The 44,308-nt window shown below is 44.7% G+C and carries 44 protein-coding genes and 2 rRNA genes (1 of these 46 only partly in view); 19 read left to right on the forward strand and 27 right to left on the reverse strand.

Going from position 1 to position 44,308, the window contains the following annotated elements; genetic code table 11:
* The 3 genes from QNM18_RS24155 to fabR all read right to left on the reverse strand — a co-directional run.
* Window positions 1–1,703: the 5' portion of a Hint domain-containing protein gene (locus tag QNM18_RS24155; RefSeq protein WP_284138657.1), read on the reverse strand. 322 nt of this gene lie to the left of the window's left edge; only the first 1,703 of its 2,025 coding nucleotides appear in the window; its start codon is at window positions 1,701–1,703; the stop codon falls past the left edge of the window.
* 85 nt (window positions 1,704–1,788) lie between these two features.
* Window positions 1,789–5,115, reverse strand: coding sequence for a M4 family metallopeptidase (locus tag QNM18_RS24160; protein WP_284138658.1), 3,327 nt, complete (start codon window positions 5,113–5,115; stop codon window positions 1,789–1,791).
* Between the two features lie 455 nt (window positions 5,116–5,570).
* A complete protein-coding gene (gene fabR, locus QNM18_RS24165; RefSeq protein WP_211012859.1) occupies window positions 5,571–6,182 on the reverse strand; it encodes an HTH-type transcriptional repressor FabR in 612 nt (203 codons plus the stop codon).
* A 110-nt stretch (window positions 6,183–6,292) separates the two neighbouring features.
* Between fabR and QNM18_RS24170 the strand changes: the two genes are divergently transcribed.
* Window positions 6,293–7,426 carry an acyl-CoA desaturase gene (locus QNM18_RS24170; RefSeq protein WP_284138659.1) on the forward strand — a complete coding sequence of 378 codons (1,134 nt, stop codon included), beginning with the start codon at window positions 6,293–6,295 and terminating at the stop codon, window positions 7,424–7,426.
* Between the two features lie 45 nt (window positions 7,427–7,471).
* Window positions 7,472–8,908, forward strand: coding sequence for a Si-specific NAD(P)(+) transhydrogenase (sthA, locus tag QNM18_RS24175; RefSeq protein WP_211012860.1), 1,437 nt, complete (start codon window positions 7,472–7,474; stop codon window positions 8,906–8,908).
* A gap of 37 nt (window positions 8,909–8,945) precedes the next feature.
* On the opposite strand, the gene QNM18_RS24180 is transcribed toward sthA, so the two are convergent.
* Together QNM18_RS24180 and QNM18_RS24185 are read right to left on the reverse strand one after the other, a co-directional pair.
* On the reverse strand, window positions 8,946–10,205 hold the full coding sequence (locus tag QNM18_RS24180; RefSeq protein WP_247687528.1) for a hypothetical protein: 1,260 nt from the start codon (window positions 10,203–10,205) through the stop codon (window positions 8,946–8,948).
* A complete protein-coding gene (locus tag QNM18_RS24185; protein ID WP_247687529.1) occupies window positions 10,198–10,890 on the reverse strand; it encodes a cupredoxin domain-containing protein in 693 nt (230 codons plus the stop codon). The genes QNM18_RS24180 and QNM18_RS24185 overlap by 8 nt, the downstream gene beginning before the upstream one ends.
* Window positions 10,891–11,052: 162 nt before the next feature.
* Here QNM18_RS24185 and QNM18_RS24190 point away from each other — a divergent pair, with 162 nt between their 5' ends.
* The 12 genes from QNM18_RS24190 (at window position 11,053) to QNM18_RS24245 (ending at window position 18,273) form a co-directional block, all read left to right on the forward strand.
* Entirely contained in the window at window positions 11,053–13,113 is a 2,061-nt protein-coding gene (locus tag QNM18_RS24190) for a glycoside hydrolase family 97 protein (protein WP_284138660.1), read from the forward strand.
* Window positions 13,114–13,430: 317 nt separating this feature from the next.
* Window positions 13,431–14,918 carry an AraC family transcriptional regulator gene (locus tag QNM18_RS24195; RefSeq protein ID WP_284138661.1) on the forward strand — a complete coding sequence of 496 codons (1,488 nt, stop codon included), beginning with the start codon at window positions 13,431–13,433 and terminating at the stop codon, window positions 14,916–14,918.
* 55 nt (window positions 14,919–14,973) lie between these two features.
* On the forward strand, window positions 14,974–15,231 hold the full coding sequence (locus tag QNM18_RS24200) for a RebB family R body protein (protein ID WP_023401229.1): 258 nt from the start codon (window positions 14,974–14,976) through the stop codon (window positions 15,229–15,231).
* Window positions 15,232–15,305: 74 nt separating this feature from the next.
* Complete coding sequence (locus tag QNM18_RS24205) at window positions 15,306–15,590, forward strand: RebB family R body protein (RefSeq protein WP_023401228.1); 285 nt, start codon at window positions 15,306–15,308, stop codon at window positions 15,588–15,590.
* 38 nt (window positions 15,591–15,628) lie between these two features.
* Window positions 15,629–15,895: a RebB family R body protein gene (locus tag QNM18_RS24210; protein ID WP_023401227.1), complete on the forward strand. Its 267-nt coding sequence runs from the start codon at window positions 15,629–15,631 to the stop codon at window positions 15,893–15,895.
* A 53-nt stretch (window positions 15,896–15,948) separates the two neighbouring features.
* Entirely contained in the window at window positions 15,949–16,218 is a 270-nt protein-coding gene (locus QNM18_RS24215; RefSeq protein WP_023401226.1) for a RebB family R body protein, read from the forward strand.
* Between the two features lie 103 nt (window positions 16,219–16,321).
* Window positions 16,322–16,615 carry a hypothetical protein gene (locus QNM18_RS24220; protein ID WP_023401225.1) on the forward strand — a complete coding sequence of 98 codons (294 nt, stop codon included), beginning with the start codon at window positions 16,322–16,324 and terminating at the stop codon, window positions 16,613–16,615.
* Between the two features lie 154 nt (window positions 16,616–16,769).
* Window positions 16,770–17,150, forward strand: a complete 381-nt coding sequence (locus tag QNM18_RS24225) for a RebB family R body protein (RefSeq protein WP_211012864.1) — start codon at window positions 16,770–16,772, stop codon at window positions 17,148–17,150.
* 5 nt (window positions 17,151–17,155) lie between these two features.
* Window positions 17,156–17,398, forward strand: a complete 243-nt coding sequence (locus QNM18_RS24230) for a hypothetical protein (RefSeq protein WP_023401223.1) — start codon at window positions 17,156–17,158, stop codon at window positions 17,396–17,398.
* Window positions 17,399–17,435: 37 nt separating this feature from the next.
* Window positions 17,436–17,720, forward strand: a complete 285-nt coding sequence (locus QNM18_RS24235; RefSeq protein ID WP_211012865.1) for a RebB family R body protein — start codon at window positions 17,436–17,438, stop codon at window positions 17,718–17,720.
* Between the two features lie 94 nt (window positions 17,721–17,814).
* Entirely contained in the window at window positions 17,815–17,994 is a 180-nt protein-coding gene (locus QNM18_RS24240; RefSeq protein WP_023401221.1) for a RebB family R body protein, read from the forward strand.
* Window positions 17,995–18,000: 6 nt separating this feature from the next.
* Window positions 18,001–18,273 (forward strand): RebB family R body protein, encoded by a 273-nt coding sequence (locus tag QNM18_RS24245; RefSeq protein WP_023401220.1) that lies wholly within the window; start codon window positions 18,001–18,003, stop codon window positions 18,271–18,273.
* On the opposite strand, the gene QNM18_RS24250 is transcribed toward QNM18_RS24245, so the two are convergent.
* On the reverse strand, window positions 18,253–18,690 hold the full coding sequence (locus tag QNM18_RS24250; protein ID WP_284138662.1) for a hypothetical protein: 438 nt from the start codon (window positions 18,688–18,690) through the stop codon (window positions 18,253–18,255). The two genes, QNM18_RS24245 and QNM18_RS24250, sit on opposite strands and share 21 nt — an antisense overlap.
* A gap of 87 nt (window positions 18,691–18,777) precedes the next feature.
* Window positions 18,778–19,956 carry an MFS transporter gene (locus tag QNM18_RS24255; protein WP_284138663.1) on the reverse strand — a complete coding sequence of 393 codons (1,179 nt, stop codon included), beginning with the start codon at window positions 19,954–19,956 and terminating at the stop codon, window positions 18,778–18,780.
* Between the two features lie 74 nt (window positions 19,957–20,030).
* On the opposite strand from QNM18_RS24255, the gene QNM18_RS24260 reads away from it, so the two are divergent.
* Window positions 20,031–20,837 carry an AraC family transcriptional regulator gene (locus tag QNM18_RS24260; RefSeq protein ID WP_284138664.1) on the forward strand — a complete coding sequence of 269 codons (807 nt, stop codon included), beginning with the start codon at window positions 20,031–20,033 and terminating at the stop codon, window positions 20,835–20,837.
* A gap of 9 nt (window positions 20,838–20,846) precedes the next feature.
* On the opposite strand, the gene QNM18_RS24265 is transcribed toward QNM18_RS24260, so the two are convergent.
* Window positions 20,847–21,983, reverse strand: a complete 1,137-nt coding sequence (locus QNM18_RS24265) for a hypothetical protein (RefSeq protein ID WP_211012867.1) — start codon at window positions 21,981–21,983, stop codon at window positions 20,847–20,849.
* A gap of 211 nt (window positions 21,984–22,194) precedes the next feature.
* On the opposite strand from QNM18_RS24265, the gene QNM18_RS24270 reads away from it, so the two are divergent.
* The gene (locus QNM18_RS24270; protein ID WP_284138665.1) at window positions 22,195–24,537 is read left to right on the forward strand and encodes a beta-N-acetylhexosaminidase; all 2,343 of its coding nucleotides are present in this window, start codon (window positions 22,195–22,197) and stop codon (window positions 24,535–24,537) included.
* A gap of 32 nt (window positions 24,538–24,569) precedes the next feature.
* Here QNM18_RS24270 and QNM18_RS24275 read toward each other — a convergent pair whose 3' ends face one another.
* Together QNM18_RS24275 and QNM18_RS24280 are read right to left on the reverse strand one after the other, a co-directional pair.
* Window positions 24,570–25,541: a DJ-1/PfpI family protein gene (locus QNM18_RS24275; protein WP_284138666.1), complete on the reverse strand. Its 972-nt coding sequence runs from the start codon at window positions 25,539–25,541 to the stop codon at window positions 24,570–24,572.
* Window positions 25,541–26,506, reverse strand: a complete 966-nt coding sequence (locus QNM18_RS24280) for a GlxA family transcriptional regulator (RefSeq protein ID WP_211012870.1) — start codon at window positions 26,504–26,506, stop codon at window positions 25,541–25,543. The genes QNM18_RS24275 and QNM18_RS24280 overlap by 1 nt, the downstream gene beginning before the upstream one ends.
* Before the next feature lie 424 nt (window positions 26,507–26,930).
* On the opposite strand from QNM18_RS24280, the gene QNM18_RS24285 reads away from it, so the two are divergent.
* A complete protein-coding gene (locus QNM18_RS24285; protein ID WP_211012871.1) occupies window positions 26,931–28,247 on the forward strand; it encodes a trypsin-like serine protease in 1,317 nt (438 codons plus the stop codon).
* 66 nt (window positions 28,248–28,313) lie between these two features.
* Here QNM18_RS24285 and QNM18_RS24290 read toward each other — a convergent pair whose 3' ends face one another.
* The 5 genes from QNM18_RS24290 to QNM18_RS24310 all read right to left on the reverse strand — a co-directional run bounded on the left by QNM18_RS24290 (window position 28,314) and on the right by QNM18_RS24310 (window position 33,178).
* On the reverse strand, window positions 28,314–29,933 hold the full coding sequence (locus QNM18_RS24290) for a glycosyl hydrolase family 18 protein (protein ID WP_284138667.1): 1,620 nt from the start codon (window positions 29,931–29,933) through the stop codon (window positions 28,314–28,316).
* A gap of 146 nt (window positions 29,934–30,079) precedes the next feature.
* Window positions 30,080–30,715 carry a hypothetical protein gene (locus QNM18_RS24295; RefSeq protein ID WP_284138668.1) on the reverse strand — a complete coding sequence of 212 codons (636 nt, stop codon included), beginning with the start codon at window positions 30,713–30,715 and terminating at the stop codon, window positions 30,080–30,082.
* A gap of 28 nt (window positions 30,716–30,743) precedes the next feature.
* Window positions 30,744–31,055, reverse strand: coding sequence for a hypothetical protein (locus QNM18_RS24300; protein ID WP_211012874.1), 312 nt, complete (start codon window positions 31,053–31,055; stop codon window positions 30,744–30,746).
* A 312-nt stretch (window positions 31,056–31,367) separates the two neighbouring features.
* A complete protein-coding gene (locus QNM18_RS24305; RefSeq protein ID WP_284138669.1) occupies window positions 31,368–32,171 on the reverse strand; it encodes a substrate-binding periplasmic protein in 804 nt (267 codons plus the stop codon).
* 74 nt (window positions 32,172–32,245) lie between these two features.
* A complete protein-coding gene (locus QNM18_RS24310) occupies window positions 32,246–33,178 on the reverse strand; it encodes a class I SAM-dependent methyltransferase (protein ID WP_284138670.1) in 933 nt (310 codons plus the stop codon).
* Between the two features lie 248 nt (window positions 33,179–33,426).
* Between QNM18_RS24310 and QNM18_RS24315 the strand changes: the two genes are divergently transcribed.
* Together QNM18_RS24315 and QNM18_RS24320 are read left to right on the forward strand one after the other, a co-directional pair.
* Window positions 33,427–33,573: a hypothetical protein gene (locus QNM18_RS24315; protein WP_023401206.1), complete on the forward strand. Its 147-nt coding sequence runs from the start codon at window positions 33,427–33,429 to the stop codon at window positions 33,571–33,573.
* A 186-nt stretch (window positions 33,574–33,759) separates the two neighbouring features.
* On the forward strand, window positions 33,760–34,413 hold the full coding sequence (locus QNM18_RS24320) for an XRE family transcriptional regulator (RefSeq protein WP_211012876.1): 654 nt from the start codon (window positions 33,760–33,762) through the stop codon (window positions 34,411–34,413).
* A gap of 10 nt (window positions 34,414–34,423) precedes the next feature.
* Here the strand turns inward: QNM18_RS24320 and QNM18_RS24325 are convergent, their stop codons facing one another.
* The 12 genes from QNM18_RS24325 to QNM18_RS24380 form a co-directional block, all read right to left on the reverse strand.
* A complete protein-coding gene (locus tag QNM18_RS24325) occupies window positions 34,424–34,999 on the reverse strand; it encodes a GNAT family N-acetyltransferase (RefSeq protein ID WP_284138671.1) in 576 nt (191 codons plus the stop codon).
* 119 nt (window positions 35,000–35,118) lie between these two features.
* Window positions 35,119–36,309 carry a hypothetical protein gene (locus tag QNM18_RS24330; RefSeq protein ID WP_284138672.1) on the reverse strand — a complete coding sequence of 397 codons (1,191 nt, stop codon included), beginning with the start codon at window positions 36,307–36,309 and terminating at the stop codon, window positions 35,119–35,121.
* A gap of 80 nt (window positions 36,310–36,389) precedes the next feature.
* Entirely contained in the window at window positions 36,390–37,100 is a 711-nt protein-coding gene (locus QNM18_RS24335) for a hypothetical protein (protein ID WP_211012879.1), read from the reverse strand.
* Between the two features lie 71 nt (window positions 37,101–37,171).
* The gene (locus QNM18_RS24340; RefSeq protein WP_284138673.1) at window positions 37,172–38,446 is read right to left on the reverse strand and encodes a hypothetical protein; all 1,275 of its coding nucleotides are present in this window, start codon (window positions 38,444–38,446) and stop codon (window positions 37,172–37,174) included.
* Window positions 38,447–38,580: 134 nt separating this feature from the next.
* Complete coding sequence (locus QNM18_RS24345) at window positions 38,581–38,895, reverse strand: hypothetical protein (RefSeq protein WP_211012881.1); 315 nt, start codon at window positions 38,893–38,895, stop codon at window positions 38,581–38,583.
* 10 nt (window positions 38,896–38,905) lie between these two features.
* Window positions 38,906–39,346, reverse strand: a complete 441-nt coding sequence (locus tag QNM18_RS24350; RefSeq protein WP_211012882.1) for a hypothetical protein — start codon at window positions 39,344–39,346, stop codon at window positions 38,906–38,908.
* A 1-nt stretch (window position 39,347) separates the two neighbouring features.
* On the reverse strand, window positions 39,348–40,331 hold the full coding sequence (locus QNM18_RS24355) for a hypothetical protein (protein WP_211012883.1): 984 nt from the start codon (window positions 40,329–40,331) through the stop codon (window positions 39,348–39,350).
* Between the two features lie 123 nt (window positions 40,332–40,454).
* On the reverse strand, window positions 40,455–41,576 hold the full coding sequence (locus tag QNM18_RS24360) for a hypothetical protein (protein WP_211012884.1): 1,122 nt from the start codon (window positions 41,574–41,576) through the stop codon (window positions 40,455–40,457).
* Window positions 41,577–41,588: 12 nt separating this feature from the next.
* On the reverse strand, window positions 41,589–42,413 hold the full coding sequence (locus QNM18_RS24365) for a lamin tail domain-containing protein (protein WP_211012885.1): 825 nt from the start codon (window positions 42,411–42,413) through the stop codon (window positions 41,589–41,591).
* A gap of 10 nt (window positions 42,414–42,423) precedes the next feature.
* Window positions 42,424–43,056 carry a glycoside hydrolase family 19 protein gene (locus QNM18_RS24370; RefSeq protein WP_211012886.1) on the reverse strand — a complete coding sequence of 211 codons (633 nt, stop codon included), beginning with the start codon at window positions 43,054–43,056 and terminating at the stop codon, window positions 42,424–42,426.
* Between the two features lie 919 nt (window positions 43,057–43,975).
* A 5S ribosomal RNA gene (gene rrf / locus QNM18_RS24375) occupies window positions 43,976–44,090 on the reverse strand.
* Between the two features lie 115 nt (window positions 44,091–44,205).
* Window positions 44,206–44,308: ribosomal RNA gene (locus tag QNM18_RS24380) — 23S ribosomal RNA — on the reverse strand; the annotation flags it as partial.

A 44,308-nucleotide genomic window follows, 5' to 3' on the forward strand; every position in this document is an offset into this window, starting at 1 on the left:
GTAACTACTGGGTGAGATTCAGTGAGTAATAACTCTTTGCCAGACTCAGTCGTTAGCTTGATCATTGGCTGACTTTCAGAGCCGATGGAAATATCCTTAATTTCAAGCGGTATATGAACATTTGGCGCAAACTGGCTAGCACCTAAAACTGTTTCACCAACACTCAACTGCTCAATGGCTAGCTCTTTGCCGTTGGCAAGCTTAATCATTGTTCCTTTTGCCAAACAGCTAAATACCATTTGCAGCGGAGGATGCTCAATATCTTTCCAAGACTGATCATCAGGCATATCCGCACTACCAACAACGTACGAATATCTTCTGGTCATTTTGCGCGGCCCTCTTGTCTCCTCACTTTCAATTGACAGGTTCATGATCCAGTGTGCATCTTCATAACGGCCATATAGTCGCGCATCACCAAAGATCCCTTTCGATCTAGGAATATTCCACGAAATACGCGTCATATCAAAAGTCATCGAACCAACTTTTTTGGTAAAATATTTCAGGTTAATATGATCAGAAAACAAATGGTTTGAGCCCTGATATCCACCGCCGAGTGCAGTTGCACCGCCAAGCTCTTTAGTTTGGATAAAGATCTCAGTACCATGGTACAGTTCTACCGGCCTTTCACCTTTTGGATCAATGGTATAAGTTGGGTTGCCATTGTCGTCAAAGGTGACATTTTTTGTCGACCAATCAGGGCGATAGATCTTAGTAACACGGCCCATGACATCTCTATATCCAGTAAATGGTACAACTGCTTTAATTTGGTCGTTAGGTGTACCGGGATCGTAATATGCGTCAATATCACAGTCATCGTAACGGCGGTTTAAACAAACTTTGATGCGATTATTAGTTGGGTCAGCATTGTCAATTTCTTTTCTGTCAACTGGCGCTGTCACCCCTTTCTCAAGTAAGCTTGCACCAATCTGTGTGTAGCTGCTTGCAGGCTGGATTGTCATCTCTGCCGTTGGGTCGAATACTTCCAAGCCTTGTCCTTCAGCAGTGTTTCTTACGTAGCCAAGATCTGCTAGCAATGTATCTTTTGAATACTCCATCGACATCTGCTTCGTTTCCGCCACTTCAACGCCGCTAGCATTGATATACGTAACGGTAACCCAAGCATTGGCAAAGATTTGTTCCGCGGCCATCAACTTCGGTAAAATATCTCTAAGTCTACCAACAGAAGTAATATCCATACGCTTCTTAGTGACACCTTCACCCCAATACTCAATAAAACGCGGGATCGTAATAGGCTCGCCATGTTCATTAACCAGCGACAAGTCTAAAAACGTATATGTCGTCGGGGCTGTTTCACTGTTTATCGCAGAGATAATAACGTAGTCATTGCCGTTGGAATCAGTGGCTGTTCTAAAACCCATGTCAGTAAAAAAAGAGCAGACTTTCTCGTTATCGCATTCCGTGTTTGCCGGATTTGCCAAGCCGGATACGCTGGCAATGCCCATCTCTGATTGACTCGCTTGGTTTATGTCCGTGGTCTTTAACACATGAAATAAATGCGGACGGTTTTTTTCATTGATGCCATGTTGCGCCAAACGCTGAGATACCTGCTCATACGTACTGAGCGACGCATCCGGTTGCACAATTGTCTGCAGATTTAGGTTTTCGACGGAGATGGGGTTCGCTACAGCGACAAACGAAGCTCCTCCCAAAGCAGCAATCACTGCTAGGCTAACAAGTTTCATAAAGTTTCCTTTTAGATTAGTGATACAAGGTAGCTCGTAGGCAAAGGAACCTTTGCCTACATGACTGCGAGCGGTTATTTATTGATTAGTATTTAACTTTGATACGAAAATCATGTATTTCGCCGTAATCGAACAAACTACATGAGTCCTTTTTATAAGTATTTTCCGCGGGGTACTCTTCTAGTTTTGCACGTATATAAAAGTCTTTTGACCATTCGAGCCAAGATACGCGTGGTAATGAAATGGACTTGGTGGCTTTGATCCGACAATACTCACTACCTGAAATAGAGCGACACTCACTGTTGTCTAGCCAATAGCTATAGTTTGGATCATTGTCAAAGCTCGACTCCGACTCCACAAACTTGCCATCACTATCTTTATCCAACCAAATTGTGAACCTCACACCTCGGTTAGCGTTCTCAAGTAGCCGCTCTGCTGTTGAACGGGGGATCAGGTTAGTGGCAATTTCTACACTTAAATTGGACCGTTGCTCCGCTTCAAAGTTTGACGCAATAAATTTGCTATAGCCTTGAGGGTTATGCCCTTGTGCGTTGGTCAATGTCGCCAGTTCAGTAGAGTATCTGAACAACTTAATTTCATCGATAAAAAATACCCCAGCATTGGCACTGTTACTGATTTTTGCTGGACACTCATCCACTTTGGACAAGGTAATTTGGTCAAACTTGGTATCCGACTCACTGTTGTCCGCATACCGTACTTCTAGCGACACATTAAATGTGCCACCTGCTGAAGGATAGCTCACAATACTCGGGTCTTTTTCCGTGCTGGTTTTATTATCAAAACCGAAACGCCACAGATACTGAGCTGACTTATCGACATTGAGCTGCGAGGTATTGATAAATTTTACGCGATTATTATCAAGAGGTTGAATTTCAAAGTCTGAAATAATTGGCAAGTTTTTAGAATCAATATCTAACATCACATCCAACACTTGACCATTATCAACTACACCACAACCATCCCAAATATAGTAGTCAAATTCATTGGTCGTTATGGCGATACGTAACACCCCCATGCCTGATGTGGCTTTTTGGCTAACTTTGAATGAAACAGAGTCACCGGTAATTTTCTGGTTGCGCAGGACCTCTTCTTCACTCTCAATCAAACCATTCTTGTTATAGTCGAAGAATACGGATACCAGCTTACCTGTTAAATCCTGTGAAAAGTTAAGTACGTAGTCACGATTTTTTGCCAGCGCACGCGGTGCTGCTAATTGTGCTGTATATCCCGCAGGTAAATCATTTATTTGATGACCACCAAAAGAGAGTGACGTGCTGTGCAGAAGGTCGCTGTTCGTGTACGGTGCGCAAGATTGTGCTTTACGGCTAAAAAAGTGATTAAAAGCGCTGCGCGATGTGCCATCTATAGTCGTAACATCAATAGAAAAGCGCATTAATTTATCTTCAGTGACCACTTTTTTCCGCTTTAAAAATGGGTAGATTGCCGTATTGTCACTGCGGCGCCACTTTTCAACTTGGCCATCACCCCAAAAGATATCGATTTGCGAGATCGTATTACTATCTAGTCGGCTTAAGTCATAGTTCACGGTATTGTAGTTTAACCAAGTATCGGCATCTAACGTTGATAAGCCAATTCCGGTTGAAATCCCAACCCCAGCTAAACTGTCTGAAACGTTTGCAGCGATGGCTGAAGCAGGTTTATCTGCAACGGTCATGTGCTCAGTCTGGTCTAACAGGCAGTAGCCAAACTCATTGATTGATATACCTGAAAACAAGCATTGCGCCGCGTTCGCCCGCAAGAACAGGCTATAAGCATCTTGGATACTCCACCCATGGGTTTTAACAAGCTCGTAGAATGCTTTTCTTAAGACCCCCCCATTGTCATGCCCCGTTTTAGTACTGGTAAAGTCTTTCCAGTGATCAATACTCCTGCCATCCCAAGACGGTAATTCAAAATATCGTGCAGGTAGATCAGCGGCCATAACATCCCAGCCATACCACCACTTGCGATTGTTAGTATATTGTCCGGGTTGTTCAAAAAATAAATCCAAAAATGGTTGAGATTGCGTATATGAACCGCTCGATGCATGCTGATAATAATCGAGCGCAGCAATGGCCGCGATGTCCGACATACCTTCATTAATTGCGCGGTCGATATCGCCATTGCCCAATGATGAGTTCCATTGTGTAATAGCGTGCGCCGCCTCGTGGGCAACTATTCCTAGTCCAGTCAATGAATAAAACTCATAGCCCCCGTTACCTGGACCATAATTGGCATAAGTGCCATCCCACGATGCGTAGTTGGATCCTAAGATGGTATGTTTGTTTACTTTCTGTAATAACGGTTTAATGCAGTAGCCCGTATCCGAGCAGTCTTGCACTTGTGCGGGAAAAATCTTTCTCAGGTTTTTATGGAAAAACTGCATCACCAACCCCGCATTAAAATGTGCTTCGTTGGCTGCACTGTAGCTATAGTAAGTGCCGTAGGTAGAGTCTATTTCAGCTTTATCGTAGTTTTCATTATTGTTCTGGCATAGATATGAAACAGGCTCAGTTTCTGAGATTTTTGCATCAAAGGTCGTAACATAAGGGTTTTCAAGAATACAGCGTTGTTGAGATTTTTTAATTACATAGGGGTAGCCATTAAACTCTGCAAAAATGGCATCGGCATCTAAATCCTCAAACAATAACTCTTTACCTACCGGCGACGTATCGTCAAATTGGTAACGCGTACAATTTTGCATACTATTGGGGCTAGGCGAATAACACACCGCTCCTAATTTGAAGCTTCCCCCTATGCCACCGCCAACTTGATAGCCGCTGTTAGATAAAGGGCTCGAAGTGAAAGCATATTGCGTATTGTCATATTGAGAAATCACTTTGAGATCAATTGCACTCAGTATTAGCGTCTCATGACGGTCTTTAAACCAAGCTTCTATTTGAATCACAGGTAACAGCTGTTTATCTTGCAATACGTACGCTTTTTGCGTCTCAACTCTTTGCGCATTTCGGACAATCTCCATTTGCTGCACCACTTGCTGCAAAGCCGAGGTTGTCATGCTGTGATACTCAGTTGGGAGCTTCGCAACCACGCCTTTTATCCATTTCCCCATTGTTTGACGGATTGACCCATCTGCATTGCGCGCAATAACCAAGTTACTGTCTAAGATAGGAAATGCCCCATAAAAAGCTTGATAGTGTTGGTAAACTGAAGTCGTCCCAACTGATTTCGTCAACCGATATTGGATGTTGTCACCTAGGTTAGATCTATTAGCCGTAACTTCGGATTGTGGCTTTATTGCGACGGCGCGCTCGATCTCATGCCATAGATACTGCTTATTGTAGAGAGGTGTTGATTCTACTGAGGCAAAAGCATTAGAAACAATGAGTATACTCAAAGATAGACCAAGCAAAACATCTACACGTTTCATACAATTTATCCTTTTAATTGTAGTGAGCAGAATGTTAACAATGTAACATTATTCAAGTTGTTTTGATCATAATTTATACTACAGCACTCTTTGGATGTATAGAGTAATTACATCAAAATGAGCAAAAAACATCATTAAATTAATTTTTGATAAACCCAAAATTAACAAAAAGCAAACAAAACCACCGGAGGAAACGCAAAAAAGGCAACAAAATCAAGTTTTAGATACAGGGACAAATTTAAATAAGACAGAAAATAACAATATTGCTATTAATTAAATTGACAAGTGAGGGAAAGTACTGCAGTTATCTGGGATTGTACTCAAAATTACACTGTCATCCAGAGAAGCCGTATTCTTACTGAATATGCCGTGATCGCAAATGAGCATTTGCATGCATATGAGCCTGCTAGGTTTTTTCACAACCCTAGAGGCTGCCGAGTCACCACTTAACGAAATTAAGAGTGGTTCTTTTGATAACCCGCCGCACCTTTAGCAATATAACGCAGCTGCCATATCAGTCTGGCAGTTAGCTCTGCCCGTTGCTGCTGATCCTGATCAAGCGCCTCTGCGCCTGAGCTAAATACCAAAGTCACCATTGCTTCTGCCTGCATATAAGCGTGATGCGCATCGACTTTAGTTTCAGACTCTAAATAATGAGCCAACTCCAATATAAAATGCTTTATCTCTCTGGCTACGGCAGCGCGAAACGCGGGGGAGGTGCCCGATCGCTCTCTCAGCAATAGCCGGAATTGGTTACTAGACGTTTCGATAAACTCCATAAATGTCTGCACAGATGTATCAATGACACTGCCACCACTGGCAATGCGCCTTCGTGCTTGGCGCATTAGCTGTCTTAGTGTAAGTCCCGCTTCATCGACTAGGGTCAGCCCCAATTCATTCATGTCCTTGAAATGACGATAAAAAGACGTGGGCGCAATCCCCGCTTCTCGTGCCACTTCACGTAAGCTCAAGTTAGAAAAGCTATGCTCAGCACTGAGCTGATTGAATGCCGCCTCAATCAATGCTTGTCGAGTTTTTTGTTTTTGTTGTGCACGCACACCTGACATCAATGCCCCCTACTTTATTTCACTCAATACGCTAATTGGGCAGTCTAATACTTGACGGCACAAGAATGAAATACTATTTTAGCGTACAAGTGTACGCTGAGATTTTAAAAATGAAAAAACCGCCTTTTATTTGGACTAATGTGATATTTTTTAGTCTGTCTTTTTTAGCCGCCGTCACGCTGGTACCTTGGTACGGCTATGAGTACGGTTATACGCTCACCCATTGGGTCGCATTTATCGCATGTATGTTTTACGCTGGCATGTCGATCACCGCTGGTTATCACCGCCTTTGGGCACATAAAGCCTATGAAACACATCCCGTGATCCAGGTTATTTTTGCACTTGGTGGTGCATTTGCGCTGCAAAATAGCATCTTACATTGGAGTAGTGATCATCGCGTTCATCACGGTCAAGTCGATGATCCTGTGAAAGACCCGTATGCCGCAACTCGTGGCTTTTGGTATAGCCATATAGGTTGGATGCTGCGTGACTACCAAGGTGACAATTATGGCGACTACAGCAATGCACGAGACCTACAGCGCAATAAGATCGTTATGTGGCAACACAAGCACTACCTCAAATTGGTTCTGCTCACCAACATTGGTATTCCACTATTACTTGGCTTAGCACTCGGTGATATCATTGGCATGCTGTTGCTTGCCGGTGTATTACGTTTAGTTTTGTCGCAGCACTTCACTTTTTTCATTAACTCGCTGGCGCACATTTGGGGCAGCCGCCCTTATACCGAAAAAAATACCGCCCGAGATAATGGTTTCTTAGCCTTGCTCACATATGGTGAGGGCTATCATAACTTCCATCATATTTTCGCCAGTGACTACCGTAATGGGATCCGCTGGTACCACTACGATCCAACCAAGTGGATGATTGGTGTTTTATCTTACCTAGGCCTTGCCAGTAAGTTAAAACGTACACCAGTAGAGCGCATTGAAAAAGCCAAAGCAGAAACCTTGTTGAATAAAACGAAAGTTACGCTTGCAAAATTGCCTTTAGCACAAGATAAGCTTACATTGTTACAGCAAGAATATGATTTGCTTTTGAAAAAGTTACAGAATTTCTGTGCAATCCAAAAGCAATTACTCGAAGCTAAAAAACATGCCGTTTTAGAACAGTGTGAACAATCAGCACTGCACAAACAATATTCAGAGTTAGAGCAGGCTTGGCATACACAAAAGCAGGCATGGTTGGCATTAAACTCGAGGCTGTTAAAAGGCGCAACAAGCTAGCTGCGCACCTAAACGGCCTCCCAATTGAGCAAGTAAGGCGAGGCCGTGACTAAATCCAAACAACAACCCAGTGAGCAACCACCGCAATCATTTCAGTATGACGCCATCATCATAGGAACTGGGCCCGGTGGCGAAGGGGCTGCGATGAACTTATCAAAGAGCCAACGCAAAGTTGCCGTGATAGAGAAGCAAACCGCGGTTGGTGGTGGATGTGTTCACTGGGGCACTATTCCTTCAAAAGCGCTTAGGCATTCGGTTAGCCGATTAATTGAATATAAAGCAAATCCCCTATATCGATTTACTGAACGTCCTAAGCGGTTAACCTTTCAAGATATTTTAAATCATGCCAGTGACGTGATTGGCAAACAGTCTTCACTGCGCTCCAGCTTTTACGACAGAAATCGCATTCACCTTTTCCAAGGTGAAGCCAGCTTTATCGATGCTAATACGGTCAAAGTGACTCACCTTGATGGCTCGCAAGATGTGCTTACAGCAAAAACCATTGTCATTGCCACAGGCTCAAGACCATACCGCCCACCTGAAATTAACTTTGATCACCCAAGGGTGTATGACAGCGATACAATTTTACGCCTAGAGCACAACCCACAACGGGTGATCGTATACGGCGCTGGTGTGATTGGCTGTGAATATGCCTCAATCTTTAAAGGCTTAGGTGCTAAAGTAGACTTGATCAATACACGTGATCGACTTCTTTCATTCATGGATGATGAAATATCAGATGCACTGAGCTATCACTTTTGGAACAGCGGTATTGTGATCCGTCATAATGAAGAGTTTGCCAAAGTAGAAACCAGTGACAAAGGCGTTATTCTACATCTTCAATCGGGTAAAAAAGTGAAAGCTGATTGTATCCTGTGGGCCAATGGTAGAACAGGTAATACCGATAGTTTAAACCTCGAGGCTGTAGGTCTTAAAGCCGATGGGCGCGGTCAATTACGCGTCAATGAATACTACCAAACACAGGTTGAGAATATCTACGCTGTGGGTGACGTGATCGGCTATCCAAGTCTTGCCAGTGCGGCATTTGATCAAGGTCGAATTGCTGCCAATGCGATTGCCAATGGGCAGTGTGACGAACGCTTAATCACCGACATCCCAACTGGGATTTATACCATTCCAGAAATGAGCTCAGTCGGCAAGACAGAGCAAGAGCTCACAGCTGCCAAAATACCCTATGAAGTTGGTAGAGCTCAGTTTAAACACCTTGCTCGTGCACAAATTGCCAGCACAGAAGTGGGCAGTTTAAAAATATTGTTTCACACAAAAACCAAAGAAATATTGGGTATTCATTGCTTTGGTGAGCGTGCTTCCGAAATTGTACACATTGGTCAAGCCATTATGGAACAAAAAGGAGAAGGCAATAATGTCGAGTATTTCGTCAATACCACCTTCAACTACCCTACCATGGCAGAAGCCTACCGAGTTGCTGCACTTAACGGTCTCAACAGGCTATGTGACTAGCTGACTGTCGTTGCGGCTGAAATCAATCAGCCGCAAACTAAAAGCGATACTCTCCACTCACTCGCCACAATTGTTCAATTTGGCGAGTTGGCAAGTTATCGTCAGCACGATTGGCCACTTTGGTTTCTAGATACTGAAATTCAGCGCCAAATCGCCAGCTCTCTGAAAATCGCCATTTAACCGTTGCAGTAATAGCACCGCCATCACTGTCATTGGGGTCAAAGGCCCAATGATCCATATCTTTGACTTTAAACTGCTCGATGCGGCCACTCACCCGATATTCTTGCCAACGGTGTGTCAATAGGACGAATTGGCTGTCAAAATCATTGTCTACACCCCGAGAAAAACCCATTGCCGTATTGCCTGACATAGCTTGCGCAATGAGATGGGTGCGTTTTGTAATCTTATATTTATAGGCTAGGCTCCAAAATTTTGTATCCCAAGCATATTGCCCTGTGTGGTAATTGACCACCCCGGGATCACCATTATTATCGTACCAATAGGCTCGTAAATCATGACGGTTCTGATAGCTCCAATGCGCACCAACATAATAGCCAAAGCGCCCATCAATTTCGGTAAAAGGCTCTATTTGCCATGCCTGTTTACGTAGCTGGGGCGCTCTAAATCCTGCCGTTGGTCTTAAGGCCAAAGCTTCATTGAATACGGACTGTCTATCGTGGGGCGCAAAGCCACGCCATGCCAACACTGCGCCTAAAGGATCATTGCCCTTATAAACACCCGCCAGCCACTGCCAATTATGCGCACTCTGTTTGGCTAATCGTTTACCGCTACGCTTCACACTGGCCTCTAAGCCAAACGCTCTAAGTTCTTCACCAAGCCAAGCATTTAGCGCGGAATAGCTATAGTTATAGGGTGACGACCATCCAATATCAGGATTTTCCAACGACATCTTTGGATAAAAGCCACCAACGCGTAATTGTGGCTGATAAGCTCCCCTTGTCACGGGTTTATACTCGACAAAAAGCTCTGTAAACCCCACTTTATCATCAGGATCTGGCACGTACTGCAAGCTACTGTGCGCCGACCAACTAGATCCTATTTCAAAGCGAGACTGCACCAACGCTCTGCTAATATTGACCCCATCTTCACCTTGACCAAAACGGTTGACTGATGCGCCTCGAGAGTACCAAGATGGGTAGGCACTCGTCGATTGCCAATTTGCTTGCACGACCCCTTTATGCTGCCCAGCGTAACTTTGACTGGACACACTGCTAAAGCCAACAAACAGTGCGCACATAGACGGAATGACAAAGATATTTTTTGTGCTGTTATTCATAATCATCAAACTCATCTGAAAAGTCTTCTTTCAGCTCAAACAAAGACTGATTGAGCTGATAGGTTAAGGTAAATGTATTTGGCAGCGATTTTAGTTGCTTGCGCTCCGGCTGATCCAAATTGGCAAATCCTTCATGCCACACATTAATGACCAATTCTGATTGCAACTGTTCTGGCATATCGATGACAGCTTTACCGTGTTCATCTGTCACCGCGAAATAGGTCGAGTCGACCACCAGAATGTAGCCGAGCATCCAGTCATGGATATTGCACCCCAGTTCGACTACACCGGTATTGCCAAAGGTTAAGGATTGTGGATTGTCGCGGTACAACTTAAATTCAAACGGTTGTGCGGCTGAAAATGAATAGACATGATGCAAAATCGAGTCATAGTTTGGAAAAGAGACCTCCGCACCTTTTGGTACAACTAAGATATGCGGTGTGAATGCCCGATCTTTTTGCCCCATTTTATAACTTTGCTTGAGCGTGTTTTGCTTCAAAGTAAGTTGTTTACTTTCAAACCACACCACAGCTTCTTTCACTGGCTTCCCATCCTTGCCCGTAACGTTAAGTGTCAATGGTTTTGCCACCCCCATTGAAGACATCAAACAAGCACTTAGGGCCACTCCGTATTGCCACCGAGCACGCTTTGTTATTGCTTTATTTACTTGCTGCTGAAATTGCATTGAGCACAATCCTTATCTGGCCTTATTTTTCATTTGAGTATAGACCGGACGACGCAAATAATGCATTCATCGCATTTTAAATTTGAATACGTATGCAAACCATTCAGAGAGGCAAAATTTGTCCGTAAGCTAATCATAACCAGTTGCCTATATGGAAAAAACATGCGCTATTCAAATTCACTTTGCTCTACCATAGGTTTCGTTGCCAGCTTATTGTCATTGACATCCACTGTACACGCAGCCAGTTTTAAAGTCTCTTCACCGGATCAGCAGCTCACTGTGACCATCAGTGATGATGGTTCACAGCCAAAGTATCAAGTCGCTTTCAAAGGACACACGGTGATCAACCCGTCAACGCTTGGGTTTGACTTTGCCAGAGCACCATCAATGAGAGACAACTTGTATATCAGTGCTGTTAAGCGCCAATCACATAACAACACTTGGCAACAGCCTTGGGGTGAAGCCCGTACGATTGTTGATCACCACAATGAGCTATTGGTCACTTTTGCTGATAAACGTAAAAAAAATACACAATACCGAGTTCGGATCCGCACGTTTAATGATGGACTGGGTTTTCGCTACGAAGTTGATAAAGCGGATGCGAGATATATCACCCGGGAACTCACTGAATTTAGTGTCGCCGACAGCAGTGATAGTCAAGCTTGGTGGATCCCTGCGAGAGGTTGGAATCGTTATGAATATACCTATAACACCACACCACTGCACGATGCTACACATGTCCACACGCCATTTACATTTAGGAATAAACGCGGCGTGCATTTAAGTATCCATGAAGCCGCTCTGGTTGACTATGCAGGCATGACCCTCAATCAACGCAGGCCGGGTACATTTATCAGTGATCTCACCCCATGGTCCGATGGAGTAGCGGTCAAAACCAATGGCCGATTCAAGTCTCCATGGCGAACAATACAAGTGGGAGAGCATGCTACCGACTTGCTCAACTCTCGCCTAATCTTGAACCTCAATGAACCAAATAAACTGGGTGATGTTTCTTGGGTAGAGCCCGGAAAATACACCGGTATTTGGTGGGGAATGCACATAGGAAAAAACACGTGGGGGAGCGGCGATAAACACGGCGCAACCACTGAGCGAACCAAAGAGTATTTGAGCTTTGCCGCTGAGCATGGTTTTGATGGTGTCTTAGTTGAAGGCTGGAATACTGGTTGGGATGGCGATTGGTTCTTTAATGGCGATGTATTTAGCTTTACCGAGCCCTACCCTGACTTTGATTTTAATGCCATTAAAACCCATGCCGAAAAGGTGGGTGCACGCCTTATCGGCCATCATGAAACATCCGGCAATGTCAGCAACTACCGCAACCAAATGGATGCCGCATTCAAACTGTATGCGCAAAATGGTGTCAGTCAAATTAAAACTGGATATGTCGCAGATGGCGGCAATATCAAACGTATTGATGAGCGTGGACACGCCCGATTTGAGTGGCACGATGGTCAGTTTATGGTCAATGAATATCTCGATAACGTGAAGCTCGCAGCAAAATATAAACTCAGTATCAATACTCATGAACCGATTAAGGATACAGGACTCCGCCGTACATATCCCAACTGGCTAACCCGCGAGGGGGCTCGAGGCCAAGAGTTTAATGCTTGGGGTACCCCTCCAAATCCCCCAGAGCACACCACTATGTTAGCATTCACCCGTATGCTATCTGGACCTATGGATTTTACTCCAGGCATATTTGACATGAGTTTTAACGGTCTAGGTGACAAAACAAACCGCCCACAGACGACACTAGCAAAGCAACTTGCGCTTTATGTAGTCTTGTATAGCCCGGTACAAATGGCAGCCGATCTACCTGAAAACTACCTTGCAAGACCTGACGCTTTTCAGTTTATCAAAGACGTCCCAACCGATTGGGAAAACAGTATCGCCTTGGCAGGTGAGGTTGGCGACTATGTGGTGTTTGCACGACAAGAACGCGCGCGTGGAAAATACACTGGTAAAGACTGGTATTTAGGTGCTATCACCGATGAACATGCGCGAGATATCAAAGTCAAACTAGACTTTTTAGCAGCCGATCAGCGCTACGAAGCACACATATACCGAGATGGTAAAAATGCCAACTGGCAGCAGAACCCGTATGCATTAGACATCCAAAAACAAATCGTCACAGCCGAAGATACCCTGTCATTGCAACTGGCCACTAGCGGAGGCACAGCAATACGATTTAAAGCCCTGTAACATATCAAGAGAGTAGGTGATGCCTGCTCTCTTGCCTTTCTTTACAAGTATCCAGATCCGACCTATAACTAAGTTAACTTGCTGCGTTAAAGTCAAAAATAACACCATAATTACACCTAGAATTAACCTTCACGTAATAATATGTAATTAATAGTTCGTAATATACCCCGATTGAAAACTAATAAAATTCCTTAAGTTGTATCCACGGCCTTAATTCACCTTGTTTGTAAATTTCCAATATGCAAAACACCAAATATGGTTGTTTCGCTTAGAAAGGATATTCGCTAGACAAAAGTTATATTGCTTTGGAGTCAACGATGAATGAATCAACAACACCCATAATGTCGCCCACAGATGCGATTAAAAAACAGTTACCACTAACCCAATCACTGACACGCTACTTAAATACACGATGCTCTGAAAGTGTGCTAAAACAGCTTTCATTAGAAGTGGAAGACTCATCCCAACAAGTTAAAACACATATATTTTTCGACCAAGAGCACCATAGACCAACAAGTGCACGAAGCTACCCGATTGTTTATCAAAGAAAGCGCATCGGCGCATTAAATTTGTTAAAGCACGCAGACCTCCCCGGTACATCACCCTCCGAATTAACGAATTTATCTGACCAGATAGGTATACTCGTAAAACGCAATGCTATTCAAACCTTGTCACATCAATATTTGGGTAAAAGTGCCTCGTTGCAGGGTTACAGTGATCAAATTTTGAATTTGGAAAAAACTATTGAGCGTATAGCTGCTAAATTATGCCCGGTATTCATACAAGCAGAGTCTGGCTCTGAGGTCATTGACGTTGCCTGCTCAATTCACTTTAGCAGCTACGCCAAGCACCATCCTTTTTACGAAATTGACTGTGCAAGCTGTGATGAAGAAGACTTTGCAAAAAAACTGCACCACATCAACACTTCGATGAATCAAGGCTGTATATTCTTCAGCCACATTGATGCCCTCTCTATTTCCCAGCAAAAGTACTTGTTAGAGCAACTGACCACACAGAGTAATAACGCCACCAGCTATACCAGCAAAATCGATTTGCAGCGCGTGCGCGTGATAAGCTCTAGCGAACAAAACATCCAAGCAATGGTAGATAGCGATCAGTTTTTACCCAGTTTGTGGCATAAGCTCAATTTTTTTAACCTCAATATCCCGCCGCTGCGCGAGCGACCTGAAGATATTCAGGTTATGGTTGAACAACTTTCAGAGCTCTATCAACTAAGCCCTGAGCAGCACCTTACAGAACAAGCAAAGCTGATGTTAAAAAATTATCGCTGGCCCAACAATGTTGCAGAGCTCGAAAAAGTTTTATTGCGCGCGTTTACTTTGGCTCAAGAAAACAACATAGGTGAGCAGACACTGGCCTCGATTTACCCTCAATTGGCTGCGACCACTGACTATAGCCTTTCAAACAAACAGTGCGTTGACCATCTGTTAGCGGGTAATTTAACTCCTTTTCAGAAATATCATCCCAGCTTGCAAAAAGCACTCTCTTTTATCATGCAAAACTGGCAACGTGATATTTCTCTAAAGGAGTTATCTGCCAACGCGTTTGTTAGCCCTTCTCACTTGTCTTATTTATTCAAACGTGCTCTTCAGCGCAGCTTTAAACAAATCCTTGCAGAGCTGCGGATCCGAAAAGCATGTGAACTCATTGAACACAATCCCAATCTCAGGATCACCGATCTTTGCATGGAAGTGGGCTTTGGTGATTTAAGCCACTTTGAAAAAATCTTTCGTCGCTATACCAATATGTCACCGCGCGAATACAAAAAAAAATATCAACCATAAGAGCCCAATTTACCCCTAATTTTCAATCTTTTGAGCCGATTAATCAGGCGTGTTAATGCCTAAACTGGCTGTATTGAAAACGACGGGTAACACCATGGCAGACATTGCAGCACTAGAACAATTGAATGAGTTGGTAGCACAGCAAGCCCCTGGGATATCTAGGGATATGTTATTGCAAGCAACCGCTCAATCATTGGGTAATGCCGCGCACAATGCCACGCTCGCACAACACCAGCACAATGCCATTATCAAGACAAATACGGCATTGGCCAGTGAAATGCTGCTGAGCATGGGTCCCAAAGCGTCGAAATAGTTTTTACCAGTAAATCTGGATAAAACACACCGCCTTATATAAGGCGAATATCTAACCAATAGAAGGAAAACACTATGGCAGCAGCACCAAGTGCAGCAGGTGGTGTAAATGCCCAAGTGACAGATTCTGTCACTCAGGTAAACACCAGTGTCACAGGCTCTACGCCTGCATCAGGTACAGGCAACCTACTTCTGTCAACAAGTCACGCATTGGGCACTGCAGCGCTTAACGCAACGACGGGTAATCAGCAAGCAGGGATCACGATGCAAGCAGCTACAGTACAGGGCATCAACTCTTTGATGTCAACGGGTACTGCAGTTGTGGGACGTGGCACAGCAGAAATTCTTAGCAAAGGCTAATCCGGCCGATTAATTAACTATCCAATGAGGAAAAAATCATGGCAGATACAGTAAACGCAGCAATCACAGACTCAGTAACTCAAGTAAATACTAAAGTAGTTGGTGAAACGCCAGCAATGGCAATGGGCAACCTGTTAATGTCCACCAGCCAAGCTTTAAGTAATGCTGCTCACAACGCAACTTCAGCACAACAACAAGCACAAATCACAATGCAAGCAGCAACTGTGCAGGGCGTTAACTCATTAATGTCTATCGGCAGCTCAGTCGTTGGTCGTAGCGCTGAAGGTATCATCGAGAAAGGCTAATCACCCTAATCTTAACCTTTATTTCTAATTTAAAATATTAACAGGAGTCAATCATGGCAGATGCAGTAAATGCACAAGTAACCGACTCGGTTACTCAGGTAAATACCAAAGTGGTTGGTGAAACACCAGCTATGGCAATGGGCAACCTACTCATGTCTACCAGCCAAGCGTTAGGTAATGCGGCGCACAACGCTACAGCAGCACAGCAACAAGCTGCTATCACGATGCAAGCTGCAACAGTACAAGGTGTCAACTCACTTATGTCTATCGGTAGTTCAGTGATCGGCCGCAGTGCAGAAGAAATCATTGAGCCTGACGCTTAATTGAATTCAGACGACTTGAACACAGGATACTGATCCACTATCCCAACCAAGCTCTTAGTGATGAATTCAGCGCTAAGAGCTTTTTTATTGTTTGGAGCTAACTATGGAAAACCTCAACAGTGCACCTGACGCGGCGGAGTCCGCTGTGCAGAGCGCACAGCAGTCCATCGCACAGTCCACTGCATTGGCCTTATCAGATGCGACCGACAACCTTAGAAACCTCAATACATTGAGCACCACAGCAATCGGTGTAGCCCTGTCTCAGTATATTGAAACTGGAGATGAAAAATTTTCCAAGATTATTGAAGATGCGCAGTCAATCGTCAGTCGCGGAGCAGATAACTTCAGTGCAGTTGGAGAAAAAATTGCCACCGTTCTACATGAAAATCAAGAATAACAGCAGCCTTGGGGGCATGCCCCCAAAATCCTAAAAAAGCCCGGATCAAATCTCACTTTACCCGATTTTAAAACGGCCATACCTCGTATTCTAGGTTGCATTAATTGCTCAGTTGTTGAGCGAATAACCAGTTTGAATTCACGAGGAGATAATCATGAGTGAGCAAGACAAAGACAGTGTGCCTTTTTCGCAACAAGCGACCAGCATGACTGAAACCACGTTAGCTGAAACGCTCGGGCTATCCATGCACAACGCCGTAACCAGTCAGCAGCATGCTCAAATGACCACTGCGGCGTCCATTACCAATGCATGTGCCAGGCTACTCAAGACACCGGGTACGCCCCCTGCTTCCGGCAATAACAAAGCACCTACTGATGAGGAAAGTGATGAAGTGATGGTTGCCGAACCATCAGAGGCAGAGCCGAGTAAAAAAGAGAAAAAGCCCCGTTTTAACCTTTTCCGTTTTGGGAAAAATAAAAAAACACAAGCGGCTGATCCCCCACCAAAAACCGATGACTCAACAGAGACGGAGTAAATACCATGACGTCACTTGCCAAATACAGTGCGCTTTATGAAGAGCATATGGCACAAATCCAAGCACTCTCAGAAAAACAAGAGCAAGAAGTGGCAGATCTGCTTGCCGAAAATGACCAACGCCTCGATGCGCTTGCGCCATTTGCCCAAGCCGACTCAGTCAATCAAGAAGTATCCAAGCAATTAGAGGCCGTCGAAGAGCAAATCAGCGACGCACTAAGTGAAATAAATAGCCAGCTCCTTGGCTAATACCTGATCCATTACTAAACCGAAGAAGGAAACCGCAATGGCGACTAAAGACCCTACAGTCAATAAACAAATCACTGATTCAATCACCCAAGTCAATACCAAGGTGCTTGCCGATAACCCTGCGATGGCAATGGGTAACCTCTATGCTTCAATGGGGGCCGCACTTTCCAACGCAGGAAACAATGCAACCAATGCACAACAGCAAGCAGCAATCACAGTTCAAGCTGCAACAATTCAAGGTGTGAATGCCTTAGGTGCCGTAGGTAGTGCGGTACTCGGACGTGCCGCTGCCGCCATTACAGAAAAAGATGGTGACCAGTAACACAGCCTCGACACAGAGGCATTTACTGCCTCTGCAGACAAAAATACAGTCCACTTAATAGGCTGTTCGCCTTAACTTTAAGAGGTCGAAAATTATGTCAGATAAAAATGGCCCCAGTGTTGACGAAATCATTTCCCAGCTGAGTGACTCTGCTTTAGCAGATACCGTCGGGTTAATGATGCAAAATGCAATCACAGCACAACAAAGTGCGCAAACTTACACCTCAGCGTCAGTCTCATCTGCTTGCGCTCTCATCCTAGCGCAAGGTGGATAAACTGACATGGCTGACAAACCAGCTGCTTTGGTTAAGGCACAACAAGCGGTTGCACAATCAACCTCGATGGCTGTGCAGGATGCAACAGACAACCTGCGTAACTTAAGCACTATCACGACAACAGCCATCGGTGTGGCATTGTCGCAATTGCTTGCTACCGGTGATCCTAAATATGTTAAAGTCATTGAAGAGGCACAAAAAGCCATGACCAAAGGCACTGAGAACTTCTCTGAGGTTGGTACCAAAGCCGCAAAAATTTTAAAGGACTTTTCTCCTTAATGTATACCCTCCATACCAGCGCCTATTGAGATATCGGTAGCGATTGAATAATCGCGATTGTCTTCCTAGCACTTGCAAACAAACCACAAGGTGGTCCACGCAATTGTAAGTCGCAATGTTGTAACTGGCCGCATCGATATCATTGAGTTTTATAAATAGGCGCTCTACCCCTTGGCGCGACAGCTTGCGATAAAGCCTCTCTTTGGCAAGTAACTTCTCTGGCTTTGGTACGGGTTCTCGAATAAACCCATTGAAACCAAACCCATAAGCATAGCTAGACTGATCACAATTGTTCTTAAACACTAAACTGGCATGGCGGTGGTATAAGGGGTGCCTAACGGGCAACCCCAATTGGTCCGTTGCTTGACTGCGACGGATACAAGCATAAACAGAAAAGGTCAAAGGCTCTGATGTCATAACGCATACTCATAGCTAACTATCTTGTTAGACTATGAATATGCAGTATTAAATGCTCGGTAGCTTAAACGCTAATTGGCAGCAAATTTACGAGCTTTGCGAAGCGTTTAGTTTGCGCAAATGTGGCGAAATAAACTGGCTCAACAATAAAGAACACGCCGCCAGTGCTGCACCAAAATAAAATACCAGGGACTGGTCATACAGCCAAACCACACCAAAACTTGCTGGGATCACCACAGCCGCAATATGATTGATGGTAAAGCTTACACCCGCAGTGGATGCAATGTCTTCTGGCCGTGCAATTTTCTGAAAATACGTTTTCAATGCTATCGCCATGGCAAAGAAAATATGGTCAACAACATATAGCACTGCGGCGACCTGTGCTGACTCAACCAAGGCATATCCGATAAAGACCACAATTAATCCTGTGTATTCAACGGTAAGTGCTTTTTGCTCCCCAATACGTCCAATCCAGCTACCTATCTTGGGCGCCAAGAAGATGTTGATCACGTGATTGAGCATGTACAACGCGGTAATTTGTGCGACATCATAGCCAAACTTTTCAACCATTAAAAAGCCTGCAAATACCATGAAGATTTGCCGACGAGCGCCAGAGAAAAACACCAGTAAATAATACAAACTGTATTCCTTGCGTAAAATCAGCTTTTTATTTTGCCCTGCCGCAGCAATAAACTGTGGATGGGTCAAGGCCATAAATATCGTCACAATTAACCCCATGCCACCTATCAATAAATACATCCACATGTAGTCGGTTTGCAGCCAGCTGAATCCCACCCAGATAATTGCGAATGTTGCCAGCGAAGCCATAGACTTAATCGATAACAATTTGCCTAATTTTTCTGCTGCTTCATCTTTTTTAAACCACTGCAAACTGAGCGATTGGTTTAAAGTTTCGAAATAGTGAAATCCTATCGACATCAAAACTGTCGTAGCGTACAAGCCATAAATTGTTGGAAAAAACCCTGTAATGGCAACACCAATAGACAACAGACACAAGCTTACAACCGCAAAGGTTTGCTCTTTTAATACCAGTAATATAAATACCGCGGTGAATGCTAAAAAGCCCGGGATCTCACGCAGTGATTGCAGCATCCCCATATTGGCGCCAGTAAAATTTGCTGCCTCAACAGCAAAATTATTCAGCATTGCAGTCCAGCCAGCAAATGTCATCGCCATTACACAGGTTGCTAAGACTAAAAAGCTCATCGGAGAAGGTGTAAACCGCAAGAATGATTGTTTTTCCATTTACTTTCCTAAGCACATTGAGTGAAACGCCTGGCTAGTATATGCTCAATTTTTACTGGCCTAAATCCAAAAATATGACAGAAAACTTATCTAAACAGACAAATAATTCTTGGGTGAGTGTGAAATCTCGCTTCAAGCGTAGCCAATTAGGCAAGCCCGTATTTCCACGCGCCACAACTATGCCACAATGGGAACATGTTGAAGAACATAGTCACCCCTGGGGACAGTTGACGTATATTAGTGATGGCGTCATGACTATTTTTACGCCTCAAGGCAGCTTTGTGATCCCACCTCAACAAGCCCTTTGGATCCCCCCTAATGTTGGCCATGAACTCTATTGTCGGTACGGGGGGCACTTTCGCAGTGTTTACATTGACCAAAAATACCAAACTCTGCTTGGAGATCAGGCCAAATCAATGGTGGTCAGCGATTTATTAAAAGCCTTGATCTTGGAAATATGCACTTGGCCAGACGACTATACCCTAGATGACAAAACCCAGCGTTTTATCGATGTTTTTATCGACCGTTTGGAGCAAGCCCCCACCAGTGACTTTTTTATTCCACGAGCTCAAGATACACGCCTTCACCCTATTGTTGCTGAGCTTTATGCCAATCCAGGGAGTCCTGTCACATTAGAGCAGTGGGGAAAGCACGTCGGCGCTTCCAGCCGCACGCTCAACCGCTTATTTCATAAAAACTTTGCCATGAGCTTTAGTCAATGGAAACAAAAACTTCGGGCTTTGCGCGCCGTAGAAATGCTCAATGCTGGACAATCTCAACAGATGATCGCCCAGCAATTAGGGTTTGAATCGAGCAGTGCGTTTAACACTGCATTTAAAAAAGTGTTTGGGGTCCCTCCCAAACAATACACCAAAGCGTAACCAATTTGGTTACCAGTGCACCACCATACGCAGTGTTACCACTTCCTGCCAATTAGCCACTAATTGCGGCGCTGCCTCAAGGGGAGATTCAGTATTTACAACACCATCATGCCATTGATGGGAAAGCGTTGTGTGTAAGTTTTCCGACCAATGATATTGAACATAACACTCTGCCATACGCGTGATAGTTGAGTCGTTGTCTCGCGATTGGTTTGATAGATAGCTCAGCCCGGATGCAAAAACAAAATCTTGGTATTGATACTGCGCGACCGCGCTGGCAAAGTGGCTTTTGTCGCTATCGAAGTTGTCTTCAGTATGCTCGTAACTGACACTTTGGCTCAGACGTCCGTGCAATTTAAACGCACCTCGCTGCGTGTACCAAGCGCCATAGGTACCGTATCGTTTAGTATCGCTATTGTGCCAACTGCCTAAGGTTAGCAAGGTGTCATTGGCCAGTTTTTTTTGCCCTTCTAACGCTATAAATACACCCTCTGAGCCATCAATTTGAGCGAATGTATCGGCATAATTACCCTGATTGTCAGCCAACCCCTTAGCGTTTGACAGCAAGGCACGCCACTGCCAATCCCCCTTGGGGATAGTGCCTTGATAACGTATCGCAGGAGCATAATCAGGAAAGTCGATAGAGGGATTATTGACAAATCCAGCTGCGAGAAACTGACCAACCTCATCATTGGCTATCTCATTGGTATCCAACAACATGCTTACTTCGGCCAGCCCAACCATCACTTCACTCTGCTGCTCAGCAAAGCGATACCGCCAGTATAAAGATGACAATTGGGTTCTACTGGTATCGTCACCATCCAACGTCGTTCCCGCATCTTCATTGGTATTCTCCAACCATGCAGATACGCCATCAGCAGGTTGGTTCCGATTGTGTTCCAACCAAATAAAGACACTATGTTGGTCCTGGTGTATGGTTGTTTCCAAATCGATTGAGTACAGAGTTTCACTGTCGACGTCAATGTTTTCACTGCCCTCAGAAACAAATTTCTGAGTAGGCAATAGTTGTTCACTCAGTAACGCAGAGCCTTCAAATTCGACTTGGCGTTGCTGCGCATGAGCGGTATGCCAAACCATGCTAAAAACAACCAACACGCTCCCCAGTTTGCTGCCTACTATCGTCACTTTAATCACCCATATTGTTAGCCTCTATTTTGTGGTTATAAAACTAACAGTGGCAGTCACCTGATACTGAGCCAAAGTAACGCAATACTATGGTAAACGCCGGATACAAGATTGATGAATCAAACCTAGGTGTATGTTTTTATGACGGACTTTGATAACGTGGGCGTATAAAATTTCGCCGCATCTACACCAAAGTAAACAAGGAATGGAAATGATACGCTTAATAGTGCTATTAATTGGATTATGCTTCTTACCCGTCTGGGCCGCTCTGCCTAACGTCAATCTCATGCCCTATCCAAACAGCATTCAATTCGGTTCCGGTGCCTTTAATACCAATATCCCGCTGCGTGTGTATTTGCCAAACCTTGCGCCATCGCAATCTCACTACCTCAAACAACAGCTACGAAATACGTTTGAAAATGTTCGCTTTAGTAAATCTATTTTACGGGCAAATATTATTTTTGATGTCACGGGCTCTACACCTATGCATCCCAGCCTTCATCAAGATGAAAGCTATCGACTAAACATCTCACCCTCTCAGATCAGAGTCCAAGCAGCAAACTATTGGGGACTGAATTATGGGCTACAAACTTTAAGGCAGCTGGCATATCAATATCCAAACCAACTCCCTTCCTTACACATAGACGATCAACCTCGATTTGATTGGCGGGGCCTGATGATTGACAGCGCACGTCACTTTATTCCTATCAAAGCGATTAAACGTCAATTGGATGGTATGGTGTCCGCCAAACTCAATGTTTTACACTGGCACCTAACAGACGATCAGGGTTGGCGTTTTGCCAGTCAGCACTATCCCAAATTGCAACAACATGCCGCTGATGGTCAATATTATACCCACTCAGACATGGCTGATATCGTGGCATATGCAGCACAACGAGGGATCCGCGTTGTCCCCGAAATAGACTTACCCGGTCATGCATCTGCACTCGCGGTTGCCTACCCAGAATTGATGGCACACCCCGGCCCGTACAAAATGGAAAGGGGGTGGGGTGTCTTTAAGCCTTTACTCGACCCGAGCAACCCAGAGGTATATACCTTCATAAAACACATCATTGCTGAACTGACCGCCATCTTTCCCGATCCCTATGTGCACATTGGTGGGGATGAAGTAAAACCGGACCATTGGCACGACAGCCAAGCTGTGCAGGAATATATGCAACGGCACTCACTCGCCTCACCGGCGCAGCTGCACAATCATTTTAATCTTAAAGTGCAATCCTTACTCAGCGTGCACAATAAAGTGTTGATGGGGTGGGATGAAATATTTCAACCCGATCTCAACAAGTCTGTGGTGATCCAATCTTGGCGCGGATTCGACTCACTAACCCAACTCACCAATGCCGGCCATATGGGCGTTTTATCAGCAGGCTTTTACGTCGATCAACCGCAGTATACCAGCTACCATTATCGCAACGACCCGCAGCCTCAAAAGCGCATCACACTTGAGCACACAAGCTCAATGCAAAGTGGGCAGGCTTGGCAGTTTTCAATTACTCGGCTAAAGGGCAGCCCTATCACGGGACATTTTGTCTTATTACCTGATAAACGTGCAAAACACCTCGGCTACATTGCGATAGATGGCAGAAAAGTCATTGAGATTGAAGACCTTGAAGAGTCTAAACAGATGATACGATTTAGTATCGACACCTGGATGGGACCACTGCGTATTAGCTTGACAAAAAACCAGCCTTCACAGAGCCAAATCTTAGTGGGTAATACCCCGTATACACACCAAATTCGCCCCTTGCCTCAAGTACCCAAGCTAGCTCCACCCTACTTTGCCAGTGTGCCAAAGGACAACGCAAAAACACGCATTTTAGGTGGTGAAGCAACCATTTGGAGCGAGCTCGTCATGCCATACAATCTCGATTTGCGGCTCTGGCCAAGGCTGTTTGCCATCGCCGAGCGCCTATGGTCCCCTGTTAATCTGCAAAGCGAAACCAGTATGTATCAGCGTTTGGCAAAGTTAGATAAATTTGCCACTCACCGCCTTGGACTAAAACACCAATCTCAGCACTTACATGGGCTTGCCACACTTAGTGGCCAAGGCGATATTGACGCACTCAAACGTTTTTGCCAGTTGATCGAACAAGCCCAGTATTACACTCGACATCATGTCAAGTATCAGAATGGACAATATCACCAACATGCCTCGCTGGATGCGCTGGTCGATTATTTGCCAGCTGAAAGCAGCTACTTGCGTCAATGGTATATCCGCCTTAAGTCGCAAGATAAAACAGCGCTCTATTCAAAATTAATGGCCCAATATCAACATTGGTTAAACGACGTTCCCAAGCTCAAAAGTACCTTTTCACAATCAAATAAACTGGCCCAGCAACATGCCTTGCTCAATAAGCATCAAAGTAGTCTTGAGCTCGGGATCCAAGTCATTCAATACTGTATGGACCCGAAGCTAATAGTCGATCTTCATACACTCAGATCACAGATCTGGCTGCACACTCATCGTCATGGAGAATTGATTTTAGCCGTCAACCACTTAACCGAAGCAATTTTGGATGGCTGCATCACATAGTATGAGCAGCCAAAACAGAGTAAGAATGAGGGTTAGATCTGGCGATTAAGAGTGAGCTGAGTGGAAAATTGTGTGCCTTGCAGATGAGATACGCTGACATGCAACAGCCATTGCTGCTCACCCAACCGCTTTGACCAAACTAACGTATTATCACTGCTCACAGCTTGCCAACCAGCGCTTTTCATTTGTTGATCAAGCCAGCTTGATAAGCGAGATGACTGCTTTGAACCGATATCGAAAACATGACCTTGAAACCAGTTTTGCTCATCGCCATAGTGAAACGTTTTGTCCAATAAAGCCACCCCAGCAGGTAGCGCACCGAATTCAGGGAGAACGCGATCTGCCATTTTACCTCTGATATAACCACCACTAGGCACCCAATCGTATTCAATTTTTGCCGCCACAGTGCGCGCAGAGCGCATTCCACTGACTTTCGCAACTAGGGATAGCGCGCCATCAATACCAGAAGATAGTCCCGCTGTTGTCAGTACCTTGCCATTGTCAGTAAACTTTTTATCTCTCGCCAATTTCACCGCAGGATATTGCCTTGCAAAACTATCAAACGCTTTTTCTATAGTCGTCGCATACAACCCATCGAGCAGGCCGGTATTGGCGAGAATAAACGCACCATTACACACTGACATTACATAATCCACGGAGTGACTTTGCGCCACAATCCAGTTTTGAATGATGGGATCTTCGATTAAACGGCCATTAATGCTGCCTCCTGGGATCAAAATAGCATCAAACTTTATCGTAGGTTCGAGGCGCTGATCCGGCGTCACTTTTAAGCCCATAGCAGTGGTGATCTCGGCGCCATCTTTACTTACCGTGGTGAGGCGAAAACCTGCCTGGCCAAACACTTCAACGGGGCCTACAAAGTCGATGGCCTGTGCCCCATCAAACAATAAAATACCGACATGAAACGCATCGGGATCCGTAGAGTGCGCATTTACCTTCATACAACACAAACACATCAACCACATCATTATTCTTTTTTTCATTATTTAGCCTCTAAGGTAAAGTTTTCTCTAAATTGCGTCGGGTTGACGCTATATGCCTGGGTAAACTTTCGCGACAATAAAGGGGGTGAACCAAACCCCGTCATGACACTGATCTGCGCAATCGATAAGTTTGTTGTACACAACAAATTTTTCGCTTTTTCCAGCCGAACATGCTGTACAAAGCGCATTGGAGAAAGCCCCATTTTATCGGTGAATATACGGCGAAAATGCCGAGGGCTCAGGGACGCTTGCTCCGCCAATAGCTCTACCGAAAGCGGTTTATCTATGTTGTCTTGAATAAAGTCGATGGCACCTTGAAAACGCTGAGACAAGGTTTGTTGTGCGCTGAGTAAACTGGAATACTGACGCTGATCGCCACTGCGTCTAACATACATCACCATATATTGCGCCACTTGTTGCGCCATCGCTGCGCCGTGATCTTGCGCAATGATACTAAGTGATAAATCAATACCTGCTGTTAATCCTCCAGAAGAGTACACTTCTTCACTTTGCACAAATAACTTCTCTGACTCTACAGTGACATGCGGAAACTGGGTCGCCAATTGTTCCGTAAAGTTCCAGTGTGTAGACAAGGTCAATGTACGCTCGGGAAACAGCGCAGCAACAATAAAAGCCCCGGTGCAGATACTCACAACTCGTTTACTGTTTGCTGCAACTCGTTGCAGGTGCGCCATCACACTTTGGTTATGTATGACTTTTTGACAACCTCGGCCGCCAATAATAACCAACATATCGAGTACATCACACCGTGCTATCGTGTCATCAGCCAATGTCTTCAACCCACTTTCAGAGCGTACAGGTATGACGTCAGCGGACAGTGTGATTAGCTTGTAAGCTTCACGGGGTGCGAGCAGTTCATTCACCGTCGCAAACGCATCCAGTGGCCCAGCCAAATCTACCGTTTGAAATTCGTCATAAATAAAAAAACCAACTACTTGTGACATAAAACACCTCCTAAGCCATGAGCATATCCTATTGCTAAGGTGTCCTTAAGGACTTTAAGATGTCTAAAAAGGACAAACATATATTTACTCGGATCCAATCGCTTGGTTTCAAGTATCTATATCACCTTGGTGTTTCGACGCACTCTAGCAGCCAATAAAACGGTTGATGTTGATTACCAAATAGGTCTAATTGTCTGATTATTTGTTACATTTCCACGTGAGAATAGCGCAAAAAAAGTAAACGAAAATTTACATACTGATTAATCCCACTTACCTAAAGGCTAATAAAAACCACTATATTTCAACAGACTAATAAAAATAACAGCCAACTTAATGAAATCATTTCAATCACATTTTTTATACATTCTGCAACATTTAGTTGTATCTTAAATTTTGTCTAACAAGTGAACAACATAGGTACAACATGAAAGGAACAACACACTCAATCAAACGTGCAGTGCGACACACCCTGCTTGCTACAACGGTCGTGGCCAGCTTACCAGCACTGGCTTTGAACGATGTCACACCGAATATTGTCGGCGGCATGCCTGCAAATACGGCTGACTGGCCATTTTATACTCAAATTCTGAGAGCAAATGGCACCACTGCATTTTGTGGTGGTAGTTATATTGGTGACGGCTATGTATTGACTGCAGCCCACTGTGTTCGCAACCGCACAGCAAGCGAGTTAAACGTCAAAGTTGCAGGCTTTATTCTGGGCGGCAACGACGGTGACCGTATCGCCGTTGAACAAATCCATATGCACCCAAACTACAATAACCAAACCTTGCATAATGATATTGCAGTTTTAAAGCTCACCCGAGTGCCTACACAAGGTGCCAGTGTCACACTCGCTCAATCATCAATCGACTATTATGCGCGTGAAGGCGATTTACTCTCAGTTGCGGGATTAGGCCGTTTGCAAGAAGGAGGCACTCGTCCAACCAACCTCTATGAAGTAGATGTGCCACTGGTGTCTGATGCTGTTTGTCGTCAAACAGGTGGACACTATAGTAATGTCGGTGCAACTGAGTTTTGTGCAGGTTACCCGCAAGGCCAAAAGGACTCATGTAACGGTGACAGTGGCGGCCCCATCGTCATTCAATCTGGCGGTCAAACTGTTCAGCTTGGCATTGTGAGCTGGGGTGTCGGCTGTGCGCGACCAGATAATTATGGAGTGTATGCAGATGTAGCCGTATTTGATCAGTGGATCGAGTCTGTGAAGTCGGGCACTGCGCCAGTTCAAGTGGGCTACCAAGATCAGACTACGTTGGCTGACTTTGTTGTCGGTGATACAGTCCGCCATACATTTACGATTACCAATACTGGCAGTCCAACCTTCACCTTTAATCAACTCAACGTAGCAGCACTCGGTGTGACCAGCAACTTGGTCACCACGGTAGATAGCTGCTCGGCCAGTACACTGACGCAAAATCAAAACTGTAAAGTCAGTGTTGAATTCAGTGCCACCACACCAGGACTTGCGCAGACCACACTTACTTTTAAAGTAGATGGCAGTACAACAACTTATGTTGCACGTGTTTTTGCTACGGCAACCGACGGTTCAAATGTGTGTAATGGTACTTGGGATAAAGGTACTGTGTATGTCAGGCCCGACCGCGTAACCTATCGTGGTTCTGAATATGAAGCTCGTTATTGGACTCGTGGTGATATTCCAAGTGAATCAGGTCTGTATGGCCCTTGGAAGTTGATCGGCAACGATCCAACATGTGTCAAGTAATCAATTAAACATCATGACAATCAAAGCCGTGCACCTGGGTACACGGCTTTTATCTGTCAGTTAAATCTAAAACTGACAAACAAATTGCCAGCTTCCATCACTGCCCGGTACCGAGCGTGTCCACCAGTTAGCCTGATAGACAGATTGTTGATAGCGAACTCGTTGAGCGGATGCAGCGTGATCTCCATTGGGCCAGTCGGGGTGCGCAACATATTGGTTTGGATCAACTTGAATATCAGCACACTGTGTTGGCTTGTCTGGACCACCCGTGCCATCACACTGATAACTCGGCACCAAGCCCTGGGCAACTTCCCACTTTGCCGTCAATAAAGATGCGGCTCCTTGACTGTCGTGGGAGAGTTCCCAATTCATAATGCCACCAGCCTGATCGAGCGCCAACTGGGTTTTTGCACGTATGGTCGGAATGCCGTTGTAATAAGACGTACCATCACTATCACGGCAGGCATTAGCAGGATCTTGCGCGATCAAAGTGCGATAAGCCTGCCAAGTTGGACGAGAGTAAAAGGGGACGCCCAAGACGGTTTTTTCTTTACTCAGCCCTCTTCCTTGCCAATATGCAATTGAGTCGAGCGCATATTGAAAGCTGGCATGATCTGCATTGTTGGCGTCATATGCCATCAAATTGAGAAAGTCGACGTCTTGGAAGACAGACTCCAATACCCCACCGCCCGTGTACCCAAGCGCAACAACAGCCGCAGTCAAAAACTTACCTTTTGCCTTGAGTTCAATGTTTAGTTCTTTCATCAAAAGTGCAAAGTTCGTTGCTGAACTGCCCGGATCAGGATATTCCCAGTCCATGTCCACACCGTCTAGCTGATGGAGTTCAACAAACGCCATCAGGTTGCGAATAAATGTCGCGCGGCCTTGAGCTGTGCTCGCAAAGGTTTCAAATGCACTGTCATCGCCACCATTCCAACCGCCAACGGCGATACCTACTTTAACGCCCGACGCATGCGCTGCACTCACCAATTGCTGCATTTTTGCGAGGTTTTCTAATGGCTGTAACGAACCATCGGCATTGGGTAATAAAAATGAATAATTGATATGGGTGAGTTTATCAAATTGAATGTCAGCCACTTGCCCTTGCCAGCTAGGAAAGTAGCCCACGATTTTAAACCCACTTGGCGGCACAATCACATCATCAGCCACCACTGTGATGGTACGTTGACCGGAGCTTGCGCGCCCACCAACCTCATCGACAACTTCGGCTGAAACCGTGTGCTCCCCAAGCCCACTTGCAGTCCACGATACTTCAAATGGTGCAACATCATCTGTCGCTATCACCGCGCCGTCCACTCGAAAATCAACATATTTGATCGGGACATTCATTGGGTGAGAAGCTGTTGCCTTGATTGTCACAGGCGAAGCAATAACGTGACGGCTTTGATCGAGGGGAGCATCGAGTTTTACAATCGGTAAAGGCGTGCCAATTGGATCGCAGATCCCATCTTTTCGCCATACATTTTCTGGCTCAGAGTACAGGGCTGGATCTTGATTTTGTGTCCACCATTTTGCCGTATACTTTGCGGTTAAATGCTGAACTTCCATCCCTCCTGTATATACTTGATTTGGTTGCCAATCATTTAATTGCGTACAGTCCAATGCCATAGTCGGTACACTGAGCATACCCAGTGCAGCCATGACCGCTAATCTTGTTGTTTTCATACCTTTATTTCCATGTTGTTAGCCAGCGTATAACGGCGAGCTTTGGCTGGCTGTTATCCAATTGTAAACCCGCAATGCCCAGACTAACAAACTGTACAAAAATCACCCACAACATATCGCTCTATAAACTTGAAAGATTGTAATGTTTATTTGATCTCCAGGCAGGTATCTGGCTTTTGCGCAACTTGCGTATTGCCATCAGCTAGCTTAATTCGCGTATCCCCCACCACCAATTCAGTTTCTTTTTTCATTAACTCCGCCAATTGACTATTCATATCTTTTGCCAGTGCCACAAAATCTTGCGTCGCTGCTGCACTTTTATCAAATTGACGCATTTTTTCCGTCAACTCTTGTTGAAAACGCCTTTCCTCATAGGCCAGTTGTGCCAATTTAAGCTCTTTTTCAATCTCAGATTGACGTCGACGCTCAGATCGTTCTCTTTCTCTATCTAAATAGGATTCATCTTGCTCTTGACCTATAGATGCTTCCTTTATCACCATGATCAACGCCATTACCACTGGCGCAATCATGCCCACTACCGGCGTAAATGCCTCAACGTTCAAGTAGTAGCCCGATAAACAGGTGATCAGGACCAATACTACTGTTGTGGGCATCGCCCATTTCCCCACCAGCACCATAACAATATCTTGTGGCTGCCGCCCCGCTTCATCTTCCCGATCAATACCGTCCAGCTCTTCTATGGCAGTTAGCGGTTGATAGATTTGTGATTCATATTCATCATTGTTCTGTCGATCCGAAATTGGTTTTTGCTGTTCAGGCATATCCGCTCCCTCATCTATTTTCACTCAGTCAAATACGATATTTTTCAGCTAGTTTTAATCCAAAATTTGCAAGTACCATCAAACCAATCAGCCATCGGTACCACTGAGGCAGATGGGTTAGCATTGCAAATCCTTGCACGATGTGATCAGCAGCAAAAGGGATAAACAATAAAATACAAGGGATCAGCAATACGACGTGTAACCAATCTATCGTAGAGACTGACTTGGCTTTTTCTAGGTGTGCTATTTTCGCGTTCACTTTAGCATTGCGAATACGCTTGTGGTTATGCAATGACTCAAGAGCAAAGTCATACAATAGAGATAAAAATCGGCTTCGCATGGTTCGTTTCTCCTTAATTCAAGTTCCTTGCTGAAACCTCTATAATCACAGCGATAAACAACAAACCACTTTGACCATGTTCAGCATAAAGTGTCTGTTTGAGTGTATACTTTTCCAAGTTCCTATACTCGGACCAGACAAGGTGAAACCCGGGGATTTATCGTATATCACAGGGAAATCTACTGGGGGAAGCATAAGCAGCCTCTTGCCGATATAGTGCGCAACAACAAACGGCTGCTCGATATTGAATAAGAAAAACAATGATGACGACCAAAGTTAAACAAGAGCCTTTTGCGGCCGCGTTTAATCAATCTAGGGTTGTCGCTTCCTATATTGTTCTACAAGACTTTGAATTGAAGGTCGAAGAGCAACAATGGCCTGATCAATGTATCTTCGCTGAGCTAGCGTAAATTTATCTTTGCGCAATAGAAAGTGTACTTCGTTATCATGCACGGGATAAGCCCAAATATGAATGGGCTTATCACTGTATTTTTGAGTGAGGTAGTTACCGATAATCTCGTCTTCAATAATAAAATCTACACGCTCTTTGGCCAGTAGTTCTATACGCCTTTGGATCGTTGAAATACCTATAAATTGATTGCCAAAGCGTTCATTGTTGGCGAGCGACTTGATCTCTTCGCCATAGTAAGAACCGATACTCAAGCCAATGGTGGTCTCAGAGCTGAGCAAAGCTCTCAAAGAGTATACAGAGTCAGGAGGTTTTAAAGAAAACAGTCGCATCCGCTCGGTACGATACGGCAATGTATAATGTCCCCACTGTTTGCGTTTAAAGGTGTAGCTGACCATCAACACCACGTCGACAACCCCTTTAGTGAGCTGCGCAAAACTGCGTGCTGCGGAAGGAAGACGAATAAATTCAATGCAGATCCCAGCTTGCTTGAACACCATTTTGGCTATTTCAATATCTAGCCCTTCGGCGACTCCAGCCTCTGAAACGCTGGTCAATGGTGGCCACCCAGCAACCACACCGACTTTTGCCTTTGCCGAGCACAATGAAGATGTTACGGGCGCAGTAGGTTTTGAAGCAACCACCTGCCCACTGCTCACCAACATACCAAAAAGAGCAACACCAAATATATGCACAGCAACCTGCATTCCACATAAACATGTATTAAGTGTAGCCGCTAATTCACACCTTACTTATTCTCGCAACTGAGCAATAAAACAACTTAACTTTGTTTATTAAACACCAAACACTTCAACCCACCTTGTGGATCAATATCTTTAAACTCAATTGGGTTTTCAAGGCGCTCTACAAATGCCATGCTAGGTGCTTCACGATGCATTTCGTCAATTAAAAACTGGCTCTGTACAGCCGGGTCATTCACACATGCTAAAACAGTCGCGCCTGAGCTCAGCAGTTCAGGTAGGCGGCGCAAAATACGCTGATAATCTTTGGTCAGTGCAAAACTGCCTTTTTGAAACGTTGGCGGATCTATGATAACCAAATCATAAGGCCCCATTTTGCGAAGTTTTCCCCACGACTTAAATAAATCATGGCCTAAAAAGGAGATATTCTCTAAGTTATGGCCGTTTAACTGATGATTGCGTCGGCCTTGTTTTAACGCAGCTTTGGCCATATCAAGATTGACAACTTGTTTAGCACCACCTGCGATCGCAGCGACAGAAAACCCACAGGTATAGGCAAAAAGATTCAACACTTTTTTGTTGTCGCTGTGCGCCTTGACCCACGCCCGACCATTGCACATATCAAAAAACAAACCGCTATTTTGCTTTTTACCAAGCGACAGCTCAAACTTCAGTCCATTCTCTGTCACTTCCAGCTGCTCTGTCAGCGTGCCATATAGCACTTCAACTGAGTTATCGGTGCGATACCTATGTTGAATAAAAATGCATGTCACAGCCTGTTGCGCCAATGGCGTTTGCATAAACGCGTGCAGACAACCGCGCAATGCTGCCATCCATGCTTCATCGTGCTCTTTAAATACAGTACACATGATCTGACCTGACAGCCAATCAATGGTCAATTGTTCTAGTGATGGGTAACAACGTCCTCGGCCATGAAAAAGACGAGAAACTTCACTGGGCGGCACAGTTAAGTGTGAGAAAACCTGTTGTACAGGTGAAAAATCAAAATGCATAGCCAACATCGATAGATTAAAACAACAAAGTGTAATTGTACTCGACTGAGCTCGATTGCCAATGAGAAATGACCCCACACTAAAATAGAAACCACATAATTAACATCTATTTACAATATGGATAAGTTAATATAGATTACTCTTTGTGCAATGAAGCACGAAATAATAACACCTCATTTAGTTTATAAAATTAAAAATACTCACTGAGCTAAATTGAGAATCAAAAATAAAAAACAGGAATTTTAATCATGCAACTTAAACTATCGAAAAAGTCTGTTAAATCTCTTTCAGTACAACGTCCAATCGATGCAAAACAAACTCCACATATTGCAGGTGGAAATTTAGGTACTTGGACCTGTGCAGGTTCTAAACCTTGCCAAGATAAGTTCGAGTAACGACTTATCTGAACAAAAGGCGACAATATTCGCCTTTTGTTAATGTATATACTTTCCAAACCGCCACGCTCGTCTTTTCACACCAAAAGCTGAAAAACCAACTCTCCCACTTATTTTTGCTGTACACCGAGAGGTGGCACGCGTACCCTTGCGCTTTCATCATTTTTTGAAGCTGAGAGCAAGTCCATGAGTACAGCATTTTCCCGTCGCTTTGTGACCCTTGTTGAGCAATTTGCAGGCGGTAACAAGCGCCAGTTTGCCGAACTAACTGGCAAGTCGCCATCCCATATTTACCGAATTTGCCAAGGGCTTGGCCGTCCTTCGATGACGTATCTTGAGCATCTATATAGCTTATTTTCAGTAGACTTAAACTGGTTACTTACAGGCGTACAAGCCGCTGATGCACCTGCTCAACATAGTCAAGATGACTTGCTTGTAGTGCCTAAACTTGATGTTGAGGCCAGTGCAGGATTCGGTGCTGTTAACGGTCAAGAAGATATCACCGAACAATTTGCACTCAACAAGCGTTGGCTCCAGTCACAATTAGGTGTTCACAGTGAGCGCTTGGCTTTTGTGTCTGTGCGGGGTGACAGTATGCAGCCGACCTTAGAGCATGGCGACATGGTACTGGTTGATTTAAGCCAACAGCAGCCCAGCAAAGCTGGCGTCTATATTATTCAAACTCAAGACGGATTAATGGCAAAAAGATTACAGCAAAAGTCAGATCATATCGCTGTGATCAGTGACAACCAAGACTATCCCAGCTGGCAAATAAATTCACAAAATGCAGAACAACACGGTATTGCAGGCCGAATTGTATGGTGCGGACGCAGCTTATAGGCAGTACCCCTTAGGCAGCACCTTTGCTGCCTAATCTTTCAGTGAGCGCGAGATGATAGCTACGTATCGCCACATCGACATTGTGCGCCTGATGAAAACCTAAGCGACATAGTAACGTTTGAGATTTCACATTCTCTACGTACACATTGGCAACGACTTTATTGATCCCTTGTTGCGCCATCTCCATGAATAACTGCTTAAGCGCCCAAGTCATCACGCCTCTGCCTCGGAAAGACTCTGTTAGCCAGTAACTGAGCTCGGCAATATCAGCTGACCCGATGTAACTGAGTCGACCATAAGCGAGTCCACCAATCAACCCTGCGACTGTGTGGCGTATCGCATAACGGCATTGGTGCTGACTGCCGCAACCCTGCACGAAACGCCGAGCACAGCGAATATCACCTAATGCATCGATCCCTAAATTATGGCAAGTTTGTTCCGATACCTTGCGTAAAGCCGCCTCGGCATCCTCACGGTATATGGGGGTCAAAAGAAAAGGCCAGCTCTGTTGTAACTCAACGTCACAGGCTGATTCATGTAGACCAGAACCACTGTGCAATGCCAGCGGAGACATTGTTATATCCATAGATTAACTAATGCGCGAAAGCTGGGAGACAGAGCGTATAGAGTCAATAGAATCAACCACACTATCACGATCAAATCGAGTAAACGCATTGTATTTTTCCCTCTAAATTATCTCTGGTATTAGCGCCACATATCATGATTACCTAAAGACTGGCCGGTATTGAATGCACTTAATTCATGCTGACATAACTGCCTCGATAACCAATCGCAATGATAGGCCGCTGCCTTGTTGAACTTAAACCACTCAGACTGTTTAAACCCGGTGATATCACTGATCCAGCCTCGCTCGCTAACAGCCCCGCCAGCCAGTGCCAGATCCAAAAGGTGAGTTTCACGCAATGAAATTCCATGTAAGAACACACTGTGCAGCTCGTCCTCAGGAATATTCTGGGCGACTAATTTAGCCCAGCTCTGCTCTATATCAATATTACCTGAGTGCAATCTGGGCTTTTGCAAAAGCATCGCGACCTGACGAATTGCCCGCACGACATAGACAGGCAGGTGGCTGTCATGCCAATTACCAATGTGCTTAAGCGGAATACGTTTATGCCAACAATGTATTGCGTAACAACTGGCACGAAAGGCAGCAATATAGGCGAGGCTTCGATCACGCCTACCTTGCCAAGTATTTTGATATACATGTAGTCGGCAACCAAACAGCGGCAGTAAAAACCCCTTTATTTGGCTGTCGTAATGGCTTTTATAAATCACATCATTGAGCATTTTCCGAGCCAACGCACTGTCTACCGCCGAATTGAGCTTGGTTGGCACATGCCAGTTGTCATCGCTTTGCATACTTGGTGTTTCTTGGCCTTGTTGCCCTAGTGAATCTGGATGTGCAGCAACACGGGGAGCATATGAATTGGCTTTTTTGGCCAAGCGCTGACTAAAATGCCTTTTAAACTCACCACCTTGCTGCCAATCAATATCGGTCAGAGGGTTGTAATAACAACGTGTGATCAAGCCATTTTGGCACACCAATTTTGGCTTTTTCAGCACCATTAAATCCGTATTGTGATCTTGAGATTGCGAAGCTGTATCCCTTTCATCAGCATCGTCACTCGCTTCCAACAAGGCTGGCAATGATTGAAAAGCTAAGTTACAACAATGCCTTCCCATTCGACTCTCATCATCAGCTGTCAGAACAGGAGTGAATCGGTAGCCTTGATAATAAAAAGGAGCAGGTATCTCTTGCCGTGTCTGGCGTGATGCCGCATGCGTATAATATGCCAATGATTGCGCTTGCTGAGCAGGTAACCCCATAGTCAAGGCAGCTAAAAAGGTGCCGTAATAGTGAAAGGTCGGGTCCATAAAAAGGCACTCCTGTGATCAAACAACGCCCTTTCGATCAACCAATAAGCTTGACCAAAAGTGCGTATTTATATAAGCGATTACTCAGTATCTTGGTGGGTTAGTGCAGGCGTTTGATTGCCATGGCTCTGTAATGTCTCGACAAAACGGTTGAGTATCTGATCAGCAGCTTCTTGATCGATTGCTGGCTCACCAATATAAGCATCAATGTCATCCCGAATATGACCACCGATCAAGTTGTCTTTAGAGCGCTGTGTCACAATGGCATTGATGGCTTGGCAAAAAGCTGAAGCCTCTGTTTTGCAATAAATGCGGTGTTGTTGGGCAATTTGCTCACCCTGTTCATATCGAGGTGCACTGTATGCGACTGTGTGCGGTTGGACTTTTGGGTCTCCACCGACCAATGAATCACATGAAAATAGCACGAAGTCTGTTGAGCGATGTTTATCCATGACGTCATTACACATGGGTAAATCACCTTCGACACCTAGGTTGTAATCGCAAAATAGAATATCAACCCCTTTGAGTAAGCTCGATACCATGGTGTTGAAACCTTGCTGTACTGAAGGTGGGATCTCATCGCCTTCAGGTAACATACTAAATGCTCTAGAGTGCACTGTGTATGCGTCCTTCCATTTTGCTAATAACTCCGGCGTATCTTTACCGTCTTTATCTTTGTACGCAATTTTGTAGCCATTATCGAATTTTTCTTCTACATCAAGTTGATCTGATAACAGCGCAATTTTACGTCCATCACTTGCAACGCACGAACGAAATACGAGGTTGGTCATACCATTCTGCTCCATGGTTTTGGTTATGTTGTTAGGCCTATCCTACTGACCTCATCAAGCGAAGAATTGGGCTAATCAGGTAAACACTGCTGCGAATGTATGAACTCCAATAACGAGGCTTCTAACAAGGGCTGCCACACCTGCTGAGCTGCCAAGTATTCTAATTCCAACTTGTGTTGAAAAGCATTGGGCAATGAAAACAACACCACTTGGCTTGGTTGTTGCCAGTCAATATGGCCATCTTTGCAAACTGGATATGGCTCTCTCTGCCCGTGTCCCTGAGCCGATTCGTAGAGGTGGACAGCATTATTTTGAAATTGCAGTAGCCATAAAGGCGCATTTGAATTTTGCACATGGTCACGATGTATCTGGGTAATGTCCGCTAGAGATCCGCTTAGATACTGATGATGATAAACTGCCAATATGGGAAGAAGGCGCTTCGTCAATTTTGCCAGGCTGATATCACCATGTTGCAACTGCGCACAACTGGATAAGAATTGCCCTATGGTGATCTTTTGAACAGGTATTTGTTGGTAAGGTTTGCAAATCTGGGCCAACCTATTCAAGGGTATGTCTGCAACCCAGTGCGCTAGGGCTACAGGGCTCTGATACCAACTGGCAAACTCGTTTAACGTTAAACCTAGTGCTTGCAAGTGCCGAGAGAGTAACGTCGCTATGTGTGACCTTATTGTGGAACGGTTTGCTTGATGACCACCAAAGCGGGCTGGTAAATCTGCCAATTGTGGCGCTTTGACTCCTTGACGTGTATTGGCCGAATCAAATGTATTGCGTTGTGGATGATTTAAAAAATAACCTTCATCACGATATATGTCGTTGGATTGACCTAGTTCAGCAGTGGAATCTTGCGCAGCTGGCGCTTGTCGTGGTTCACATTTTTCCTCACACTGTATGTGCGAAACTTGTGTCTCTTGAGCGTGTATAGGCTCTTCAAGCAACTCTGGTGCCGATTCAACAGGGGTCATTATCGCCACCTCGTCGGGTAAGCCTTGCAGCATCACAGGCACTTGCTGTAAGTAAAAAATATAGGGGTTTTGCCCTGGCTCAAATAGCGCCAAAGGCGCTTCATCTAATATGTCGCTATTGTGTTCATCAACTTGCATAGAAGGTGGCTCGTGAGAGTCGCCAATCACTTTATCTAGATCTGCACCTAACTGCGCTATAGGTTCCGCTGTAGTAACCTCTCCTTCCACAACCTCATTCGACCGTTGTTTTTGCACCACTTGGGGGTCTGTATGTGGTGCTTTTACCGTTAAGGGGTAGTAATAATTGTAGGGCTTGAATACTCGGACACGGCGCCAACGTACGCGTTTTTTACCTTTACTCATCACCGATCTCCATTATAAATAGTATGAGCTTAAAGGTATTGGCCAGTTGCTAATCGGTCTCTTCTCGTATTCTTTCAGGCATAACAACCATATTGTTCAAGGGTGCATCCTTGCACTCAAATTTAAGAAAAAGTTTATACAGCCTTGGTGATGGTACCTACAAGTGTATTTACAAAGCCGTTAACCGCTTTTTGAATAGCAGCTTTGCCAGCTATTTCAATACTGACTAATTCAGCCTCAATCACTAAGCTTTCCCTTTTAATTTCTTCGGCAAACTCCGTTTCACTGATCTCCCCTTGCAATAACGCATTGCTTAGCTGTGTCAGGCTCTCCTGCTTTTGCGCAACAATTTTTGCAAGCCCATCAGCAATCGCGCCGCCTGACTCTCCTAACTCGCCAGTTGCCTGACTAACTGCGTTCTGTAACGTTGATGCTATATTGAGTCCCATTTAAATTCTCCTATGGTGCTTTACTTTTTTCGCCGCGTATCATTGCCAGCAATACCCGCTGGTATTCAGAGCGACGACGCTTGATAATAAAATCTGAAATACTGTTTTGTTCTTGATGCGCTTTGCGCGCTTGCTGCCACAATTGCAGCAGGATTTCCACTTGCTTTATGGTAAGTTCATTAAGCGAACGTACCTTTTGACGCTGAAGCAATGCATTCACATCTACTTCAATATTGAGATAGCTACTTGCATAGTGTGAATACTGCCTCTTTGGCACGTCAACATGTTGCATATGTAAGTAAAACCCATCTATTTTTTGCATGAGTTTCATCATTTGCTGTTGAGAAGCGCGATCGTAATCGGATACCAAGTTCAACGAGCAGCCCGAAGCTAGGCTGAGGGCCAGTATCATTGCAATCCCGCAAATTATCTTGATGGTGGCTTTAAGCATCTCACCTCTCCTCATGCGCATTCATAATTTCATTTAGGTAATCAGCCAACATTTGCTGCACCTTGCTATTGGGCATATTTGGCTCCAATGCCAGTCGGCTTTGAATAGCTACTATGCCTTGGCTCCACAACGCCAACTGCTCCAATTCTTGCTTTCTAAATTGATTTTCTAAATTTTGTTTAAGTACCTGAGGATCATCTGGCACGGTGGGAGAAATAAAAGACTGTACGGTTTCAACAATACGATCGAGAATTTTATAGACTAAGTTTGCAGAAAACCCACCAACCAAGGCCATAGTTATCCTAAGCGCCGCATGACTAACAGGCGCACCGCCTGTCTCACTCGATGCCGCACTTGCTACCGCATCCAAATTGACAGGGATCAACTGAGTTAAAATAATCCCAGCGATCAACCCGACCACAAACCTGACCCAATACGAGCTTTCATATTTGGGATCATAAACCCCAGCCGTTACATAGCTATTCGCTTTAAATAAGGCAGCAAATGACGCTCCTATCGCGGCTGACGCCAACAAGATGGCTTGCACATACAATAATCGAGTGCCCTCCATATCAAACATGCTCGCGACCATATTTTCATTGTTGATATAACTAGACAGACTCAACGCAATTAAAGCGACCAAAGATATTATCGCTACCAGCATCATTTTTCTGATCAGCGGCACACGGCCCAAAAACAACAACCAGCTTCCTTTTTTTGTTTCTTCAGACATTAACCAAATGGTTTCCGGTTTAGCGGGGGCAACCAAGTCAGTAAGGCGATTATGTACCTGAGTTAACACTTTGGCTTCTATCTTACTTTCATCCTGGGCATGCATCTGCTCCAACTTAACCATAATGGACTCAGGTACCTTAATACCTTTGTGAAAAGAAAACTCTGCCATTGCCTGACACTGTGACAGCACAGTACTAAACCCATGCTTGCTCGCCTGTACTTGCGGATGTTCTTGAAACTCCGATTCCATTTTTTTCTCCTGTATCTAAGTCCACCAAACAGTACACAAAGAACCTCAGCGATAATCGGGTTAAGTCATGACAAACAGTGACGAAAGCACGAAGTTTTCTTACACTCTTCCATGTTCGAGAAGTTAGCCATTGCCACTGCCCTGAGTTGATTTACCTTTTGAGCCGTCATTGGCAGCCATTGCACCGCGTAACTTGTCGATAATTTGATCCATGATTGCAAATAGCACGTCAACGTTGTAGCCCATCAAAAATGCCATTGCCATTGGCGATAAAGAGGCCAATCCAGAGAGTTCTTGAGGGTTTAAGAACCAGCCAATAATCATGCCGCCTAGCGCTCCCAAGGTAAGACGTAAGCGGTAACGGATCTCACTATCGGAAGTAAATGTGATCGCACGGATCTCCCGCAGCAAATCTCGTAGGACAAAAATAAAAGCACCTAATAACCCGTATAACAAAGGTAAAACATACCCTTGTAATACTTCTAAAACGGATTGTGCAAACAGCATATTTTCAAATAACTGCAGTCGTGCTGTTAGACGTGTTTGTGCCAGATTTAAATTGTCTAGTGCGTTCGCATCGGCCTGTGCTCGCTCCAATCTGCGCAGCTCTACATTAAGTTTTTCCTGACTATACGGCGGAATGTCACTATCAAAACTAAATCCCATCAACCAGATACGGTTCCATACTTTCAATAAGTTGTAATTTGCATCTAGTCGCTGCCCGATTTCTTCGTATTTATTTTGTATTTGCTTAAACTCTTTACTATCTGGCTCTTCGCTATCTAACCTGAGCTGCCATTCATTTCGAGATTCGTACAAGTCTTTTAAGTCATGTGCCAAGGCATGGCCGAATAGGTAATAAACTTGGACTAACAGTAAGCAAATTAATGCCACCAATGTATAGCGACGATACCAAGCAACCGCTTTTTCGGCCTGACTCGGTTTGTCATTGTCACTGCGGGAGATAGCTCGAATGCTTTCCATTGATACGGGAGCGACTGCTTTGGCCAACTGATCATAACTGTGCAAAAAGTTAGCTTCATCTTGCGCATTCCACTGCTTTTTTTGCAGTTTGTATTTTGCATCGATCATTACTTGCGCTAATTCAGGATCTAGGCTGACCTCGCCATCTTTGGCCATATATGCAACCAGCTGCTGGCCATCTTGAATCACTTGGGCAATGTCCGAAGAAACTTCAATCGTGTTCGTTTGTTTTTTATTTAGCATGATTATTTGGGGGGCCATGCCCCCTTTATTTCACCAGTGGTATTCACTGACGCACTGCTGACGATAGTCATTTATCGCAGCGTGGCCACCTCGGTTAGACCATAATGCTTTAGCACTTTCAAAGTTATGACCGCCCGTGCTTGGATGATATTGATTTGTATATATGCGAATAATACCTGCGGGTTTGAGTAGGGCACCGTCGTGAAAAGCAAATAGCTGCCCCTTGTCTCCGACCAACTGCCACCCAGTTAAATCGATAGTTGCACTGCCGTTATTTGCAACCTCTACAAACTCATCTCCTTCTTTTTTTGCCTCTAGGCCATCAAAATTGACTTGGCTTATTTGCACATCTTCATGCGCAGCATCGCCATATAGCCAGGTAGAAATCACCGCGCCATCTTTGTCTTTTAATTCCGCTTTGTCCCCTTGGTTATTCCAAATAGGTGCCTTGCTTTCAAAACTGAGCGCACTGCCTGGATGAGTTTCAATGCGAAGTATCTCTTTTGGATATATCAAGGTGTCTTTAGCGAAAGTGAAATCTTGACCTTTGTCCCCCGCATTTAAGCTCCACCCACTTAAATCAATGATTGCGGGGCCAATATTTTTAATTTCTATATATTCATCGCGGTAGTTCAGTGCACTTATTTGTATTTGATGTGGTGCCAGCAGCTCGTAGCATGTATGCCACCAAATATGCATAACAGATAATTCGTTAGGCGCCTTACCACTTTGCTTCCAACTCTTTGCTGTGTCACTAACCATCTTTTCAATACGTGGCCAACATACTTCCTCACCTTTAAGAGCACTAAAGTGGCTACTGAGTTCTATAAGTGACATTTTACTAATTGCGTCCATTTTCTTTTCCTTAAGCAATATTTAAAAACTGTTTCGCGCGATTTAAAAAAGCAGCTCTGTCGTCAAGGCCATGGGTCCCACCGTTGATGCGCTTAGTAATGATCAGTAAGTCATCTTGATCAGCGTATTGGTTGAGTTTTCGACTATCCCAGTAATAACAAGCTGTTTTCACTGTCAGCGATGGATCTGCAACCACGAGCTCAGGATCATTGACCAAATCAATTGCAAGTGCATCACCACAGCGATGATAATTGTCCTTTCCTGTAAGCTGGATCAGTCCTCGACCACGATACTTCCAGCCGTCCCCTGATGCTTCATTGCCATTGCCCATGCGGTTGGCATAAACACGATTAGCTATTTTTTCCGGTTTACGCGCATAGGCTTGCGCTTCTTCTTCGGTGGGAAAATACTTTCCAAATATTGCTTGTAACGCCTTATCGCTATAGTTAAGGTTTTCGCTTTCATAACGAAAGCTACCGCTTTCATGGGCTATTTGGGCAATAAAGTGGGCTGCACGTAAAGGAGTATTAACTTCAAATTGCGGCAGTACTTCATTTAATGCCTCAATATATTTTTCAATATCCTCAGCCTTAGCGTTAGGTACGATACCGACAAGTTGATCATGGGTAATTGAGAATGCCATGTGTTTTGCTCTTTGTTATATGAAGTAGCAATATCATGACAAATCTCTTATCCACCAACTGTGTGAAAGTTATGGTTAACACAGGCAATATCGTTATATTTGTGCCTGTAGGATAAGAAGGCGATAAGGTGCAAAAGGTTACCGACTGCGAACAAAGTGAGTGCGGTTCTTTTGCGCAAGGTGAATAACGTGCAAAAGGCTACCGACTGCGAACGCAGTGAGTACGGTTCTTTTGCGCAAGGTGAAGTGAGCTGTTTTAACTATTGCTGAGACTGTCATCTCCAAAACCTACCCAACATCAAAAACATGGATCCTGAAACGAGTTCAGGATGACATCGTGCAAAATGCAACGACAGCGAACGAAGTGAGTACGTTCAATTTGCGCAAGGTGAAGTGAGCTAGTTTAACAGTTGCTAAGGCCGCCACCCTTTTCGTCACCCTGAACTTGATTCAGGGCCTAGGGTGCAAAGGATTAGCGGTATTGAATAATTTTGACTGAAGTAGAAAGGAAGGAGTACACCTTGCCGGTGGTGAAGATTGCTCCCTTCACCTTGCGCTTATCGTGCAAAAGGTTAGCGACAGCGAACGAAGTGAGAGCGCTCTTTTTGCGCAAGGTGAAATGAGCCGTTTTAACCACTGCTGAGGGACTTAAACGAAAAAAGCCCGACTCTTTCGAATCGGGCTTTCTTTTATTTGGCACTTGGCGATGTCCTACTTTCACATGGGAAAGCCACCGCTGGCCGCCCCACACACTATCATCGGTCGGGGCCGACCCTTCGGCTATTTCGTTTCACTACTGAGTTCCGCATGGGCGGGGTGGCCCTCCACGGGGCTGGCCATCCAGTCAGGTGGTTCCAAAATGTTGTGTCATAAACGCAAAAAACCCGCTGCATTTCTGCAACGGGTTTCTTTAATTGGGCCCTGGCGATGTCCTACTTTCACATGGGAAACCCCACACTATCATCGGCGCTATTTCGTTTCACTACTGAGTTCGGCATGGGTTCAGGTGGTTCCAAAATGCTATGTTCACCAGGAAATTCTGTGTGCAAGATGTTTAAAACACCTCACTAAAATCTGGAAGCGTAATTAAATTCTTTTCGTCTACTTTCTATTCTTAACTTCTAACAAGTCAAACCACTTTGGCGTTGTATGGTTAAGCCTCACGGGTAATTAGTACGAGTTAGCTCAATGCCTCACAGCACTTCCACATCTCGCCTATCAACGTTGTAGTCTTCAACGGCCCTTCAGTTAA

Origin of the sequence: Pseudoalteromonas obscura, from assembly GCF_030135505.1 — a bacterium.
Taxonomy (GTDB): domain Bacteria; phylum Pseudomonadota; class Gammaproteobacteria; order Enterobacterales; family Alteromonadaceae; genus Pseudoalteromonas; species Pseudoalteromonas obscura.

What these genes read in the sequence shown, in the direction of transcription:
- QNM18_RS24160 (WP_284138658.1), bottom strand. Translation starts at nt 5,115, where the DNA reads ATGAAACGTGTAGATGTTTTGCTTGGTCTATCTTTGAGTATACTCATT.
- fabR (WP_211012859.1), bottom strand. Translation starts at nt 6,182, where the DNA reads ATGTCAGGTGTGCGTGCACAACAAAAACAAAAAACTCGACAAGCATTG.
- QNM18_RS24170 (WP_284138659.1), top strand. Translation starts at nt 6,293, where the DNA reads ATGAAAAAACCGCCTTTTATTTGGACTAATGTGATATTTTTTAGTCTG.
- QNM18_RS24180 (WP_247687528.1), bottom strand. Translation starts at nt 10,205, where the DNA reads ATGAATAACAGCACAAAAAATATCTTTGTCATTCCGTCTATGTGCGCA.
- QNM18_RS24185 (WP_247687529.1), bottom strand. Translation starts at nt 10,890, where the DNA reads ATGCAATTTCAGCAGCAAGTAAATAAAGCAATAACAAAGCGTGCTCGG.
- QNM18_RS24190 (WP_284138660.1), top strand. Translation starts at nt 11,053, where the DNA reads ATGCGCTATTCAAATTCACTTTGCTCTACCATAGGTTTCGTTGCCAGC.
- QNM18_RS24195 (WP_284138661.1), top strand. Translation starts at nt 13,431, where the DNA reads ATGAATGAATCAACAACACCCATAATGTCGCCCACAGATGCGATTAAA.
- QNM18_RS24200 (WP_023401229.1), top strand. Translation starts at nt 14,974, where the DNA reads ATGCCTAAACTGGCTGTATTGAAAACGACGGGTAACACCATGGCAGAC.
- QNM18_RS24205 (WP_023401228.1), top strand. Translation starts at nt 15,306, where the DNA reads ATGGCAGCAGCACCAAGTGCAGCAGGTGGTGTAAATGCCCAAGTGACA.
- QNM18_RS24210 (WP_023401227.1), top strand. Translation starts at nt 15,629, where the DNA reads ATGGCAGATACAGTAAACGCAGCAATCACAGACTCAGTAACTCAAGTA.
- QNM18_RS24215 (WP_023401226.1), top strand. Translation starts at nt 15,949, where the DNA reads ATGGCAGATGCAGTAAATGCACAAGTAACCGACTCGGTTACTCAGGTA.
- QNM18_RS24220 (WP_023401225.1), top strand. Translation starts at nt 16,322, where the DNA reads ATGGAAAACCTCAACAGTGCACCTGACGCGGCGGAGTCCGCTGTGCAG.
- QNM18_RS24225 (WP_211012864.1), top strand. Translation starts at nt 16,770, where the DNA reads ATGAGTGAGCAAGACAAAGACAGTGTGCCTTTTTCGCAACAAGCGACC.
- QNM18_RS24230 (WP_023401223.1), top strand. Translation starts at nt 17,156, where the DNA reads ATGACGTCACTTGCCAAATACAGTGCGCTTTATGAAGAGCATATGGCA.
- QNM18_RS24235 (WP_211012865.1), top strand. Translation starts at nt 17,436, where the DNA reads ATGGCGACTAAAGACCCTACAGTCAATAAACAAATCACTGATTCAATC.
- QNM18_RS24240 (WP_023401221.1), top strand. Translation starts at nt 17,815, where the DNA reads ATGTCAGATAAAAATGGCCCCAGTGTTGACGAAATCATTTCCCAGCTG.
- QNM18_RS24245 (WP_023401220.1), top strand. Translation starts at nt 18,001, where the DNA reads ATGGCTGACAAACCAGCTGCTTTGGTTAAGGCACAACAAGCGGTTGCA.
- QNM18_RS24250 (WP_284138662.1), bottom strand. Translation starts at nt 18,690, where the DNA reads ATGACATCAGAGCCTTTGACCTTTTCTGTTTATGCTTGTATCCGTCGC.
- QNM18_RS24255 (WP_284138663.1), bottom strand. Translation starts at nt 19,956, where the DNA reads ATGGAAAAACAATCATTCTTGCGGTTTACACCTTCTCCGATGAGCTTT.
- QNM18_RS24260 (WP_284138664.1), top strand. Translation starts at nt 20,031, where the DNA reads ATGACAGAAAACTTATCTAAACAGACAAATAATTCTTGGGTGAGTGTG.
- QNM18_RS24270 (WP_284138665.1), top strand. Translation starts at nt 22,195, where the DNA reads ATGATACGCTTAATAGTGCTATTAATTGGATTATGCTTCTTACCCGTC.
- QNM18_RS24275 (WP_284138666.1), bottom strand. Translation starts at nt 25,541, where the DNA reads ATGAAAAAAAGAATAATGATGTGGTTGATGTGTTTGTGTTGTATGAAG.
- QNM18_RS24280 (WP_211012870.1), bottom strand. Translation starts at nt 26,506, where the DNA reads ATGTCACAAGTAGTTGGTTTTTTTATTTATGACGAATTTCAAACGGTA.
- QNM18_RS24285 (WP_211012871.1), top strand. Translation starts at nt 26,931, where the DNA reads ATGAAAGGAACAACACACTCAATCAAACGTGCAGTGCGACACACCCTG.
- QNM18_RS24290 (WP_284138667.1), bottom strand. Translation starts at nt 29,933, where the DNA reads ATGAAAACAACAAGATTAGCGGTCATGGCTGCACTGGGTATGCTCAGT.
- QNM18_RS24295 (WP_284138668.1), bottom strand. Translation starts at nt 30,715, where the DNA reads ATGCCTGAACAGCAAAAACCAATTTCGGATCGACAGAACAATGATGAA.
- QNM18_RS24300 (WP_211012874.1), bottom strand. Translation starts at nt 31,055, where the DNA reads ATGCGAAGCCGATTTTTATCTCTATTGTATGACTTTGCTCTTGAGTCA.
- QNM18_RS24305 (WP_284138669.1), bottom strand. Translation starts at nt 32,171, where the DNA reads ATGCAGGTTGCTGTGCATATATTTGGTGTTGCTCTTTTTGGTATGTTG.
- QNM18_RS24310 (WP_284138670.1), bottom strand. Translation starts at nt 33,178, where the DNA reads ATGCATTTTGATTTTTCACCTGTACAACAGGTTTTCTCACACTTAACT.
- QNM18_RS24315 (WP_023401206.1), top strand. Translation starts at nt 33,427, where the DNA reads ATGCAACTTAAACTATCGAAAAAGTCTGTTAAATCTCTTTCAGTACAA.
- QNM18_RS24320 (WP_211012876.1), top strand. Translation starts at nt 33,760, where the DNA reads ATGAGTACAGCATTTTCCCGTCGCTTTGTGACCCTTGTTGAGCAATTT.
- QNM18_RS24325 (WP_284138671.1), bottom strand. Translation starts at nt 34,999, where the DNA reads ATGGATATAACAATGTCTCCGCTGGCATTGCACAGTGGTTCTGGTCTA.
- QNM18_RS24330 (WP_284138672.1), bottom strand. Translation starts at nt 36,309, where the DNA reads ATGGACCCGACCTTTCACTATTACGGCACCTTTTTAGCTGCCTTGACT.
- QNM18_RS24335 (WP_211012879.1), bottom strand. Translation starts at nt 37,100, where the DNA reads ATGACCAACCTCGTATTTCGTTCGTGCGTTGCAAGTGATGGACGTAAA.
- QNM18_RS24340 (WP_284138673.1), bottom strand. Translation starts at nt 38,446, where the DNA reads ATGAGTAAAGGTAAAAAACGCGTACGTTGGCGCCGTGTCCGAGTATTC.
- QNM18_RS24345 (WP_211012881.1), bottom strand. Translation starts at nt 38,895, where the DNA reads ATGGGACTCAATATAGCATCAACGTTACAGAACGCAGTTAGTCAGGCA.
- QNM18_RS24350 (WP_211012882.1), bottom strand. Translation starts at nt 39,346, where the DNA reads ATGCTTAAAGCCACCATCAAGATAATTTGCGGGATTGCAATGATACTG.
- QNM18_RS24355 (WP_211012883.1), bottom strand. Translation starts at nt 40,331, where the DNA reads ATGGAATCGGAGTTTCAAGAACATCCGCAAGTACAGGCGAGCAAGCAT.
- QNM18_RS24360 (WP_211012884.1), bottom strand. Translation starts at nt 41,576, where the DNA reads ATGGCCCCCCAAATAATCATGCTAAATAAAAAACAAACGAACACGATT.
- QNM18_RS24365 (WP_211012885.1), bottom strand. Translation starts at nt 42,413, where the DNA reads ATGGACGCAATTAGTAAAATGTCACTTATAGAACTCAGTAGCCACTTT.
- QNM18_RS24370 (WP_211012886.1), bottom strand. Translation starts at nt 43,056, where the DNA reads ATGGCATTCTCAATTACCCATGATCAACTTGTCGGTATCGTACCTAAC.